This window comes from Bradyrhizobium sp. BRP23 (assembly GCF_020194135.1).
GTDB lineage: Bacteria > Pseudomonadota > Alphaproteobacteria > Rhizobiales > Xanthobacteraceae > Bradyrhizobium > Bradyrhizobium yuanmingense.
On the sequence record NZ_JADYVW010000019.1, the window covers coordinates 57,672 to 115,342 of the forward strand.

General features: G+C 59.9%; 39 protein-coding genes and 4 pseudogenes (2 of these 43 cut by a window edge). 23 read left to right on the plus strand and 20 right to left on the minus strand.

Annotated features, from left to right (window positions below):
* The 12 genes from I6F24_RS33255 to I6F24_RS33310 form a co-directional block, all read left to right on the plus strand.
* A protein-coding gene (locus tag I6F24_RS33255; protein ID WP_225130054.1) for a hypothetical protein crosses the window boundary here: on the plus strand, nt 1-42 show its final stretch. 156 nt of this gene lie to the left of the window's left edge; 42 of the gene's 198 nt are visible here — the last part of the coding sequence; its start codon lies beyond the left edge, outside the window; the stop codon is at nt 40-42.
* A gap of 57 nt (nt 43-99) precedes the next feature.
* A complete protein-coding gene (locus I6F24_RS33260) occupies nt 100-363 on the plus strand; it encodes a hypothetical protein (protein WP_225130056.1) in 264 nt (87 codons plus the stop codon).
* Nucleotides 364-608: 245 nt separating this feature from the next.
* Nucleotides 609-1,103 carry a hypothetical protein gene (locus I6F24_RS33265; protein WP_225130057.1) on the plus strand — a complete coding sequence of 165 codons (495 nt, stop codon included), beginning with the start codon at nt 609-611 and terminating at the stop codon, nt 1,101-1,103.
* Between the two features lie 88 nt (nt 1,104-1,191).
* On the plus strand, nt 1,192-3,324 hold the full coding sequence (locus tag I6F24_RS33270) for a hypothetical protein (RefSeq protein ID WP_225148621.1): 2,133 nt from the start codon (nt 1,192-1,194) through the stop codon (nt 3,322-3,324).
* Nucleotides 3,325-4,180: 856 nt separating this feature from the next.
* Nucleotides 4,181-4,564: a hypothetical protein gene (locus I6F24_RS33275; RefSeq protein ID WP_225130062.1), complete on the plus strand. Its 384-nt coding sequence runs from the start codon at nt 4,181-4,183 to the stop codon at nt 4,562-4,564.
* A 598-nt stretch (nt 4,565-5,162) separates the two neighbouring features.
* Nucleotides 5,163-7,025 carry a P-loop NTPase fold protein gene (locus I6F24_RS33280; protein WP_225130064.1) on the plus strand — a complete coding sequence of 621 codons (1,863 nt, stop codon included), beginning with the start codon at nt 5,163-5,165 and terminating at the stop codon, nt 7,023-7,025.
* Between the two features lie 208 nt (nt 7,026-7,233).
* Nucleotides 7,234-7,872, plus strand: a complete 639-nt coding sequence (gene qatB / locus I6F24_RS33285) for a Qat anti-phage system associated protein QatB (RefSeq protein WP_225130066.1) — start codon at nt 7,234-7,236, stop codon at nt 7,870-7,872.
* Nucleotides 7,869-9,143 (plus strand): Qat anti-phage system QueC-like protein QatC, encoded by a 1,275-nt coding sequence (gene qatC, locus I6F24_RS33290; protein WP_225130068.1) that lies wholly within the window; start codon nt 7,869-7,871, stop codon nt 9,141-9,143. Before qatB ends, qatC begins: the two co-directional genes overlap by 4 nt.
* Complete coding sequence (qatD, locus tag I6F24_RS33295; RefSeq protein ID WP_225130070.1) at nt 9,140-9,928, plus strand: Qat anti-phage system TatD family nuclease QatD; 789 nt, start codon at nt 9,140-9,142, stop codon at nt 9,926-9,928. The genes qatC and qatD overlap by 4 nt, the downstream gene beginning before the upstream one ends.
* Nucleotides 9,928-11,484, plus strand: coding sequence for a DUF2235 domain-containing protein (locus I6F24_RS33300; protein WP_225152494.1), 1,557 nt, complete (start codon nt 9,928-9,930; stop codon nt 11,482-11,484). The genes qatD and I6F24_RS33300 overlap by 1 nt, the downstream gene beginning before the upstream one ends.
* A 59-nt stretch (nt 11,485-11,543) precedes the next feature.
* Nucleotides 11,544-11,717 (plus strand): hypothetical protein, encoded by a 174-nt coding sequence (locus I6F24_RS33305; RefSeq protein ID WP_225130074.1) that lies wholly within the window; start codon nt 11,544-11,546, stop codon nt 11,715-11,717.
* 29 nt (nt 11,718-11,746) lie between these two features.
* The gene (locus I6F24_RS33310) at nt 11,747-12,016 is read left to right on the plus strand and encodes a DUF2235 domain-containing protein (RefSeq protein WP_225130076.1); all 270 of its coding nucleotides are present in this window, start codon (nt 11,747-11,749) and stop codon (nt 12,014-12,016) included.
* 453 nt (nt 12,017-12,469) lie between these two features.
* Here the strand turns inward: I6F24_RS33310 and I6F24_RS33315 are convergent, their stop codons facing one another.
* Entirely contained in the window at nt 12,470-14,275 is a 1,806-nt protein-coding gene (locus tag I6F24_RS33315) for a S8 family serine peptidase (protein WP_225130077.1), read from the minus strand.
* A 156-nt stretch (nt 14,276-14,431) separates the two neighbouring features.
* Here I6F24_RS33315 and I6F24_RS33320 point away from each other — a divergent pair, with 156 nt between their 5' ends.
* The 5 genes from I6F24_RS33320 to I6F24_RS33340 all read left to right on the plus strand — a co-directional run bounded on the left by I6F24_RS33320 (nt 14,432) and on the right by I6F24_RS33340 (nt 31,209).
* Nucleotides 14,432-21,544 (plus strand): methyl-accepting chemotaxis protein, encoded by a 7,113-nt coding sequence (locus I6F24_RS33320; RefSeq protein ID WP_225130080.1) that lies wholly within the window; start codon nt 14,432-14,434, stop codon nt 21,542-21,544.
* A 27-nt stretch (nt 21,545-21,571) separates the two neighbouring features.
* Entirely contained in the window at nt 21,572-28,234 is a 6,663-nt protein-coding gene (locus I6F24_RS33325; RefSeq protein ID WP_225130081.1) for a hypothetical protein, read from the plus strand.
* Between the two features lie 83 nt (nt 28,235-28,317).
* Nucleotides 28,318-30,153, plus strand: coding sequence for a hypothetical protein (locus tag I6F24_RS33330; RefSeq protein ID WP_225130083.1), 1,836 nt, complete (start codon nt 28,318-28,320; stop codon nt 30,151-30,153).
* 23 nt (nt 30,154-30,176) lie between these two features.
* Entirely contained in the window at nt 30,177-30,824 is a 648-nt protein-coding gene (locus I6F24_RS33335; RefSeq protein WP_225130085.1) for a hypothetical protein, read from the plus strand.
* Between the two features lie 73 nt (nt 30,825-30,897).
* Nucleotides 30,898-31,209 carry a hypothetical protein gene (locus I6F24_RS33340; protein ID WP_225130087.1) on the plus strand — a complete coding sequence of 104 codons (312 nt, stop codon included), beginning with the start codon at nt 30,898-30,900 and terminating at the stop codon, nt 31,207-31,209.
* A 79-nt stretch (nt 31,210-31,288) separates the two neighbouring features.
* On the opposite strand, the pseudogene I6F24_RS33345 reads toward I6F24_RS33340, so the two are convergent.
* The 9 genes and pseudogenes from I6F24_RS33345 to I6F24_RS33385 form a co-directional block, all read right to left on the minus strand.
* Nucleotides 31,289-31,504: pseudogene (locus tag I6F24_RS33345) on the minus strand (nucleotidyl transferase AbiEii/AbiGii toxin family protein); the annotation flags it as partial.
* Nucleotides 31,494-32,085 (minus strand): annotated as a pseudogene (locus tag I6F24_RS33350) (DUF6088 family protein). The pseudogenes I6F24_RS33350 and I6F24_RS33345, both read right to left, overlap by 11 nt.
* Before the next feature lie 472 nt (nt 32,086-32,557).
* Nucleotides 32,558-33,193: a DUF6036 family nucleotidyltransferase gene (locus tag I6F24_RS33355; protein WP_225130089.1), complete on the minus strand. Its 636-nt coding sequence runs from the start codon at nt 33,191-33,193 to the stop codon at nt 32,558-32,560.
* On the minus strand, nt 33,190-33,576 hold the full coding sequence (locus I6F24_RS33360) for a hypothetical protein (protein WP_225130090.1): 387 nt from the start codon (nt 33,574-33,576) through the stop codon (nt 33,190-33,192). The genes I6F24_RS33355 and I6F24_RS33360 overlap by 4 nt, the downstream gene beginning before the upstream one ends.
* Before the next feature lie 1,389 nt (nt 33,577-34,965).
* The gene (locus I6F24_RS33365; RefSeq protein ID WP_225130092.1) at nt 34,966-35,292 is read right to left on the minus strand and encodes a hypothetical protein; all 327 of its coding nucleotides are present in this window, start codon (nt 35,290-35,292) and stop codon (nt 34,966-34,968) included.
* A gap of 41 nt (nt 35,293-35,333) precedes the next feature.
* Entirely contained in the window at nt 35,334-35,807 is a 474-nt protein-coding gene (locus I6F24_RS33370) for a hypothetical protein (protein ID WP_225130094.1), read from the minus strand.
* Nucleotides 35,808-35,831: 24 nt separating this feature from the next.
* Nucleotides 35,832-37,208, minus strand: a complete 1,377-nt coding sequence (locus I6F24_RS33375; protein ID WP_225130096.1) for a hypothetical protein — start codon at nt 37,206-37,208, stop codon at nt 35,832-35,834.
* A 621-nt stretch (nt 37,209-37,829) separates the two neighbouring features.
* The gene (locus I6F24_RS33380) at nt 37,830-38,492 is read right to left on the minus strand and encodes a hypothetical protein (RefSeq protein ID WP_225130098.1); all 663 of its coding nucleotides are present in this window, start codon (nt 38,490-38,492) and stop codon (nt 37,830-37,832) included.
* A gap of 97 nt (nt 38,493-38,589) precedes the next feature.
* Nucleotides 38,590-39,888, minus strand: coding sequence for an AAA family ATPase (locus tag I6F24_RS33385; protein WP_225130099.1), 1,299 nt, complete (start codon nt 39,886-39,888; stop codon nt 38,590-38,592).
* A gap of 324 nt (nt 39,889-40,212) precedes the next feature.
* On the opposite strand from I6F24_RS33385, the gene I6F24_RS33390 reads away from it, so the two are divergent.
* Nucleotides 40,213-41,571: a hypothetical protein gene (locus tag I6F24_RS33390; RefSeq protein WP_225130101.1), complete on the plus strand. Its 1,359-nt coding sequence runs from the start codon at nt 40,213-40,215 to the stop codon at nt 41,569-41,571.
* Nucleotides 41,572-41,931: 360 nt separating this feature from the next.
* On the opposite strand, the pseudogene I6F24_RS33395 reads toward I6F24_RS33390, so the two are convergent.
* Nucleotides 41,932-42,549: pseudogene (locus I6F24_RS33395) on the minus strand (transposase); the annotation flags it as partial.
* A gap of 529 nt (nt 42,550-43,078) precedes the next feature.
* On the opposite strand from I6F24_RS33395, the gene I6F24_RS33400 reads away from it, so the two are divergent.
* A complete protein-coding gene (locus tag I6F24_RS33400) occupies nt 43,079-43,273 on the plus strand; it encodes a hypothetical protein (protein ID WP_225130102.1) in 195 nt (64 codons plus the stop codon).
* Between the two features lie 570 nt (nt 43,274-43,843).
* On the opposite strand, the pseudogene I6F24_RS33405 reads toward I6F24_RS33400, so the two are convergent.
* A pseudogene (locus I6F24_RS33405) lies at nt 43,844-44,168 on the minus strand (integrase core domain-containing protein); the annotation flags it as partial.
* Nucleotides 44,169-44,359: 191 nt separating this feature from the next.
* Between I6F24_RS33405 and I6F24_RS33410 the strand changes: the two are divergent.
* Nucleotides 44,360-44,785 carry an SET domain-containing protein gene (locus I6F24_RS33410; RefSeq protein ID WP_225130104.1) on the plus strand — a complete coding sequence of 142 codons (426 nt, stop codon included), beginning with the start codon at nt 44,360-44,362 and terminating at the stop codon, nt 44,783-44,785.
* A gap of 667 nt (nt 44,786-45,452) precedes the next feature.
* Here I6F24_RS33410 and I6F24_RS33415 read toward each other — a convergent pair.
* Nucleotides 45,453-45,713, minus strand: a complete 261-nt coding sequence (locus I6F24_RS33415) for a hypothetical protein (RefSeq protein ID WP_225130135.1) — start codon at nt 45,711-45,713, stop codon at nt 45,453-45,455.
* A gap of 926 nt (nt 45,714-46,639) precedes the next feature.
* Here I6F24_RS33415 and I6F24_RS33420 point away from each other — a divergent pair.
* Nucleotides 46,640-46,867 (plus strand): hypothetical protein, encoded by a 228-nt coding sequence (locus I6F24_RS33420; RefSeq protein WP_225130106.1) that lies wholly within the window; start codon nt 46,640-46,642, stop codon nt 46,865-46,867.
* Between the two features lie 238 nt (nt 46,868-47,105).
* Here the strand turns inward: I6F24_RS33420 and I6F24_RS33425 are convergent, their stop codons facing one another.
* The 4 genes from I6F24_RS33425 to I6F24_RS33440 form a co-directional block, all read right to left on the minus strand.
* Nucleotides 47,106-47,492, minus strand: coding sequence for a tetraacyldisaccharide 4'-kinase (locus tag I6F24_RS33425; RefSeq protein ID WP_225130129.1), 387 nt, complete (start codon nt 47,490-47,492; stop codon nt 47,106-47,108).
* A 456-nt stretch (nt 47,493-47,948) separates the two neighbouring features.
* Nucleotides 47,949-49,121: a peptidogalycan biosysnthesis protein gene (locus I6F24_RS33430; protein ID WP_225130107.1), complete on the minus strand. Its 1,173-nt coding sequence runs from the start codon at nt 49,119-49,121 to the stop codon at nt 47,949-47,951.
* The gene (locus tag I6F24_RS33435) at nt 49,118-49,891 is read right to left on the minus strand and encodes a class I SAM-dependent methyltransferase (protein ID WP_225130109.1); all 774 of its coding nucleotides are present in this window, start codon (nt 49,889-49,891) and stop codon (nt 49,118-49,120) included. The genes I6F24_RS33430 and I6F24_RS33435 overlap by 4 nt, the downstream gene beginning before the upstream one ends.
* A gap of 119 nt (nt 49,892-50,010) precedes the next feature.
* On the minus strand, nt 50,011-50,334 hold the full coding sequence (locus tag I6F24_RS33440) for a hypothetical protein (RefSeq protein WP_225130111.1): 324 nt from the start codon (nt 50,332-50,334) through the stop codon (nt 50,011-50,013).
* 1,078 nt (nt 50,335-51,412) lie between these two features.
* Here I6F24_RS33440 and glmS point away from each other — a divergent pair.
* Together glmS and I6F24_RS33450 are read left to right on the plus strand one after the other, a co-directional pair.
* On the plus strand, nt 51,413-53,245 hold the full coding sequence (gene glmS, locus I6F24_RS33445) for a glutamine--fructose-6-phosphate transaminase (isomerizing) (RefSeq protein WP_225130113.1): 1,833 nt from the start codon (nt 51,413-51,415) through the stop codon (nt 53,243-53,245).
* A gap of 6 nt (nt 53,246-53,251) precedes the next feature.
* The gene (locus I6F24_RS33450) at nt 53,252-53,680 is read left to right on the plus strand and encodes a hypothetical protein (protein ID WP_225130115.1); all 429 of its coding nucleotides are present in this window, start codon (nt 53,252-53,254) and stop codon (nt 53,678-53,680) included.
* Between the two features lie 150 nt (nt 53,681-53,830).
* Here the strand turns inward: I6F24_RS33450 and I6F24_RS33455 are convergent, their stop codons facing one another.
* From I6F24_RS33455 to I6F24_RS33465, 3 genes are all read right to left on the minus strand, one after another.
* The gene (locus I6F24_RS33455) at nt 53,831-54,493 is read right to left on the minus strand and encodes an MIP/aquaporin family protein (RefSeq protein ID WP_225130131.1); all 663 of its coding nucleotides are present in this window, start codon (nt 54,491-54,493) and stop codon (nt 53,831-53,833) included.
* A 140-nt stretch (nt 54,494-54,633) separates the two neighbouring features.
* Nucleotides 54,634-56,667: a HAMP domain-containing methyl-accepting chemotaxis protein gene (locus I6F24_RS33460; RefSeq protein ID WP_225152496.1), complete on the minus strand. Its 2,034-nt coding sequence runs from the start codon at nt 56,665-56,667 to the stop codon at nt 54,634-54,636.
* Between the two features lie 297 nt (nt 56,668-56,964).
* Nucleotides 56,965-57,671, minus strand: the 3' portion of a protein-coding gene (locus tag I6F24_RS33465; RefSeq protein WP_225130118.1) for a Glu/Leu/Phe/Val dehydrogenase. It continues 553 nt past the right edge of the window; only the last 707 of its 1,260 coding nucleotides appear in the window; its start codon lies beyond the right edge, outside the window — the gene reads right to left on this strand; its stop codon occupies nt 56,965-56,967.

Consider the following 57,671-nt stretch of genomic DNA (forward strand, 5'->3'; position numbering starts at 1 on the left):
GGCTGGAAAGCCCGGCCGCTGGTTCAGGAGGTGCGCCAGTGAGCACCGCCGGCAAGCTCCCTTCGCAACCGCGTTATCTAGGGCCACTGCATCCAGGTCATGCGGCAGATGGCAACCGGGTCGGTGGACTTCATCCTGACCGACCCCGTATGTCTGCCGATACAATCGAGTAGCGGGCAGACCATCCGCAATGACGACAACACGTCGTGGATCCGACCGGCATTTCGCGAGATGCAGCGCGTCGTGAAGAACCCCGGCCTGTGCCTGACCTTCTACGGCTGGGGCCGAGCCGATGTCTTCCTTGACTGCTGGCAGCTGCAGGATTCCTGGCCTGTCGGCCATCTCATCTTTCCGAAGCGGTAGGCCTCGTCCTCCGGGTTCGTGAAATAGCATCACGAACAGGCCTTTCCTTGCCAAGGGTGACGTGCCCCTGCCGGAAAATCCGCCGGCCGATGTCATCGACTAGGTCTGCACCGGCAATCGTCTGCATCCGACGCAGAAATCCGCGAAGATGCTGCAACCGCTCATCGACAGATTCTGCAAACCAATATCCTCGCGTCTCTTGCGGGCCGAAACGGTACGAGCTGCAGGAGCCAGAGCACTGCCAGTTGCGGTTCACGGTGGACGCCGGCAAGCGCGATGCCCAGACCACCACCGCCGACCTCAGCAAGCTCAACCGGCTGGAGGTGGCACCGACGATGTCGGGCAACTTCGGCATCGTCTACCTGGCCCGCAGCGGGGCCAATACTGTCTCCGTACACACTCGATACGGCGACCAGAGCAGCAACAAGGTGCGACTCAACAACCTGGCACCGGGACAGATAGACGCCTTCCTCTCGAAGGTGGCGGAGTTTCAGGAGAAGTTCTGCAGCGTCAAGGTCAGCGTGCCGGCAAGACCAGCCGCTCAGAGCGTACGCGGCCGATCGGGCCGCTCGTTGAGCGATGCCAAGGGCGGACCGCCGCGAGACCACCGTGGCCCGGCGGCGCGCGGGAGAGCCGCGGCAGATCAACCCAAGGAGCTACATCGACAGCCCATCGACCATTTCACGATCGGTCGCCGGCCGCCCGCAGCTAGACCAAAAGTTCCCCATCTTGGGCATTGACGTTAGCATCGATACGACCCTAGGTTTTCCCAATTCATTTTACTGCTCGATCCGGTGGGTGCCTTCGAGGCCCATTAAGGAGACAAGCATGATTACTTATTTGATAGCCGCAGGCGGCGTGTTCGGGTTTCTCCTGACAAGGTACGTTGCCGCGAAGACCAGGGAAGGCTCACTCTGGCGCGCAGTATTGCGCAACCTCAATCGTTTCTTCCTGCCGTTCGCTATCGCCGGCATTATCTTTTCCGGCCTTCAGATATGGCTCTCCCTCACCGACGACCTCGAAGGAGCCAGCCGGACCATCCGGGAATTGGAGACGGAACTGGCCCGTTTGCGGACTGTGGCCACCTTTCTGAAACCCTCTCCGGCGCTGGAATTCTCTATTTATCTGGCCTTGATTTTTCTGTTTGTGGCACCCTTCTGGGCCAGCCATCGGACCGTAATTAGCGTCTTCAGCGGCTATCTTCGATCGGTAAGCTTCGCCTACGTCTGGCTGACGCTGCTGACCTCTCTTACCTTCTTCGGCGGCATCGTTGCAGGTCCTGATGGCTTGCTCGCCGAACGAATAGCGACGATCGAGCACCACATCGAACGGATTGATGAACGATATGCAAAGGCCCTTCTGGAAACGAAAGCCGTCCTTCTCGCGGAGCTGATGCCTCGTCTCGTGAAGACCTACGAGACGAAAAAGAGGGATGATGATGACCAGCAATGGCCACACATCGTTCTCCTGGCCGACAAGCTCCGAAAGGCGCTTGGCGATCTGCCAGGACAATATCCCTCTCTGCTGGACGGGCCCCACGGCGCCCCGAACGGACCAACACCATCACCCGTGCTTCCGCCAGGACCTCCGCCGGCGAGCGCTTCGGTCGCTTTGTCCCCGTTGAATGTCGACGAACCGCCGATCGTCAGGCCTCTTCCGCCTCTGGAGAAGCTGCAAGAGAAACCGGCATCCCAGCCGCTGAGCGAGCGCCGTGTTGCGCCCGCGAAACTGGATGCTCCCACCGCTACACCGCTCGCTCTCCAGTCGGTCGCGTACGCGTATCGTGGGCGGATCCAGCCATTTGACCAGGCTCTTCCCCTCAAACCGACTTCGGTCGCCGTAACATTCCCGGATGTGCAGGCAACGCGTCCGCAATGGTCGCTCGAAACGGCCGAAGCGATTGAAAAGGAGCTGAAGGCGTCCTCGGCAGAAAAGCGAACTGTTCCGGAAGAACTTCTCGCCTCCACGGGATCACGCGCAATTGGCGCCGCCTACGAGGGAAGCGTCGACGCCGTGATGGATGTTCTGAAGAACAACGAGGACCTCGGCCTGCCGCTAGGTTTCCTGGCCGGCTTTGTGGAAGCCTTCCTCAATGAATCAGTAAAGACCGCTATCGAACGAGGCATCGAGAAGCAGAGCGCACGGCTTGCGACCGGCGCGAGCAAGCTCGCAGCAGCGGTATCAGGATTCACGGACTACGTGGCCGCCGCTGTAGCCAAGGGGTTTGGGAGCAAGCTCCGCGCGCGCACTGAAGCGGTCGTCGCCAAGATCGATGCCATGGAGAAAAGCATAGCTGACGCTCAATCCAAGATTCCGAACGACATGCAGGCGTTATCGATCCAGCAGTTCGAGCCTCGGTGGGCCGGTCTCGCAGCCGTCTGGGGGCAGGCGACCGGTCGTCTTCCCGACGAGTTGCGCAAGCCAGCCGCAGAGGTGCTTGGCGAAATTCGTGAAGCAATCGAGAAGCTCGGACCTGTCGATCGAATGACCCTGCTTTACAATTGCGAGCAGGTCTGGCTCGACTCGGCGGAGAGAACCCGCCTCAGCTACATCTCAGCGATGCTCCGGTGCGAGGAGCTCGCCGGGCGCACCACCGCTTCCTTTCAGCAGTCTCTCCGCAAGGCGCTTCCCGGACTACTCGCTGGCGAGATTGCTGATAAAGGTCTTCGTGACATGGTTCCGTCAATGGTCGGCGATACCAAGATCAAGGGCAAAGATCTGAATGAGCTAGTGGCAGCCTTGCAAAACGCCCGGTCCGACGCGCTCGGCACTCCCGGTGCAGCCGCTCGCTTCATTGCTGAAAGTCGCAAGGCTTCTCCAGCGCGGGCTCGAAGCGGATTCATGGCGGCGATGGGAGCGACTTCTTGCAGCATTCGCGCAGAGCTTGTGACAGAGCATTACGTGAACAATGTGCTCGTCTCGGTCACGCGAACTCCGATAACGCTGCCCTGTTTCCGGTAGCTGTTTCAGCGTTCTTTTCACCTCAAGAGCGGCCTGCGATCGGGCTCGCGAGTATTGAGGATAGACCGCGATCGCATTCGTCGAGTGGCGGCGCCCTGACAAGAATGTACGGCTCCCGGCGTATACTGAAGCACTTGCGCGCAACACTCCTGCCACTTTGTTGAACAGACGAGGGACGAAGCGCCCGCCCCTTCCGTAAGCTGCAGGCATGCGCGTTGTCGTGTCCGCCTCGCTGCTCCGGGTGCCAACGCCGTGGCCCGGGACTGGGGCAACATGGCCGTGACCTCATCGACGCTGGGCAACAACACCAATCGGCTTTGCATCGGCGACCACGCGCGGAGCTCGTTATCGATGAGTGCCGTAACGGTTGCCAGTTCTCGAATTGAGATAAGTCCCGCCACGGTGTGATGAGCCGGATCCGCCCAAATAGCTGCCGCCATGACTGGTCGTGTGATGTCCGCCGCCGTAGCTGACGCGCCCTCCATGTCCTCCGCGTGCGTTTGCTTGTCCGATCACGCCGAGCAGCAACAGACCGGCAACTATTGCAATCAACTTCATATTTCGCCCGCCCCTTTCGAATGTGGAAGCGTATCCAAGCGCAGCCGATGCGTGCTAACAACCTTTGATACGCGCAAATATGCAGCTTTACGCCGGGAACAACTGGAGCCGAGCCGTTTTCCGGCGCGAGTAAGGCGCGCGCCTGTCCCCGAAACGTCTCGATCTCCAATGGAGCCGGTGACCTCGTCTGAATGCCCAATCCGATCGCGCAGAAATACCGCAGATGAACGACCCTCTACGCTGATTATCATCATGGCCGCCATGCTAACGCAGGCCTGCTACTTGCTCGGGGCCAACATTGTCGTCACAGGAAATTTCCACCCAGTCGACTGCTGCAGCCGATCGGGATCTAACCTTCGTAGTGATTGAGCGTCATCGCGAGCTGTCGGCGCATTACGATGCGGCCTTGTCCGTATCGGCGAAGCTCGATGGGCCCGAGTTTGATGCCGCCGACGAAATCAGCAGTCAAAGGACCCATGCTCTCGCGGAGCATGCGAATGTGCTCATCCGTTCAACGCCAACCTCGATCGCGGGCGTTATTGCTCTGACCCGTTACGTCGGCAGCCTACGAGAGTGGGAACTTCCCGATGATGATGCATGGTATCGGGTTTTCTTAGGAGGACTGGCAGACGCGATCGATGGAATTGCGATGGCGCAGCGGCTTGGGCGAGACGGCGATTAACATGGCGCTCGCTTTCATCTTCCGCGGCATACTTTTCTGGGGGGCCATTGCTGCGCTTCTCTATTTCGTGTGGAATTTGCCCTTCTGAAGCCCGACGACTAGGGGCTCGCCAGAACCAGTGTCGAGGCAATGAGGAGCGGCGGCTTTTCAACCACGGTAATCGCCCACTACAATATCAGTTTCGGTCGCCCTGCCGAAGCTGATCCGTCTTGAAAAGCTCTCAGGACGTAGTCGCGGGGGCATACTCGGCCTTTGTGCTGGGGAGAACGCTCATCAGCCGCCCCTTCACTGAGCTCGACAAGCTTGCCCTGGCAGCCAAAGGCGGCCTCAGCTGGGAGCATTGGAGCTGGAGTCAATGGATTGGCTACCACTTGGACATCCGTCTTACTTTGGGATATGTGACGATTTTCTTGTCTGCACGATATGATTCCCTCAACCTTGACGCGTAAGAAGAAGGGTCGTGGTCGCGTTTTTCGGCAACCCTGCGGTACGATGTGCTGCATTTGGCGGCTCCGCCAGGCTCTCCCTGAGGCACGTCCGCTTTTTGTGAGGCCGGATCGCAAGGTGAGAGCTGCCATGACAACGCGCGAGATTGCTGATGTGGCCCGATAACGAAACCGAACGCGACTTCCTGAACTTCTCCGGCGTGGCTGACACGGTCGCCGAGATCATCGTCCAGGCCAAGAGCAGACCAATTTCCATCGGTGTCTCGGGGGCTTGGGGTATCGGCAAGTCGTCGATGATCAAGCTCACCCGCTCCGCGGTCACGGCCCGCGAAAAGAAGAGTGGCGCGAGCAAATACGTGTTCGTCGAGTTCAACGCATGGCTATACCAAGGCTACGATGATGCACGTGCGGCTCTTATGGACGTCATCGCCGATAGGCTTGAGGAAGAGGCCAAGACCCGTGCAACCGCGCTCGACAAGGTGAAGTCGCTCGCCAAGCGGATCAAGTGGTTGCGGGCTGCCAAGCTCCTCGCCACCTCGCTTTACTTCGGAGTACCTCCTGTCGGAGCCGCCGGCGAGATTTTCGAGCTCGGCAAGAAGGTTTTGGCCGAGGGCCTTGGGAAGGACACCGCCGCCGACGCCAAAAAAGCTGCAGCGGATGTGGCAAAAGAGGGTAGCGAGCTCCTGAAGCCGCAGGACGAAACGTCTCCACCGAAGGAAATTCAGGCGCTACGCGATGCCTTCGAACAAACGCTGGAGGAGCTCGGGATCACGCTAGTTGTGTTGATCGACGATCTTGATCGCTGTCTGCCCGAAACGACGATTTCGACGCTGGAGGCGATCCGCCTCTTCCTGTTCCTCAAAAACACCGCCTTCGTCATCGCGGCCGACAACGACATGATCAAGCACGCGGTGAAGAAGCATTTTGTCGGCGTCAACGACGACCTCCTAATCACCAACTATTTCGACAAGCTCATCCAGGTTCCGATCAGGGTGCCGCAGCTCGGCACCCAGGAGGTCCGCGCTTACATGATGCTCCTGTTTGTCGACAACAGCGAGCTCTCTGACGACCATAAGGAGAAGGTCCGGGTTGCTGTGATTGGGCAGCTCAGGCGGACTTGGCAGGGGAAAAAGGTCGATCGAGCCTTCCTTCAGAGTCTCGGAATTGCGTTCCCGGAATCTCTCGTCGGTCAGTTCGACACGGCCGAACGACTCGCTTCGCTGATGACGACCGCCTCCGGCATTCTCGGTAATCCGCGACTGATCAAGCGGTTCCTGAACGCTCTCTCGATCCGCTTGACGATCTCGAAAGCGCAGGGCGTCGGCGTTGATGAGGCCGTGCTGGCCAAACTGCTTTTGTTCGAGCGTATCGGCGACACTGCTGCTTACGCCGAGCTGGTCAAAAACGTCAGCATCGATACCGAGGGCAAGCCCACCTTTCTCAAGGAATGGGAAGAAGGCGCGGTTGCCGGCCGCGATCTGGATTTGAAGGCGCCGTGGACGGGCGAGTTCGTGAAAGAATGGTTGGCGCTCTCGCCGCCCCTGCACGATACCGATCTTCGTGGTGCACTCTACGTCAGCCGCGAATATGCACCGTTGATTACGCCCGAGGATCGCTTGTCGTCCGACGCGGCGGAGCTGCTCGCCGCATTGCTCGAACATCCGGAAATGGCGACCACTCTCAAGGATGGGCTCGCGCGGGTCGCACGCATCGAAACCACGGTGATGATGGACCGCTTGCTTGAACGCGCTAGAAAAGAGCAGGAATGGGGAGCACCGCCGATATTGAACGCATGTATTGCCTTGGTTGAAGCGGATCCAGTCCAGGGTTCAAGGCTGGCGGCGTTCTTGGCTGATCGCCCTGCCCAGCAAATTCAGCCAAGCATCGTTCCCAAGATTGCCGATCGCGCGTGGTCAGCGACAATTCTCGATGCATGGAGTTCGTCGCCCGCGATCTCGAGGACGGTTAAGAACGCGATCAAGAAGACGAGGGACAATGGGAACGTCGCAGTCTAGCGATGGGCCCGGTCCGGGCGTACCGATGGTACCGCCCTGGACGCCCGCCGCGCCACAGGATCCGGTACCACCTCTCGCTCCACCGCCTCCTTCCGACGACCCCGACGCGCCGCCGGCGGAAGGTACTTCGTCGCCCCCGCCGTTAGCTCCGCCGGCTGTCCTCACGCCGCCGCGACTTGCGCCCGAAAAGCGCTTCGGTGGCGTCCGCATGAGCCTTGGCAATTTTGCGCGATCCGGAGACGATCGCGATCTAAGGCGGGGACTTGGGCACTACGTCCGTAGCGGCTACGGCGGCTCCAATGTTACGACCAGTCGATTCGGTGGCACGGCGCAGACGGCAGGAGCGCTCAGCCATGCGCTGTACTCAACCGCCAACGGCGCCGCGGATGCGCCGGTCGACGCGACCGCTCTGGCCGGGCGTTCCGCCGAGGACATCGCGACCGCAATCATAGAAGCGGTCAGGCCCGTCGACGGAACACAGGACGCGGAAGCCGAACGGGCGGCGATACACGACGCCATGTCCGACCTGCTTGCCCAATATCCGGACGCCGACCTGCTCAATCTGTCGAACATCGAGCGCGACTTCGTCATCGAAAGGTTCTCTGCAATAGATGTAGCGCGCCGCTTCGAACTCGATGTCGGCAAGCATTTGCTCGAGAAGGCGGCGACCGCCACAGTCGCGATGGCGCGGTTGAAGCAAATGCGTACTTATATCGTCGAGGCCGTTGCCGCATCCTTTCGCAAGCTGAAGGACCACGGACGGACGCTGACCGCCGGACGAGTCGCCCGCATTGTTCAGGACGCGCTTCGAGATACGTTCGAAGTCTTCGAAGGGTACGAAGAATGAAGCTGCTGTGCGCACCGGCCGACGTCGGCCGGCTGAACGAACAAGGAGCTCTTAGGGTCATTCTCTTCGGCCAGGCCGGCGCTGACGACCGTGGCAGCGCCGGTGCCGCTGTTCGTAACGAGATCCGGAGGGAGCGGCTTGCCCCGGCTCGGAGAGCCTGGGATCTGCTATCGATCGCCATGTCGATCATGGCGGCAGACGCCGCCGGCTTGCGGACCGAAAGTCCGGATGGGTGGACTCGCGAGTTCGAGTTGGAGATTGCAGTCGCCGAGCCCGCGTTCTGGAATGGACTGGCCGGCCTGCTTGCGGACGCGTTGGCCTTTCTAACGACGGACCGCTGGCAATTTCACTTCATCGCCGGCGGTCGCACACCGGTTCCGCCCGAACGGATCGTTAGGCCCCCGGAAAACGCCGTCGTGCTTCTTTCGGGCGGTCTCGACAGCCTGAGCGGTGCGATCGATCTTGGCGCCGATGGGGATCGGCTTGTCGCGATCAGCAAGATAGTCCGCGGAGACGCGGAAAAGCAGCTTCACTTCGCGTCCTTGATCGGTGGCGGATTGAAACATTTTCAGTTGAATGACAACGCGGTGGTGCCGGGGGTCGAGGATACGTCGCAGAGGGCCCGATCGATCATATTTCTGGCCTTCGGCGTCCTGGTCGCCACCGCCCTGAAGCCATATCGACCCGGCGGCGACCTGCCGCTCTACATTTGCGAGAATGGCTTCATCGCCGTTAACCCGCCGCTGACGGGAAGCCGCATCGGCAGCTTGAGCACGCGTACCGCCCACCCCTACTTTCTGGCGCAATTTCAAAGCATCTTGAACGCAGCAAACCTTGGTGTGAGAATCCGCACTCCCTACGCCGCCAAAACCAAGGGGGAGATGCTGAAGGAATGCGAAGATCAGCCGCTGCTGCGCAGGCTGGCGGCGAGCTCGACGAGTTGCGGACGATTTCAGCGCTACAACTACCATCATTGCGGCCGCTGCGTCCCATGCCAGGTGCGGCGAGCGGCGTTCCTGGCATGGGGGCGCGCCGATTCGACCGAATACGTGTTTGAAGAACTGGGACGAGACGACCCGGATCACGCCGGGTTCGATGACGTGCGATCGGTCGGAATGGCGCTGGCCGCCGCGAAAGATGGTGGTTTCGACGCTTGGCTGGGAAGCGCCCTTTCATGGCGCGGCCTTGACGAGCGCGAGGCGCTCAAGGATATGCTACGACGAGGACTGGCAGAGCTCGGGGCCCTGCATGCGAAACACGGTGTCAAGTGATCGATTTCCACGCTCATCTCGATCTCTATCCGGATGCGGTCGCAACTACAAAGGAATGCATCGATCGCAGACTTTTTGTCCTGTCCGTGACGACGACCCCATCGGCCTGGTCGGGCACGGCTGCCCTCGCGAAAGACGCAGCGCGCATCCGCACCGCACTCGGCTTGCATCCGCAGCTCGCAAACGACCGTCAGGGAGAATTGGCACTATTCGAGGACCTTCTTCCTAGGTCGAGGTACGTCGGCGAGATCGGCTTGGATGGAGGTCCTGAACTCAAAAGCACCTGGACGGTCCAGCATCGCGTGTTCACGCAGATCCTGCGCATGTGCGATGCCGCTGGCGGGCGCATTCTGACAATCCACAGCCGACGTGCGGCCACACCCGTGTTGGAGGCGCTCGCCTCCAACGCCAATGCCGGCGTGGCCGTGCTGCACTGGTTCTCGGGGTCCAAGAACGAGCTTGCGCGCGCCATCGACCAGGGATGCTGGTTCAGCGTGGGACCGGCGATGCTGGCGAGCGAGAAAGGTCGCGCGATAACGGCGGCGATGCCACCGAGCCAGGTGCTCACGGAAACGGATGGACCCTTCGCACAAGTCGACGGTCGTCCACTGTCGCCCTGGGATGCGGCAATGGCGGAGGGAACGCTCGCCGCTATCTGGGGCGTCAGCGAGGACGACGTTCGGGATCGATTGATGGAGAACCTAAGACGCCTGACCAGCGCGGCCCCACCGGTTGAGCCGGATGCCACCCGCGCGGCACCAGGGAGTAGAGTGGGGAGGATATAGTGGGCAAGAACGTCGTCGTATTTTCGGATGGTACCGGTCAGGACGGGGGTGCTCGTCCAGAGCAGCGCATCAGCAACATCTACAAGATGTACCGGATCTCGCGCGACCACGCCGACACAGCCATCGATCCGTCGAAACAAGTGGTGTTCTACGATGCTGGGCTGGGCACCGATATCGGCGCCACCGCCCTCACTGCTCCTGTCCGCTTCGTCCAGAAACTGCTCGGCTCTGTGACGGGCGCTGGCATCAAGCGCAACATCGCCGACTGCTACGAATTCATCATCAATCACTACGAAGAGGGCGACCGGATCTTTCTATTCGGCTTCAGCCGTGGCGCCTACACGGTACGTAGTTTGGCAAACTTGCTGATGCTGTGCGGAGTGCCCACCGAGACCCCTGGTGGTCCGCTCATGCGGCACCGCAAGGCCGCCAAGGACATCGCCTGGGAGGCCGTCGATACCGTGCTGGAGCACGGCGCGGGCCATCCAAGAGCTGAATTTGAGTACGAGCGGCTCGAACTGGCGCGACGGGTTCAGCTCAAGTACCGGTCCGGCGATGGCACTGATTCCAACGTGGCTCCATACTTCATCGGTGTGTTCGACACCGTCGCCGCCTTGGGGGCCAGTGGCATGCGCTACCTGGTTATTCAGGCCGGCCTCGCGGCCGGCGTCTCCGCCGTCGCCTTCGCTGCCGGCTTCCTTCCGTCCATGCTGTTCGCTGTGCTGTACAGCGCCTTGTTCGGCACGAACTTCATGCTGGTCGGCTTTGTTGCGCAAGTCGCCATTGTTGGCGCAGCCCTTGGCGCGTTCTGGTACTGGCAAACCAAGGCCGATACCAAGACGATCAGCGATTATCCAAAGCCTGGGGAGTTCCGATCCCACAAGGCCGTATGGAAGGGAGAAAACTTCGATCGTCTGCTGAGCAAACACGTCGCTTTCGCTCGCTCGGCGAACGCGATCGACGAAACCCGGAAGGACTTCGACCGCGTCGCATGGGGCGGAGGCGATGAAGGCTCTCCCCACTTTCCGGGGCATGAGCGGCTCCGCCAATGGTGGTTCGCCGGTAACCATTCGGACGTCGGGGGCTCCTATCCGGAGCCGGAATCTCGGCTATCTGACGTCGCGCTCGAATGGATGTGCCACGAGGCCGTTTCGGTTCCGAACGGACTCCTGACCGGGCCCATTTTCGTGGGTGGCGTCAAGATGCCGAACACCGGCGACTTTGGCCCCGCATTGAACGTCTACCCTGCGGCCGACGGCGTGCAGCATTGCGAGGTCGCCGGCATGCGCGACACGATTGACGGCTACGCCGCCAAACTTCCGAAATGGTCGTGGCTGCAGAAGTACGTCGCACGCCAAAACTGGGAGACCAAGATCCGCAATATCGACCCGGCGGCCAAGGTCCATCCCACCGTCGGGGCGCGCTTCGACCTGCCCAGCGTCCTTCAATGCACGCGGGTCGGCGCCTATCGTCCCGATGCACTCGCAAACCACAACGCCTTCAAGCAGTACTATCACCAGGTCGGAACTGCGGCGAACTCAACGCCACCCAGCTGAAATCCCGCGCGAACCCCTTGAACCAATCGCTGGTGGGCCTATCGGATAAGGACCGCACAATGCCGATCGAGGGCGGTCTGAGCATTCTCGACGACAACCACCGGGTCTATTCCCTCACCTTCATGCAAAGCGTTCCGGAGGCGGAGTTGAACAAGCACGGGATCGAACGCCCCAAAGTGATTCAGGACGTCTGGGTTGCGACGCATCGGGACGGCGAGACATTAGATAGCTAGCCGGAGCGGCGAGTTGCACCCGGCGTTTGATGGCCAGGACTTTGGCGAGAGGACCACATCGTAATCCGGCTCGCCAACATCACCAAACTGAACTCGCGATCTACGCCAAGCATGCGATTTCGATCGACGAGAACCGTGCGGATTTCAGAAGTTTCCCGTGGTCCCCGACGGCGGAAAAAGCGGGCGAACGCGACGTCCACGGCAACCTGTATTTCGAGCAGGTATGTTTCCCGGGCGTGCACGCCGATATCGGCGGCGGCTATTTGGAAAACGAAGCCGCGTGTCGGATGTGGCCCTGAACTGGATGGTTGCCGGCGCATCGCTTATCCCGGACGGGCTCAAGCATGACAAAAGCGTCCTGCAGCTTTCGCCGGACCCGGCCGGCCCCCAGCCCAACAACCAGGCCGGTGGATTGCTCAAGGCCGGCATGCGTCGCCTCCCCGTGGATCCGAACACGGGCGAGTCCACCGCCAATGCACACCCGTCAATGCACGCTTGGCGGCAGGGTCGGTCCTGCTGTACGACTGGACGGGAAACTATCGCCCGACAACATGAGCGTACACGTCGACTTCAAGCATTACTTCGATCAGATCAGGCCGCACCGCCGAGACTTGGTCGCTGACGATATCGAGCTCAAATGGGAGAAGGCCAACTATGGCGGTCGTCTATAGCTTTTTGGCTGTGTTCGGCGCCGCACGCTCGAGCGTGCCGCAAGGTCGAATTCGCTCCGTCGCGCCAAATTCGTGTTGCGATCAACTTCCTACCGGTGCTTTCGCTGCGGTCACGGAATTCAGCGCATTGACGCGTCCGCGCCCCCAAATGTTCGGCAATGGCGCAGGCGGGGCGTCGGCGTGGTCACCGAGCAGCTTGGCGACCTGATCTTGCTTGAGCGTGGGCTTCACCTGCAGCATCGCCGCAACCACGCCGGCAACATGCGGAGCCGCCATACTGGTACCCTGCTTGGCCGTAAATGGCTTGCCAGCAACATCGAACTCCGGGTGCGGCTCGGCGTTGATGGCCTTCGCCGAAATGATCAACTGACCGGGCGCGCACAGGGTGGGAAATTGACGGTCGTCCAACGTCGGTCCCTGGCTCGAGAACGCCGCGGGCTTGTGCAGATCTGCGGACGGTCTCGTAACGTATGCTCCAACCGAGATGGCCTTGAGCGCGGTCGCCGGAATCGTACCGGTACTCGCGGCGCTCGTTTGCGACGAGGTGAACGCGGTTGCCGGAGTCCCCTTGCGTCCTTTCGGGGCACGCAGATAACCATGATAAACGCCAGCGTCGGCACCGGTCCCCACGGTGACACCCGACAAGGTAATCGACCATGTCCCAGGAGCAATCCGCAGACCGTCCCGACGAATGGCGATGCTGATCCGGTTCTTGTTGTGGGCAGGAACGGCAATGGCGGATGCGAGACTAACGGTCGAGCGGCCGAGCGTGCGCCGCACCGAGCCCCCGCCGGCCGCGAGCGACATTGAAACGCCCGAAGGATCGGTGAGAACGACATCGAACCTTTCCGCAGTCGACTTCAGACCGTACCAGATTTCGATGTCCAGCTCCTTGGCCATCTGCCTGTCATAGATGCGGAAAGTGATCCGATCCGTGGCGCCGCGCGCGATCCTGCCCCGAACGTGCTTGTTCTTGTTTCCATCGTTGCCGGCCGAGATGACGATGGCGCGCCCCTCGGCCCCGAGCGCAGCATCAATCGCCCTTTCATCCAGGCTACGACCGTCGCGCGCGCCCAGCGGTTGGCCCAAACTGAGATTGATAACGGAGGGACAATTGCGCGCTCTCGCTCGTTCCTGGATGTATTCGATCCCCTGCCGTATCAGCGCAAAGTTGAACTTGGTGGCGACAACGATCAGATCCGCGGCCGGAGCCATTCCGACGAAAGCTGCCGCCGGGCTGCCGGGCGAAACGGCGCCGTTGCCAGCGGCAATTCCCATGACATGGCTTCCGTGTGGATCGTCGGGCACGTCCTTGGTGCGCAGCCGCCGTCCACCCGTTCTCAACGCGTCATTTATGGCGGTTTCGGTGAATTCCACGCCACTGCGAGCCGTACCGTCAACGTTGTTTCCGGGGGAACCTTCCGAGGGAAAGCGGGGCGGACGACCCGGTCGTGCCGGCACGGGTTCGAGGCGCTGGTCCCAGATCGAAAGGATTCGGGTCTTGCCATCGGGTTTGCGAAAGCTCGCATGCGTGTAATCGATGCCAGTGTCGACGATGCCGATGATCACCCCCTTCCCCACTTCGCTTCCGATCACGGGCTGCAGCACGTCGGCCTTGATGTCGGATCGGCTAACGTCGAATGGCGAGTATAGCGTGCGCGCGAGCTCTATGTATTCGATGCCCAGGCGGTGGACCTCGGGCAGGCTCGACAGGGGCATCTCGGCAGAGATGATGCCGCCGGCCGTCGCGTGCAGCCGCATTCCCAAGGCCACAAGTTCATCAAGATCGCCATGCCATTCGAACGTGACCGGCACCCGTGTCGTCGCCCGCTCGTGTGCGGGCGTGTCGTCGTACATCCATTGCAGATGCGGATCGATGATCGTCATGTCGCTTCTCGCAATCGGTGGAGGGTAAGACACGTTCGATATTGACCGATCAAGCGTTCTACGGCAAGTTGCAAGAGGGTCACGGACCATTTCGTCCGACCGCATTTCTAGACTTCCTATTTTCGGGCACGACGTTTTTGCTTAGGGGATTGGACCATGGCGGGCGTCGCTGGGCCGGCTAGAATTTCCTTTATCGCCATTCGCGCGATGGAAGACAGGTCGGATGGCCCGCTTGAGGCCGTCGTCATCGGCACCAACGATCTGGACGGAACCGACTGGCGCTACGTTTGCTACGATCTTGCGGTCTTCAAAAACCTTCTCAGGGATCGTGACAACCCGTTCGCCCCGAAGAACCCGCTCTACGCGGCGAATGCCCGTTATCACGACGGCAGCGACGCGAACGACGCGCATCTAGGTCACGTCGCCGTCGATGACGATCAAGACCCAACCCCGCCAACATCTGCGATCGAACTTCGCGGCATCGCTCTGTTCACGGCATATCGCGCGCCGACCAACTATGCGGCGGAGAAGGATCCGGTCAAGCGGCAGCAGAAAGCCTGGGACGTCTTCGACGAAGGTCCGCTCGCCCGCTTCGATACGATCGCCCTGGCCCGCACGCTGGCCGACAATCCGGCGCCGCGATGGCAGGTTTCGAAGCTCGTCATTACGCCGGCGACCGGAAAACCCGGCAGCTTCAAAGCGCTCGCGATCAGGCTTCAAGTTCGCCTCGCGTTGAACGGCCACTGGATCAGGCCGAAAGTCGCCACCTCAGGCGACCGCTATGACAGCCGCTTTCACGTGGGCCTCGATTTGGTCCAGGCGACAACGACACAATCCTTGTGGAAAATCGCCGCCGCGCCGAGAGGCGCGCTTTGCCGGCTTATCCAGATCGCGCTCACGATCGGGCCATGGGATCGTGGAGAACCCGCGCTCAGCATCATTCCACTACGCTATGCAAATAGCGATTTCATCGACGCGATCGTCAAACCCGATGACGGCAATCTCTCCACCGATCAGGTCGACGTAATACCCCTGTTCGTCGATCAGGGCATTCCCAGTCAACCGCCCAACCGTCCGCGCCGCGAATTCGGGCTTCGTGCGGTCGAGCACCAATTCAACAAGGACACGGGCTCCCATGACATCATCCGTGTCGCTTTGCGCTTCGAGCTAACCCTTTGGAACTATAGCGGCAAGATCGGCAGTATCCTCAAGCGGTTCTTTTCCAAACCCGAGCTCCTGCCGGTCAAAGGCCGGGTCCGCTTCTCCCAAGAGCAACGCGTCGGTGACATCGGCGCCCGCGGCCTCAAGCCGTTCTTACCGGTGCAATGGATCGTCGCCGCCCGCCTCGATCCGCTCAACGTCGACCCTAAAGCGGACCCAAAGCTTCAGCGACCCGATCAGATAACCGATTTCGTCATCGACGCGTTCGATGTCGTCATCGACGATGAGCATGACAGTCTGCGTAAGGTCCGTGACGGGACGCCACTAAGCGTCATGCCCGCGCTGGCCAAACGCAAGTCGGAACGCGGAATGCCGTGGCACGCAGTCGGGTTGCTGCGCGAGAATTCCGCCTGGCGCCGTGTCATCGTGCCGACCACCGGCACCGTCAAGGATGCGGCCGATAAGCGGCGTCAAACGGCTTTCCTGTCCTTCGAGCCGCGGTTCATCCCCGATATGTGGCAGGGGGTCACCGCATTCGAGCTCGTCGAGAAAGGCAAGTCGGACGAGGATCCGCGCTTCGCCTCGCCCTGTACGGCGACGTTCGCTCGTATGATCGCAACGGAGGGCACGGCGCCGGTCTGCAAGGCGCGCATCTCCGCGCCGTTCGTCGCCGCGAGCACCGATGTCCAACCCGGCGCGTGCACGGACGGACCGGCATGGCAGCCCGCTATCACGCAGACCGACGATCTCGGCACGGTGCCGACGATCAAGTTTGGCTTCTCGCTCGAAAGCACCGATGGCTCCGAGATAGCGCTCGGCGCGCTGGGCTTCTCGCTTCTGAAAGCCCCGGACCTCACGATGGTCACCAAGGCCGATCTGACCGGGCTTCTTGCCCGATCCGGTGGTGACGAGCTGCCAGATGCGCAATTGCAGGCGGTCGTTAAATTCCCGATCGAGTGCGTTAAGCCAATCGGCCAGGACGACCTGCCTCCTCAGATCCGCAGGCAGTTGCTCGGTCGCCCGACGCCCATTTCGGATGACCCTGACGAGCCGCTCCTGCTCGAACTGGACTACCGCAGCGGCTCCGAGCAACCCGATGACGAAAAGCTCATTCAGGCCTTGGTCGCCACGGAATCACTCGCGCCCGGTGAAAATCAGTCGGTCTCCCTTTCGCTGCGCGCGATCAGATCGACGACGACGACCAGCGCAGCTCCAAAGCGGCTCGCCTTGGTGATCGACCCGACCCCGTTCCGGGTCGCCGCCGTGGAGTATGTCGAGCCTGCTCGGGCCGCCACCGATCAGAGCAACGAAGTCGCGATATGGAGCGACGAAGGTGACGTGTCCTGGCGCGTGCTTGATCCTTCCGAGGCGGTACGGATGGTACTGCCGCCTCAGGTCATCGGCGAGGCGATGGAGAAGAACGCAACCGCAATCGCCGGCGCACCGAAAGATGTCGAACCAGGCCGCCCGGCGGCCGCGCGGTTTGGTGCGCACGGACGCCTCGAGGTCGACCCCACCTTTGCGGACACCAACTTCCGCGAGCCAGGCTGGAACCTCCGTCGTAACATGGGCTATCCGACCATGCGGACGCCGGGCTCCCGCTTGAAGGAGCTTCGGCTCGAGCTGCTCTACGGTTTGACGACCCGGATCAGCACCACCGACAAGAGCACCGACGCCTTCGTCACCGAGATCGGCGCAACGATCGGAGCGCCTGTATCTCCCGTGTCCGATACGGCGAGCGCGTCTCGCGCGACACTGAAGAGCCATCTTCAACTCGCGAGCCTCGTGTTGCGGGCCCAGCGCAGGCGACTTGCCGTCGACAAGCTCTGGAGCGGTCGCCCCGATGCCGAGCTGAAGATCGAGGACGGCGTAAGTTTCAGGCTACGCACCGGAGGATCGGACCCGGCACATGGACCCGCGACCCCTCTTCGCTGGCCTGTACAAGGCGAAATCCCGGCAGATACCGGTGGTCTGATCGAATCCAAGAAGCTCGCGCAGACGTTTTCGACCAGCCAGGACGACCGGGAGAGTTTTCCCGGCGGGGTCGCCTGGGCTTTCGAGAGCGCCAATATCCTGATGAAGGTCTACAGCCGACCGGACGCGGACGGGGGTTCGACGAAAGGCGTCCACCTCTCCGCGCACGGCGGCTATGGCGGCCAGCGGGCGCTGTTCGACGAGAAGAAGACCGTTGTCGAGACCGAGACCGGCCAGGGCCGCGTCCACCGTTACAAGCTCGAGCGCATCGGACGCATCGGCGGCCTCTGGAATCGAGCCAAACACGTCATCATCTATGAGCGGTCCGTCGTACCTTCCGCGCAATTCTTCAATTTCGACCCGATCGGCCTGTTGCAGGACGAACACGCCGGACGCCCGATCCTTCGCAAGGTCGAGGAGTACGTCGAGCTGCTGCAGCCGGTGCGCCGCTATCCCGAGGACGGCAAATCGATCGCGGCCGCCGGATTTCTCGTGGGCGTGGAGTTCAAGTCGGGCAAAATCCGTGTCGATAGCCGCTGGGGCGGCGATGTGCGCCGCGAAGGCTGGCAAGTGCCTCTGTGGAACAAGGCCTTCGCGAGCCTCCCGCCGGTGTTGGCCCCCACCAGGCTAGGCGATCGCCCGATCAATCCGGACGATCCCTCGCTGATCTATCCAAAGCCGCAGATTCGTTTCCTGCTGGCGGGAGAAGGCGGCGGCGAAATTTCCGTCGAGGTCGACGAGCCGGAAAAGCTCGTCTTCTACACTTCCGTGGTCGACGGCGAAAGCGGCGACGACACCGATGCATGGCGATCGGTGCGCGATATCGATTTCATCGATCTACCGCCGCCGGCCGCGGGCCGCATGAAGCCCAACAGCGCCAATCTCACCGACGCCATGATGCCGTCAGAGCCGGCGCACGCACCTGGTTTCGAGCGGATGACCATCGGCCTGGTCCGTGCGAAGGAGCCGGCTGTCCTCACCCACGGCCGGGCTCCGAGCGGCCCCGGCACGATACTCAAGAACATAACAATCGCCCGCGCCGCACCACGGGCCGCCGTCGGCGCCCCAAGCCCACTGACGACTTTCGGGCAGTCACTGACGCAACACAGTTCCGACCTGCGGGCGGCCATCGATGCCAAAGTCGGCCAAGCGCTCGGCGTCCTCGAGAAACTGGACCCCGAGAAGCCTCTCACCGCTGTCAAAAACGACGCCGTCGCAGCCATCGGCGCCGCACTCAGCCATCCGAGTTTCGTCGGCGATCTCAGGGCCGCGACTTCCGATGTCAAGAACTCGCTCAAGTCAATCGATCTGAGCAAGATCGACCCAAAATCGCCCTGCGCCTCGCTCGCAGACCGCCTGAACGATGCTGCCCAAGGACAGGTCGAACGTCTGCGTAAGATCGCCGGCGAGGCGATCGATTCCACACTTGATGGGGGCCTGAGGCCGATCCGCAACATCGCTGGCATCGTTCGCGACGTGAGCGTGTTCCTCGACAGCGAGGATGCATGGCTATCGCCGGATGAACGCGCCGACCTGATCGACAAGCTGTCAGGACTGCAGAACCGGATCGCCACCATCGCGGACGAAAGGAGAGCGGACATCGAGCTGCTGTCAAAGCGGGTGACGGCGGATCTCGAGGCCATTAAGGCAGTAGCCGGCGCCTCACTCGGTGAAGCGCAAGACGTGGCAATTCCGGCCGCACTCGGCAAGATCCACGATACGTTCAAGACGCTGAAGGACGACGTCGGCGCGGCAACGGTGGTCAACGATTTGATCGCGGCGTCCGCACGCGCGACGCTTGACGAGCTTCGCAAGCAAGCGCAGCAAATCGACACTGAACTTTCGCATATCGACGATACGGCAGCGCTCATGGCAGCGCGCCGCATCCTGCCGGCCATCCACGACACGTTGGGGCAGGCAATCACGCTCGCCGACGGTCTTACTCACGTCGGTGCTGCGATCAGTGACGACGTGAGGACGGCTCTCGCCTCCTACGAGGCGTCGCTCAAGCAGTTTGAGGACGCATTGAAAGCCCGTCTCGGCACCGCCGGCGGATCACTCCAAGCGCTCGCCACCAAACTCGATCAAATCATCGCCGAGGCGCAGAATGCCGCGCGCGGCCTCGTCGTGTTTCTCGAAGACACGATCGACGCGGGCCTTGCCGAGGCAACCAGCATCTTCGATCGGATAGCCGATGCGATCATTGCCCTCTCGGCTCCCGAAGATCCCGACGACGATGCCGATTCCACCGGCGCTATCCATCGGGCGCTGACGGCGATAGCTGACACCAGCGGGTTGATCGAGAAGGCCGTGGTTGCGCAGGGCGAAATTGTCGCAACCGTTCTACGGAAGACACTCGACGCGCTCGCTGCCGGCATCACCGCCGCGATCGTCGACGTGGGGAAGGAACTCAAGGATGCCTGCGCGGTATTCGACAATTTTATAGGAGAGATACGGAAGGACGCGCAGAAGGTCGCCGATTGGCTGCAGAACGCCCTCGACGTGGACGGTTACAAGAAACGGTTGGACGATGCGGTAAAGCAAGCCATCAACGATGCCCAGGGGTCCATCGAAGACCTGAAGCGGCGTGCCGCGGAAGAAGCCGAACGCGTCACGCGCGAGGTCGAAAATCGTGCACGACAGATTTCCGGCGCGGTCCAGGAGACTTTGCGCGATGCGCTGGGAACAGATCCAGTAAAATTAGCCGATCAGGCCAATCGGCTCTATCAGGAAGGCAGCGATACCTTACGGCTCCTTCGTGCCGTCGGCGACCCTCCACAAACGGATCGGCTCGGCTTCAATCGACCAGAAGTCGCCTACGTGCTCGCCGAGGCCAACAAGGTCGTCGACATGACCCCGGCGATTGCGCTGGTCAACCGGGTTTCGGATACGCTTGCGGCGGCCGATAAGGCCGGCAAGGCGGTCGGTGACATGCTTCAGTCGTTCGGCGTGCGGCTGCCCTCGAGCGGCGTTGCCGAGCAGTTCATTCCCGACAAACTGAAGCAATTGTCCGTCGCGGATCTCATACCGAATATGGGCGGTATCGATTTCCGCGGCCTGCTTCAAAGATTTGCCTTCCCGGATCTTGACGACTCCAAGGCCATCAAGGTTCAGCACGGTTTCGACAACGTCCAGATGCGCGCCTGGCTTCAGACCGACATCGACGTCCCCTTCACCGAGCCCGCGCCCCTCCTGTCGTTCGGCCCCGTTGAGATCGTCGTCGACGAAGCCAAGTTCAATGCCAAGGCGCGGATGTCAGTGGGCCGCGACGGGACCCAAAAGACATTCAATGGCCGCATCTTCGGCGACTGGAGAGTCGTGACCGGCGGACAGGACATCCTCACCTTCCGTCAGACTGGCTTGTATTTCGACGACTCCGGCAAGATCGATTTCAAGATCGACCCGGAACGGGTAGAACTCGCCGACGCGCTCGCGTTCCTGACTGATTTTCTCGCCGCTTCCGGCGAGGGGGACGGGCTGGTCATTGAACCGCTGATGCGCGGCGGAGTGCCCGCCGGCATCGCCGCCACGCTCGACATCGACCTGCCGGACCTGCAGCTCGGCGTGTTCGGAATCTCGAACCTTTCGTTGCACATTCTGTTCGGCATCGCCGCGGTTCCTCAGTTCGAGTTGATGTGCGAACTGTCGGTCGCCACCAAGACAATGCCATTCACGCTGAGCGTCTGGATCCTGAACGGCGGCGGATTCCTGACGCAGCGGCTATCGTTCCTCCCGGTCGCCAAACCTCACCCGATCCTGACCTATTCGCTCGAGGTAGGTATCGTCGCCGGCGTTGGACTAGGCTTCAACTTTGGCGTCGTCTCGGGTGGCGTCTGGCTTCAGGTCGGCTGCTCAATAACGATGACGTGGTCGACCGGCGCCGGTGGCAACACCACTGCAATTTCAGTCTTCATACTCGCGCGCGGCAACGTCGACGTCGCAGGCCTGATCACGGCGGCCATTTCGTTGTTGCTGGAGGTCACCTACGACGGCGCGCTGATGATCGGGTCCGGAACGCTCCGGCTCAGTTTCAAGATCAGCGTCTTCTACACGCTGCGTGTCTCCCAGCACGTCGAATATCAATTCGCCGGCGAGAAGAAGCAGTCTGAAGGCTATTCCGATTCTTACGCTTGATTTTGTCGTACCAAGGACCGTTCGTCGATGGCTTCCGATCCGCGCAATCTCAGAATAAAGGTCCAGGCGGATCGTCTGCCAGACGTGAGCAACAAGGCTCAGATCTCGCTACGGGTAAGCGCCGTCATCGATGGATCCGACGGAGCGCTTCTGACGGACGCGATCGGTGAGATCCTGCCCTGGAAGTGGCGCCTGGCGGATGGCAGCGGGACCTGGAATCCGCACGACGTCACCGCCTGGCGATTCTGGCGCATCGTCGACGTGACCGGAGTTCCTACCATCCAGGATCTGGATGCCGGAACCATCGTCACGGCGGCCGCCAACGCGCCGGCGGATTTCGATCTTCCCGGCGCCGACGGAAGCAGGCGCTTTCACCGCCGGCTCGAGGAGGAAATCACCTCGATCGTCAACACGAGTGGCCTCGAAGCTGCCCTGTGCATGCCGGCGGGTACGGCAGAGGTGACTGGGCGCACGGTGTTTGGGCTTGTCGAAAGCTTGACGGGATTGCCGAACCCGGTTCCGGTTGCCAACAAGGTGTTCACCGTATTCACGATCGACCCCGCGCCTGACAAGAGCACCACTTTCATCGCGGCACCGTTGTTCGGTCCGACCGGCGGCGGTACCTACACGCTCGATCCGGCCGGTCCCACCGTGATGTCGGATCAAAACGGCGACTTCTGTCGCGTCGACCTTGTACCTACGCCTGGTCCTGGTTCCGCGCCCATGTTCGCGGACGGGTCCGTCGACATGCGACCGAGCTTGTCATGGGATGATCTCAGTCCGTCCGGCGATCCCCAGCGGCTCATCGACATGGAGACCATGCTGATCAAGAGGCCAGCCGTCGGGCACGGCTTGACCGATGAGGACTGGGCCGCCTCCCTCTCACGACGGATCGCCGAAGTCGTTGATCCGTGGGCCCGTGTGTTCGGCGTGCTGGATGCCACCGTGACGAGCGAAATCACGAAGGTGGCGGGCGGCGACGAGCTGCGACGCGCGCTTGCCCGGGATCTCGCCTCACAACCGACGCCAAAGTTTCTCGTGGCGCTTGATTCGATTTCATGGTGGGTCGTGGGCAGGCGCAGCGCCGCTTCCGCGATTGCGCTGCCACCCGGCTTCTCGATACTGGAAGGCCTCTCCCTCCGCCAAGCCGACTTCTGGAATCTCACAGCGGCCCTGATCCTGGGCGCCGCCGAACGTGACCCCGGAAGCGTCAGCAACAATCCGCGCCGCGCCCGCTTTGCTTCCATCAATTCACGCAGGTTGAAGGGGCTGCTCGGCTTGCCGCTCGATCCGCCCGGCTCGGCCATCGCCCCCGAAATCGAGAGCATCGAGTCAGACGATGGCCTGCGGAAGTTCGTGGCACGCAATTGGCTCGGCGGACCGGATCTTTCGTCCGACGGTCCTCATCCGCTGCTGATCGCTGCGCCTCGCGTGATCGGCGCACGGACATTGACTTTTCCCCCCGACGCTCAAGCGTTCGGCCCTGGAGCCACCCAACCAGTTTCGGGCGCCGTGCTGGATCTCGGGCCAGCCGCTTCCGCGGCCCCCATCGCGCCGGCGGCACCGACGAAAGTGGCGTTCGATCTCGCTCTCACGCCACCTGCAGGCGATTTCAAGCTAGTCGTCGCGTTCCTGACGGCACCAGGTCGCCCGATCCCACCCGAAATTCGTATCGCCGGGACGGCGGCGTCTGCCACGTTGGACGTTGCCATTTTTCAGGATGGCGCCTCCGTCATCGCAACGACGCTCGCGCGTGGAGCGACGATCCGCGTCGAGATCGCGATCATCCGACCTGACGCAAATGCGGCGGTCACCGTCACGCTATCGGCCGGCGGTTCCACGCCTGTGCCGGCCGACCGTCTGCTCGGGGCAGCCTTCTATCTGTCGATGAAGGCAGAGGTTTCAGACATTCCGGACGTTGCCATCGTCATGCCCGACGCGACTGCAACGCCGCTACGTACCGCGTTGGACCGCATCACGACCGGACCCGGCCTTCGCGCCGATCTCGCATTGGCCGTGATCGGGCCGTACATTCCTGGACTGACGGCCGGACGATTGACATGGGACGCGCCCCAGCCCCAGAACGAGCAAGATGCGGCTGCGGAGCTTCCACTCGACGAGCGGCTGATAGCCAGCGTTGCCGCCCTCGTCGGCGCCGAGCGTGCCGACGGCAGCCGTCCCGCCGCGTCATTGTATGATCTGATCATCGGTGCAGCACTCACCGACGCGGGACTCGCGGCTGCCAATCCCGGGAGTGATGAGGAGAAACTTGCCAATTTGCTGAAAGCCGTCGTCGAGGCCGCTCGCCGCGATGCCGTTCGTCTCGCCGGCCGCCTCGTGCCATCAGCCACAGACGAGTCAGGAGGCGGCGATGATTCCAGCCGCCGCCTCACCGTCGATTCGCCTCCACTGGTTTTCCGCTTCGACCAGCTCCAGAGCATTGCCGGTGCCGCCGACCTTTGGACCCGGCTGTCTGGTGTGGGAGCCCTGATGGCCCGTACCGACACCTTGAGCGATCCGATCCAAGCGTGGCGTAGCCTCAACGTTGCCACGCTGCATGCCCCCGACACTTCGTCGCAAGGTTCGGCGCGAGCTGCGCTCAGTGAAGCCAATGCGGTGATGGTCCGTAATCTTGCCTGGGCCGGCGGAGCTATCGTCGATCCGGTCCCGCTGCAGGTCGGAGAGATCGGCGGCATACGCGCTGCCTTGCTTTCATACGACAATCGCTCGCCGGTGGCCGAGATGGCCACCGATGCCGCGCTAGACAACGTTCCATCCTCGTACGCGCGCCGCATCGAAGCCTATCGCTTTCCGCCGACCACGGGCGATGGCGCCACCGACTATCGCCTGTTCGCGCTATCATTCGGCTATGCCTTCCACGTCGTCCCATACGTCATCGGTCACGGCGGGACCCTACCTCCGATCTTGCGGAATGATCCCAATGATCCATTGACGATCCGGCCGATTGAAACGATCGTGCCGCTCAAGGGACAGGTCAAGATCGCAACAAACACGGATGCGGTGCGTCGGTCAGCGCTCTACCGACGAACACGTCCAATCGGCGCGCCAAGGCTTGCGGGCGACCGATCCAAAGCGATTCCCGACGGCGTCGTGCCGCTCGCCGGTGAACTACCGATACGGCCAGCCCCCGTGACCATCGGAGGCGATGTGCAAGGACGTTTCTTCCTCGATCGGCAAGGACGTGCCGGCGTCCTCGAAGTCCGCGCCGGTCCCGACCCGGGTTTGCGGATCGACATCGGCCGCATGGAGTGGCCTGAAACAAACGAAGCGCGTAAGCTGTCCATCACGTTCCGGGGCCGCTCGGGGCCGAGCGAAGCCATCACCGACCTGCTGACATTGACGCACGACGTTGGCAGAAGCGGAGCGATCCGGGTCGAAGCGTTCACGACCGTAACGACGATCGCCGCGGGAGTTGACGAGCCCGAATGGGCCGAGGATGAGTTTGATTTTGCGGCGGCAACGCAAGACTTGCAGCTGCCCGCCAGCGACATCGCGCAATGGCGAGACGTCCTGATCATTATCGCGACGGACAAGGACGTCGACATCGAACCCCCGATCGTCACACCGATCGTCAGTCAGCTCGACAGTACGGGAAACTTCGCAAGCGTCGCTGTCGGTAAGCCGCGAATTGCGCCGGAATCGGGCCATCAGATGCGCGCGACCTACGTGCTCGACGGCATCCAGGTCGGCGCCGCGACGGGCGCTCGCCAGATGACGATCCGATTGCAACGACCGACGGTGGAATTTGGTACTTACGGGCGATGGGTCAACCCTCCCCTGTTCGACGATCGAGTTGTGGCCAACCGACCGGTCGTTGCCAAGGCGCTCGACGCCGCGCTCGGCGTAGCAACGAGCCCAAACAAGACCAAGGACGATCGGTCCCTCGATGATCCGGCCGTGACACAGTTGTACGGTGAACTGGTATGCATCTTTCCAACTTTTCGGAAGTTCAAGATGGCAGCAGTCGGAGCTGCCTGGACCTCCCTCGAGGACGTGCTCGGCTTCGATGGCTCTGGCCGTCGCCATGTCGCGCCGATGCCGTCCATGACCATCAAGGTCGATCCAAACGGGCGGGAAGGTCTGACCGGCGATACTGCCACACTCTTGCCGGGTCGTATCTACGAGTTGCGCGTCTATGCAGGATTGCCGGACAAGCAAGACAAGCTTTGCCCTTTCACGCGCGACCAGCGGCTTTCGGCCGCCGTTAAGGCCACGCTCAGACACTGTCCGATCGACGCGAAGATGCGGCTGGCGGGCCCCCTGGTGCTGACGCTCGAAGTTGCGACCGAAGCCGTGCCCGAGATCTTGGGAACACAGCCGCTGAACATCGACCTGCGCCGCGCCCCCGAATATGCCGAGCAGGCATGGATTTCATTGACGGCGGCGTTCACAGGAAGAACGTCGACGTATCCGGCTTTGCGCTATTGCCATCTCGCTGCGCTCGAATCGCAACGCTGGAGCTGGCGCGGCAGGCCGCAGGACGACCAATGGTACCGGTTGGCCACGACCGGAGCTGAGGCAATCGACCAACCCCGGTATCGGGAGCTGTTCGACACATCGTTCTCGGACCGTCGCAACGATGACGTTGGCGAAATCTTCGAACGTCGCATCGAGCGTGCCCATGTCTATGGCGGATTGAGGCGGCGCAGCGATCCTGCCCCAAGCAACCCCATTCCGCGCCTGTTCGACAAGAGCCTCGACTGGCGTGGCGGCATGAATTTGTGGCGCTTCGGTCTTCGCATCGTAAGCCGCTACAAGGCTATGCGGCCTGGACGGCCGGAATTCATGCGCTCCAGTCATCGGGGGCCCAACGGCAGCGCGATCTGGCAGAACAAGGTGCTGGCCGATCGTTCCAACGACCGTCGTCCCAAACGTCCGGGTCTGGCGATCGTTCTGCCACTGACCGAACGCGCCATGGCGTGGGGAACCGTTCCTCCGCTCCTGGCCTTGTTTAACGAACCGCTCTATCCGAATTTCCATGTCGGAGATGGCATCGACGCCATGGTCGAAATGGCCCGGCATCCGATGACACGAGCCGAACGAAAAACGCGTGTCGCGACGATCGATAAGCTTTTGAATCCATCGGACGGCACCCCTCCGCCGACCGGAGAAGCGCTCGACAGATTGGTTGCGGAACGAGCCGCCCTCCAACGCAATATCGACGCCGGCACCGACGGGCCGACAGATGCCCTCAAATACTGGCAGGAGCACGGCCCGGACTCGATCCGGAGCGCAACCGGCTCCGGCGGCGCGATCATACCGCTGCGTATCGACGGCCCCATCGGCTACACTTTCGACCTCGCAACAGAGGCCGGGCGTTTCGATCACGCCGGTTTAATGATTACACCCGTCAAACCCGACATTGTTCCCTGGTCGTTCGTGAAACTGAAGTTTCGTCGTTTCGAGGCTCCGGAGAGCATCGACCCTGCGACCGCCCTCACCGGCCAGGGCCTGGCTCCAGCATCGTACAATAAATTCTATTGCGAACCGCGCCTTCTGGCGATGAACGATGGGTCCAACCGCTTCCGGCTGTCCAACAGCCGCAAGATTATGCGGGACTTTGCGCCGGAAGACTTCAAAGACCTCAAGGACGTCGTCGGCAAGGGCATCTTCCCCGCCGAGCACGAAGGGCTCGCGATCGACATTGCCAGCACGGAAGACCTGGACGGCTCGGCGATCCGGTTTCAATTCACTGACGACAGCGACAGCGAGTTCGTTCGTATCACATTCAGCGTGAAGGACGACGGCGCAAAACGGAGCATTGCTTTCCAATTCTTCACGCAGTTAGGCGATGCCGGCACCTGGACGCTGGACGTCCCGGCCGGCGGCGACGTGCGGTTACGTCTGATCGTGTCGGCCCGGGACAAACCGGAGAAAGGCGAAACGTACAAGCCGGCCGGTGACATCGCGGTGCGCGCCCGAATCGCACGCGATACGACGGATGAGATTCTGTCACCGAGCGAAAATCGCTGGCTATCGGTGGCGTGCCTGCCGCTGACCAGTGCAATCGAGGTTCCCATCAATCAGCCCCTCACGATGGTCATGAAGGCGACGGGAGCTCAGGCGGCCGTTTCGCCGGCAAGGCTTTCTACGTTTACACCATCGCTGTGGTGGCAGTTTGCCGAGCCCATGTCTCTGTTCGACGCCGTCATCGACGGAGTTGCGTCGACGGTGTCGACGGATGATCTCATCGCCTCGGTGACGGGGACCATAGTCTCAATCGAGCGCAAGCCCACGGCGCAAGGACCGTTGCAGAAACTGCAATCGCTCGCGCCAGCGGCGGATCAGCAGGCGGGAGAGCTCGAGGAAGTCCTCGTGCTGGTGCTGACACGCAACATCCACGATGCGCTCGATCGCGTTCGGGAGCGCCCGGTCGCGGTCAAGCTCTGGGACGGGACGTCCACATCGCTGAACCTCGTCAAACCAGACTGGCCAACATTCGAGGATCCGAACGAGGGGCCAAAGCTCGGCGATGGCGGGCAGATCCGCTTCCTGCGCATTCTGCGTCCAAAGACGCGCGCGATGGGCGGCTATCTCGAGACCGCGCCGTCGTTTCCGTTGGATTTCTTTCAGTACGAAACGATCGAAGGAGACCTCGACATGAATCCTCCGGACGCCAAAGGAATGGTGCTCGGAATGTCGATGCCGATTCCGTGGAAGCACGTGTGACGCGTCCAGGCATTCGTCAATCGTGACTTACGAGACTAGTGGCAGAATGCTCATCATCGGGGGACCAAATGGTTGAGGGGGACGTGGAAAGGCTCGCCAAAATTATTTTGGGAGAAACGAGCGGATTGACCGCAAAGGGAACGGACTCAGCAAAATCGTTGGAACGCCTCTGGTCGGTCGTCGCCGGCATTGCAGTAACTGCGCGCTGGAACGGGCTTCAGGATCAAATGAAAATCGCCGGCAACATGCTGTCTGCCGACGAAGCGGCGAACTACACGATCATGAAGGCCGTTGCCGAAAAGATCTCGCAGAACCGCTACGACGGTGCCGTCGCATTGCCCAAGCAAGCAACGCTCTGGCAGATCGACCGAAATGGCGCGCCATCGAAGGACGTCGGCACGCCGCCCGACTGGATCTACAAGACCGGCACAACCGAGGGCCTCGAATTCGAGGACAAATCAGGCCTGACGTACCGCCTCTATGGAACGAGCGAAGAGGCTCCCGGCAAACTTGGCCTCACCTCGTCGTATAGCCTAACTGGCCTGGCGCCGCGATCATGGAGCGTTCCCAAGCCGGTGAGGATAGCCGCATGGTGGCTCGGTTCGATCGCGGCCTTGATCTTCGTTTTCGGTGGCATCTCGGCCATATGGTCGGGACAGAGCGACGGCAATGCAGGGAGCCAACTCCGAAATCTCGACATCCAGTACCGTGTGCTCGACAAGCTGGCCGACAATTGCATCTCGGATGCAGCTCTGCTTCCCAACTGGAAGCGGAGCGTTTGCAGCTTCCTTGATGCCGGCGGCAAGTACGTGAAGCCAGCCGCAGTTGCCCCTGCCGCGCCTCCGCCGGCCGCCCCACCGGCCGCTCAAGTGCCGCCGGCCGCCCCATCGCCTGCGCCGGCCGCTCCCGCCCAGCCGATCGTTCCGTACGGACCGAAGGTCGGAATGGCTCTCGCTACGATCCGGAGCTGCCTCGACCATGGGCCTTCCGCGCCGGACACAAATGCTGCTTCACCGTCGAAGAAGCCGCCAGAAACAGATGGCGCGGCCGCAACGGACGCGACGTTGTCGTGCGAACTTGTGGTGCGTAGCGCAGTCGATGCCGGCATTATCGCGGTCACGCCGAATACGTCCATTTGGTCCGGCATCGCGAATGCGCTTCTCGGACTGCGAGACACTCCCGGCACGCGGTCGATCATCGTGCAATTTCTGGCGATGACCCTCGGTATTGCCGGACTCGCCATCGCGCTCGGCCTGGGGACCAAGGGGCGCATGGTCGGCATCTGGGTCGACGAGCGTAACCGCGTATCCCTGGCGCGGGCGCAGGTGACGCTCTGGACCATCGTTGCACTTGGCGGCTTCGCCACCGCGGCGCTTTTCAATGTTGGCCTTGGCGGACCAGGTACGTTCCCACAGGTCCCGGCATCCATCGCCGCCGCACTCGGGATCGCCTTTGCCTCACCGATGATCTCCGCGTTAATCCTGAATACGAAGGCATTCGGAATGGCCGGCTCGCCGTCGGATCAGATCACGACGATCGGTGGGAGGCCAAAGAACAGTAACGACCAGTCCGATCGTGGCCTGCTGACGGGGTCGAGTGACTCTTCGGCCGTCGAAGTCCGTTCGGACCCGACGATGGCGTCTCTTGCCGACGTCTTCGTGGGTGAACACGTGGCCGACTCGGGCGACGTCGATATTTCCCGGCTGCAGAATGTCGTGCTCACCGTCACCCTGGTCCTGGGCTATTTCGCGATGCTCGTCGAGCAACTCCGCGGAATCGCACCAGACGTGCTGCTGACTGGAATCCAGAGCCTGCCCGACCCCGGAGGTGCCTTCACGTCGGTGCTGCTGATCAGTCACGCGACTTACCTAGGGACGAAAGCCTACAAGGGGAGCGGGAAAGGCGACACAGCTCACTAGCGTTCACCATTGAGGACCCTGCTATGCCCGACTCGAATGCAGCAGCACTGATAGGTCTGGCTTTGACCGCGGCCGGTTTTGCCTTCGGCCTCTATCAGTATCGGATGAATAGTGAGCAGGCGAACTTGACCCGGCAGCGCGATCGCGCGCTGGCGGCATCCGACCAAACAAAGGAATTCTTCGAAGATGGGGACGTGCGTTTCGTCATGCGCCTTTTGGACTACGGCAACGCCCAGTTTTGGAAGGAAGACACGCTGAAGGGCCAGACCTTCGACGTCCGTGACCTGCCCACCGCGCTCGCCGTCCACTGGAAGCCAACTGAAGAAATCGAAAAGAAAACATTCACGGACCAAAATCTGGCCGTCCGCTCCGCTTTCGATAACTTTTTACTCTGGCTGGAGCGGATCGAACATCTCATTCGCTACGACGTTATCGGGACCATCGGCTTCGGCGAGCTCTTCTCGTATTGGCTGGTCCTGCTCGGCGAAATCCCGCAACCCGGTGACAGGATCAATCATCTCTCCAATGAGGGGCGTGCCGCGCTTTGGGAGTACATTCGAGCCTATGAGTTCAATTCTGTCGTTCGCCTTTTCGCGCGCTACGGTCGCGCCGGCCCCGTCGGAAGAGATGGATTCCTTCCCCGCAAAACGACCTCGAAAGAGAACGTCTGAACACGGCACGCCGTACACGCCCTCCACTCCCGTCATTGCCTAGAACGATTTACCTAGAGGAGAAGCAGCAACAATGCCAAACATAAGCCTGAGCGGGAAAGCCATTGATGGCGATCCAGATAGGTACTGGATTAATTTATTCGCCGCAGATAGCACCTGGCAGTCCGGCGAACCTGGGAATGCGACCAACGTATCGACGACGAAACAGGGCAAGTGGCTATCCAAGCCAATCCCCGACAAGGGCGTGTATGCAAACGACACAGCCGGCAAGGTCGTGTTCTTCTTTCGCAACCTCGACCCGTCGACGGTGAAGATGGGAGATCGGGGTCAGGGGCACGCCTATGAAACAGCCCGTGCGATCGATTGGCACGTGGATAGCCTGTAGCTCCGGCGCGCCGGCGTCTCGACGGCCTAGGCTGACCTCCCGCTCAGGCGCTTGCCTCGAAAGGTTATCGTCCGAATGTCGAAAAACGGCGGATCGCACCGTAAGCCTTTGATAGCGAAGTTTCGCCTTTGAAGACAAGATGTTCGCCCAAAGGCGAGAAAAGAGTGCGTTCAGGCACCAGACAACCCAGACATCCTTTTCGAGTAAGATGTGCCGGACGACCTGAGTTGGACGCGGCAACGCCGAGCGCCTCTTGGCGCTCGGCGCCAGCCAGGTTTAGAACTCTATCCGACACGGAGTTCGCTTACCGGCTTGGCAAGCCAAGTCGGAAAGGAAGAAGCAGCGGACTTCAGCTCCTTCAGTTCGGTCAGGGTCAATTTCTGACTGACGGATCTCAACGCTCGTTCTGCCGTCTGTGGTCCCACCCAGGCAAGCGCACGCACTACATCACCTGCACGTCGGTTCGCCAGGGCAAGCTGCCAACGCGGTGCATGCCTGAGCTCCACGACTTGCTTACCAAGGCGGAGCCTGCGGGAAGGACCAGAGGTCAGATAAACCTGACGGACAGGTACTTGCGTCGTCAAACCAAGATGATTGGCCGCCACCGCGCCGCTGGAAACGATGATTTCGCCGCTGCGAACCTTGATTTCCTCGACGACTTTCTCGACTGACGGGGCTCTAATTCCGAAACGGCTTTCAACTGGACGCAAATATATCCCTCGTCTCGCGCGCAGAAGTCTTCCTCGCTCGAAGACGCGACAGAGCTTGATCGACGGCGGCACGCTTTCCAAGATGCAAAAGCGCCTTGGCAGCGATCGGCGCGCCTTCGGGCAATTCTTTGGTGGCTTCCAAAATCCGGGTGCTCAGGTGGGTCATGGCTCACGCTCCGGTGTCAGAAATATAAGAGAACTTCTGACACAAATTTATTAGATCTCTCTTTTTCCAGCAGGACGATTTCCTGCCTCTTCCCTTCCGGCGCATCGAGCGCGATCGCATTTTCGCGAGAATTACCCAGAAGAAGAGCGCGCCGCAAAGATGAACCGCAAGCGGGTCAACACCTGACATCCCATAACTGGTCGTCGTGCGCGCAGCGCATCGCCGCAGCGAAATGGCACCCGGGCCGCGTGAGCATAGCGACCCTCGGCGAAAGCGGAGGGACACGCGGGCCGAGTGCAGCGACAAGACCGGACTCTTGTGGCACCCGTCTGACGCGGCAGTGATAGCGGCGGCGGCTTGCCGCCGGGCCGCTTCAGCGAGTGCCCGGCGAGGAGCTCCTCAGCCCTTGCGCGAGGATCGTTAGACGCAGCCGAGAGGTTTGCCGCAACATGTAGGATCGCAGCCACGGCCGCTAGGATCCCGGCGAATTGCTTGCTGCAGCGTCTGCTTTGGGCTCGTCCGGAAGGCCGCGTACGAAGCTTATGGCTCGTTCCTGAAGTTCGGCCTCCAGCTTTGTCGCCTTGATACGCTCAACGACGAGATCGCGATTGAATGGCCGCGCCTTATGGTAACCCTCCACGAACTCCTTGTCCTTTTCCGACAAGCGAGCGAGCTTGGATACAATAATGTCTTCAGGACATGGTGCGACGGCAAGAACCTTCCTGTCGTCAACATCGACAGTTTTGGTAATCGCGCGTTTATTCCAATCCCCAGGAAGCCGTGCGGTATTCTCGTCGACACCGTCGATATAGAAGCCGTGCTCCCGATGGAATGTAGAGCCCTCGCCGTAGAGAGCATTGATCTCTTCTGAGGCCTCGGGATCATCTTCGGGATCCAGCTCCTTCTGCTGGATTTCCCATATTTTCGCGTTTTCCGGATAGGCGTCGATCTCACCAGAAGTGCGCAGGACGACGGGCGCATCAGGCCATGAAAGCAAGATGCTCTGGCTGCCAATGATGAAGACCTTGTCGGTTTTAAACAGCCGGGCGATCACCCTGACTGTCTCGACAAGATCTTCAATAGTTCGAACAAACGAGTTTTGTGTCACGCCGCCATCCGCGGAAGTGCCGCGGTCTGATGGATCGCAGATCTCTCTGCAATCCGCTTCGCCGCCTTCCAGATACGACGGCGCAGAGTGTCGTCCTCAAAATTGATACCTTCCGCCAAAACGAAAGGTGAGGACAGACGCAAACGCGTCATCTCTTCGTCGCGGCTCGTCAGACGGCGGCGTACCGTAGATGGAGGAAAGCCGAGCATGTCCGACCACTCGCGAACGAAAGTGTAGCCTTCGAAACGTTGCGAGTTATGGGCCAAAGAATCCTTGGCCCTTTCGACCAGCGACGGGTCGCGACCGATCTGCCGCGCGATAAGCCGATGCATGATCAGCTTCGCGGTGTCGTTCACGTATTCCCGGTTGATCCGGACGCTCATGGCTCTCGACCAGTACCTACTTCTCAGGACGGAAAATAGGGCATCTACCCTTAAAAATCCAGCTACTCACCAATCCCCTTGGACGGGGTATGTTCCCTATCCGTTCAAGTTAGCAGTTCCCATAAGCCCGGGCAACGGGGCGGACAGCTCGAACGAGAGCCAAGATTAACGGACCGACCCGCAAGCACCCCTCCAAGGTTTTGTAGAAAATAGCAAGCGAAATCAATATGTTATTCATTATGCAGCCTGTTCCACAACGGCTAATGGCCGATACCTCGGCGGCGCCCCCAGCATTTCTTGGCATTCCCCATCCTGCTCATCCAGGCCTGCAACCAGCCCCGCCAAACGCCACGGCGTGGCTGTGCTGCCGCCCCTGGAACCACCCCCCGCCCCAGCCCAACACGCTGTCGTTTGAGGAGCTTTTGGAAGCCCACCGATTGTAAAGGGGTCATCGGACTTGGATTTTCCGTCCACCTCCGGAAGCAGCTTGAGCAACGGCAGAGCCCCCCAAGCCTCCCCCGACTGGAAACCAGGGCTTGCACCAACAATCGGGACGGCGAGAGTTGTGGTGGAAAAGCTCGTTACCTGCTGAGAGCCGCCTGAAACCGTTTGATGACGCGCTCGAACATGTCACGGACACTTCAAGTGTCTCCTTGGCACCCAATACGTATCCGTTTCGAACACGCTTGAAGGTCATAGTGCCTTTCGAATTCCAAAGCACGCAAGAGCCCGACAAGTTTAGTGATACTGATCTGGCAAATCTCTTTGCGCCCTTAGTTCACGGGCACAAATAGCTGTATCGCCGGAGGCCAGTTCCGTCCGTCTATCACGCATCTCCATCCAAGAGCGAATAGGTCGTGCTACGGCCGCCAGCAGGGTCTTTCACGAGTATCCCCTTGGCAACGAGGTCTTCGATGTCGCGTAGGGCAGTGTCCTATGAGGACTTGGTCAGCTTGGCCCACTTTGATGAGTTGAGCTTGCCCTCGAAGCCCTCAAACAGACGCTCGATCATGGTGCGCTGGCGGTCATTGAAGCTTTGATCGGCATGCTTCTTCCAGAAGCGGGCCTTCCTGAGAACCGATCCAAGAATGACGTCGGCGCGATCGAAGGCGCGATCAAGGCAATCGAGAAACCACTCTAGCCATTCCGTTATGTCGAGATCGCCCTTCTGCGTGGCTTCCAGGATAACGAGGCGCTGAGATATCCGTCATGGCCTCGACGACGCGCTATCGACGATTTTTGCGACGGTCCCGGTGGCCCAATTCAAGCGACGGGCCTTTAGCTTGGAAGGGTGTCGGCCGCGCAACATTACAATGGCTATTCGGACATTTGTAGCCGACCTACACCATTGGACGCATGAGGTTTTCTCTCCTCGTCCGAACACCGCCCTCACTTTCGGCGTCGAAAACCGCGAACTTGTCGCTCCACCTCGCTCTTTGAGGAACCATTATCAAACCGCGCAACGGCGCGGCCGAGGCGATTTTCCTCGCGAAACTCGATTTTCTTATTTTTGTAGCCGCCCCACACGCGACGGCCCCCAAACGCCGCCCAGCCGCTACGTCCGGCTAGCCTTCCACTCCCCGGATCAGCAAATTCGTAGACAGCCTCGATCACGATCGGCACGATCTCTTCGATTTGAGGTGCATGGTGACGAGCGCGTTTATCTGCCTTTTGCTGAAACTCGCTACGTTTCGCTTTCGTGTCCAATTGCTGCATAGGACCAACTCTCCCCTTCGATTAAATCATTTCAAAAGCGACTATTGGCGCTGTCCGCCGCTTGTCTGCTCTAGAATTTCATACAGGAATGTGATCACACGCTCGGCGACTTCCACCACGTCAACGCTCGTGCTGTCAACTTCAATGCGAGCTGCGCCCATTTCGAAAACCCCGTCCTGAAAAACGGCTTCTTCAAAAACAGCTCCGTAAATCGCCATCTGTTTGGAGTTTGTGACAATCCGCGATTTTCTGCCAGTTAACTGACCATGCTTAATTGCGAACACGGCATCGCGAACGATGCGATAATCCTCATTTTGCGCTGCAAGAACGTCCCGAAACTCATCGTCTTTATCCGGTACGGACACGCCAGCGGCCACCAAGGCTGCATGAAGAATTCCGACAAATGCATCGAGCGTAAGCAAGATGTTCACGGCCGAGGCCAGCCGACCGGGTTTCTCCCTGAGCAAATCAATATTTCGGCCGACAACCACGCTCAGGAAATATTCTGGCTTCACAATTACTCCTTGCCGTTTCGGCGCTCATGAACCCGGCGCAACGACCAACTCCGCGATGTCCCGCAGCGACCCCATATCAAGCTTGAATGCTTGCATGGGAGCGGGAGTGGACCGCGTGATGACAACTCGGAATTCCCACTGATATGCAAACCGAAAGTGCTTCGCGCACTGGATTGCTTCATCTTGAACGGCAGCGAATTCGACCGGGTCATCTGAAACTGAAAGCGGGTCGTAGTAGTACGCCGGTATGAGACGCACGCGTTCCACGCCTGACACCTGTGCCGCCACTGCTTTCGCAAATCTCTCGATGAAGCTGTCGAGGTCATTTATTGCCACACAAGCGTCGCTCTGGAAATCCATAAACAAGCGATAGTCGTAAACGGAAGCGCAGCACCAACAATAATAATCGCTAGTAGAAAACTCTAGCTTTCGCCCGTCACGATACCAACTCATCGTCAGTTCATTGTCCTGACGTGCTAAGCCCTCGGCGCCTGCGAAATATGAGGCAGGCCGGACAAGCAGTTCGCCTCTTTCATACAGGGCGCGCATGTGCTCGGCCTTTCCAAATTTGAAGAGCATCTTTGGCGCATTAAAATAGCTTTCGCGAGAATACTGGGAAGCATCCACCCAATCCGCCCTACGACACCAGCTTTCGTCGGCTAAGCGCCTGATTTTTTCCGGCGGGTTAGCTGATTTCTCACCGTCAAGTAATCCGCGAATGAGAAATTCCTCGGCCAATTCAGTATAGAGAGACAGGAAATCAATATTGCGGGTCGGCGAATGCATTCCATCCCGCCTTGGCTTTATCAAGGTGTATTTCCCGTCATCACCGAGCGTGATAACGTTTGCTATTACATCATGCAGTCGTTGCTCCAATTCCTCTCGGCTGAGAGCCTGCATGTATCGATTGGCACGATAATGAAATCTCTTAATCTCCAGAATAGCAACCAAACTGATTGGTCGAGGGAAACGTAGAACGTGCTCGTGCCGTCCGACGCTTGCCTTCTTTGGAGTTGCGAACGCATCCAGCATCGTCGCAAGTACTCCACGCAGTTTGAGCGCCTCCTCCACCGGCATCATTACATCGGCCCACCCCGCCGTCGCGGTCGCGCATTGAACTATTACCTCACTGCCGTGAAGGACCATGCCGTGGGCTTTGGTGAGTTGAGCCAATAGCGGCATGTAATCGTACGTTACGAAACATTCGTTCGGGTCCAACGTGATCGAATAAGGAAGTCGCGAAAGCCATTCAAAGAGCTTCAGCGCATCCAAGACAGGCATCTTCAGATCGGCGCGCTGTACGGCATTCGTGGCGCACTGGATCACAAGGTCTTCGGCGTCCAAAATTGCGCCGTGGACCTTCGTCAGTTGAGCCAGTCGAGGCATCAATTCAAGGGTCATGAAGTGTCCTGACAAGGCAAAGACGACCGGACGCGCAGACTACCAGTTGCCTCGCTTCTGGCGTTCAGCGAAGCTCATAGTCGCTAACTGGGGGAAACGATTATGCACAACTTTGCAAGCTACATGGCAGAGAGCCAGCTCCTGACGCTGGCAACGCTTATTCTGATGGTCGTGCCCTTTTCTACCAACCTTGGTACTTTGCCGTTGCTATCTCGATTGGAGTGCTGGTCGCATCTTGGATCGTACGTGCCGCATTCATGTCCTTCGCGGCGAGAGGGACCGATCGCGGTACGGGTCCTGCCAGCTAGGCCCCTTCGTCCAGCAGTGAGTGGATAAGCTCGAACAGCCCGCACGCCAACCACGCCAAGAGCAGCGCCAGCGAAAGACAAAACCGTCCGTTTGCGCAGATGGACGTCAGCGAGGGTGAGTGCACCACCACGGTCTTAACTGCTCGTGGCTATGAGCCTGACATGGAAAGCAATCCGATGATCTGGCTTCATGTTGAAGTTGACCCGGTGATTTTCCTGCTGCTGCTTTCGGCAGTCAGGGTTCACCTTCGATAAGGTATACGGGGCCGGGAGACCGGCCCCGTTTCTTTTGACTTGCATTCGGCGAATGTGATTACGCGACCTCTTGAGCCTTCAAGGCCTCGCGCACCGCCACTCCGAGCGGGGTCGGAATGTATCGGATGCCCTTGTAGCTTCCTTCAAAAAAGTACTCGCGCCGTCGCACAACCAGCGCGTCAATGGGCGAGGCGAGATGTGGGAAGAGGGGTTTGAGCCTGCGCGAAAGGGCGATGGTCTCTGGCCGAATGCTGTACCGCGCGTCGCCGTGAGACATGCTGCATGAGTCGTCTCCGTACAGCAGGCCAAGTCGGATGTGCTTAGGCACGGTTTGAACGATCTTTACCAGCCGCTCAATCAACTGCGGATCGAAGTCGCCTGCCGCCGCCGGGGGCGCTTCAGGCTTCAGTCCGCCGGTAAAATGATGGATCGACGCGTTTGGAGCGGCGCTCTCGACAGCAATGCAGATCGAACTCGCTAAGGCGGGATCGTCAAAATGTACCGTTACCAGTTCCATGATGGCCCTCCAGTTCTTGGTAGGCCAACTGAATATCAAACGATGAATGCCTTCAAGCGATTTTTGGATCAATTTTGGCACTTCAGGGGGCGAGAAACGGCATCCTGTCTCGGCCAGCCAAGGTGCGGCGCGCGCCCCTATATTGATTTCTCGTTCCGACGCCCAATCTGCTCCAGTCATCCAGCCCCCGATCTGTTGCTCCACTTCCAGTTAATCCCTAAAGGGATTTAACTGGAGCGGAGCAGATCAGGTGCGCCAGTCGCTCCGGTTCTGCTCCGGTCAACTGGAGCAGCCAGCGCCCCTAGTCGTCGTCGGCCACCTCAATGAACTTCTTCGGCTTGCGGCGCTCATCAGGCCGCTCGACCTCGACCAAGGCGCCCGTCTCGCGCCATGTCTTGAGCAGCGCCACGACTTTAGCCCGGTCCTGCTTGTCGGTAAGGCTGAGACCCAGCGTTTTCGCGACTGCGATGCCAACCCAGCCGTCCGCCCGTTGGTCGGCCCGCCACTGGCCCTGCTTGATCGCCAGCGCGCACCGCTCAAAATCCGACGCCGTAACCCCGGCCAGCAGGTCAGGCCGCTCCCAGCGCGTCGCAACGCCGATATCGTCGCCCTTCAGATGATCGAACGGATTGCCGCTGACCCGGCTCAACGGGTTGTTGTCGAGATCGACCGAAACCAGCTCAAACCAATCCCGCTTGTCGGCTGGCTCGGTTAGGTTGGCCTTGTCGGCATAGGCTGAGAAATACAATCCATGATGATCGACGCCTGCGTTCTTAGCTTCAGCTTCGGTCATGCTATTGAGCACGCGGGCGGAGCGGCAACCGTCCGTCAGCGCGACGCCGCCGCGCGCGCTCTGCACCGTAACCTCCTGCTCGCCCTTCCGAACGTGGTGGACCAACTCAACGGCGCAATTGCCCTTGTCGGCGACTTTGTCCCATTCCTTCACCACCATGTCGATGGCGTTATTGTCGTTCTCCGGAACCTTATGCGACGAAATGAACGGATCGACGATCACCACGTCGATGCCGCGCTCTTCGATCTCTGCAATCAGCGCGTCCACGACTGGCGTGCAGATCACGGTGTCGCGGCCTTCCGTTTTGGCGATGACGAGGGGGCGTTCGCGGCCGTGATCGACAAACAGCCGATCACCAAGATGATGTTCAGAGAGTTCAAACTGCTTAGCGGTGGTTTGTATGCGGCGCGTCGTTTCCATGGCAGGGTCTTCGAGGTTGAAGTGCCAGACGCGAAGCTGCTCTGAAGCCGTGCCGAGTAACGCCTGGCCTGAGACCATCGAGAGCATTTCGGTAATGATGAGCGACGATTTGCCGAGAGCGCCCGGCGCAACCGTGGCGCTGACATATTCACTTCGCCGCGCGACGAACCAACCATGACCGGGGTTTCGATGGATGATGCCTTGCGAGTGCATCAATTCAAGCCCCTCCTGGCGACCGCACATGTCGCACGTCGCGTCCTCCTTCAGATCGGTCGCAGCCGCAAAGGATTCCTGCACTGTCCCACCGCGACACGCGCCAAGATGGCCGGGATCCGATTCACCCTCTGCCGCCAGAATTAAGACCTTCTTGGCAAGGCATGCCTTCATCGGAGGGGTCCGCCTCGGTTCGGGCACCATCCAGACGCATCGTCCAGAACACTTCGCAGCTCAGTACACACTTTAGTAGGCCCTATGATGCTACTCCACGAAATAGAATCTGTTGGTGCCAGCTCCGACTCACCCAGCCAGTGTTTCGGAAAAATGCAATCCGGCGATCCTTGGCGCGTGCCTCGGGTGAGTGTGGCAGTCGGATTGGCCATTTTGGCTCACTCAAGTCTCCAAGCGCGTCAGCTTGTCGACAGCTGATCCTAATAGAGGGAGAACAGAGAGCGGATCTGCTCAGGATTGCGAACCGACCCAAAGGGAGGGGATATGGACCCATTTAACAGCATCAACCCATTCGACCGGGCTGCTTACAACGACGCGGTGACACAACCGCAACAGCAGCAAGCGGAGTTTGAGCCGTACTTGGATGAAGTCCCGCAGCTTGATACCACTGCCGTCGCAGGGGTTCCTGTTTCTCCAGATCGCTACTATCCTCATCTGCCTGACGAAGACCGTAGACTTACCGAGGCGTTGGAACTTGGGGCCAGCGGTCCTCATCCCGAAGACGCAGTCACCAGAGGCGTCGGGCACGTCGCTGCGCAGCACAACGCGCGGGAGGCTTCGAGTTGGCCGAGCGAGCTGACTGCGGAAGGTCACGATCAGGATTCGCTGCGAGGGATGATCGGCGAATCCGTCCTAGCATCGTCTCTCAAGCCAACCGCGCACGATCACCAAGCACCGGATCTCGGAGAAGCCGTTCGTCACTTCAACTGGAGCGACGGCTACCAGCCGGCTCCGAACGAGCTGACCGGGAGCGCCCCCCTTTCAAGTCACGCGCCCCTCATGGGTGAGGATTACAGCGGGCAGTTGAGGCCTGCGAAGAGGCAGAGGACGCTAAGCCATGCGGAACTGGATGCCATTGAGCGCCAGCTGAGCGAGCCGGGCAATTCAATGGCTCGTGTGCTGATGGAAAACGCCGGCGCACCGTCGCCTTTCGGGCCAGCGGTCGGTTCACCATTGATCCTTCCTGAGGAAGGTTACGATCAGGATCAGCTGTGGGCGATGGTGCAAGACGCCGGCCCATCATCGTCTCTCGAGCCAACCGCGCGCCATGAGCAGACCCTGAATTTAGGAGCGGTTGTCCATCCCTTCAACTTCAGGCAGGGCAACCAGCACGCGTCGGCTGCGCTTGACGGTAGCGGCATCCCGCCGAGTCAGGACAGCCGACCAAACAGCTTTATCGTTCACAATGACCGCTACACGGCGCTATTCGTGCCCGCGGCGGCGATGAGGCCAAGCACCCCACTCAATGCGCCAGGCCCTGCCATTCCTCTCGGATCTCGACAGGAATACGTTCCGCAGCCCAGCGCACAGCCAGCGAATCGAGTCTCACCAGCGCTGCTTGGACGTTCGATGCAGCAAGCCGCCCCGGCGTCCTCCAGGGCTGACAGGACATCCCCGGCGGCCCGCGAAATTTATGCTGCATCATTCGCTGTTCCCGAGAATTTTTCGCACGGCACCCAACCCGCCTCGGACACGATGCGTTCGAAGCTCGGCCGCTGGGGCCTCTTGCCGGACGCGGCGCAGCCGGAAAAGCAATACAACATTCGCGGCGAGCTCTACACCGCCCTCCTGGGGCCGGGGGGGCCCAATGACGTTCGGCTCATCCATCACCCACGAGAGTAGACGCCGCGCACACTCCCGACGCTAGCAGCCCGTCCACATAGGTCCGGTATTGGGCTTGTTAATGGGCCATAGCTTGCTCCAGCGACGATTGCGTGCTTGGCTCGGGACCGGCTGTGCGGGAGAGCGCTACTCGGCCCGATTAACTTGCGCCATCATCGCTGTGCGGCTCCTCGGCGAGCCGCATAGCCATCGCCCTTTGATCTTTGCCGAGAGCCGGGACCAAGCTGCGAAGAACACCTACGGTGTTATTGCCGTTGCGTTTTACAGCATTGCCATTAATCAGGGCCTCCTCAAGTCCCGAGACAGGGGAAATCCTCGGAGTAAAGAGGCTGCTTCCGGCGCCCTGTTGAACACGCGTGACTGCTTTTCGTCCTCGAGCCGGGCCTCGAGATGGAGGCCATCAGCGCGGATGTAGACGTAGCGTTTCGCCGACGCGCTTCTGGCACGCGGTGTGCTCGTCGAGCTAGCCATCCCTAGGCGACCGATCGCCGAGGCCGACAATCCGGCAGCATCCTTGCCGAGCAGCGCAGCCAGCGCTTCCGAGGCGTCGCCAGTCGAGATCCCCTTCAGGTAAAGGATAGGCAGCAGCGTCTCGATCAACTTCGAACGGCGTATGTAGGGTGGAAGGATCATCGACGGTGAGAACCGGATGCGGTCGGGAATCGGAGGCGACCCCCTGGCGATCGCGCACGCGCGGCTGGCGGATAGCGACCGGACCGATACTGGTCGTCACCTCCCCCTCTGGCAGGTGACCGTGCCGGGCGATGCGCTGGTGGCCGGCCGCGGTCCTTCAAATCGGGATGCTTGCCGAGATAGTCCGCGACCTCGGCTTCGATCGCCTGAGCGAGATGGACGTGCCCAGTTGCGCAAGACTTTTGTGAGTTGATCGGCGACGGTTCCTGGCGGAATCAACTTGATAATGTTGTCTTTGGATAGGGCATATCGGTCCTTCGGTGAAGAAGTGGAGGCGTCAAGCACCCACGATATGCCGCCTTTTCGATTCCCGCCGTCACCAACTTTCGGCGATCTCGACCGAAACTGCTACCTCCATCTAAGTCATATCGTTCATCATGTGTGAACGCCTTCACGTCGCACTTGATCCGAGACAAGTCGTAGACCAAAGCTCGTTTACGCAAGCCGGCGAGGCGTTTCGGACTTCCTGCCGGCCTAAATTGACGATCGCAGCACCAAATCTATGCCTTAGCTGATCCAAGCCTTCACGGCCGATCCGGCCACCCGGCCGGGGTCATAGGCCCGTCTGGCCTCGGGCGAGGGATCAATTTCACGAGGCGTTTGCTTGTCCCCGTCTGCGGCGGTGAGGATAGATGAACGCCGCATCGAAAGATGCCTCGGCCAGTGGCACAGGGCGTGCAGTGCGTTTGTTGCGTGGGAAATTTCAGTGTCCCGGCTCAGGCATAAAGGGCGCGGCGTATTTTCGTGACACGAGTGTCGTCTTTCCTTGGGACACCCGACGCGATTTCGTAACAGGTCAATGTAGGAGGAACTGTTGATCCACGAATTACCTCCGCAACAGTCCAGGTTCCTCGTTCGAAGGGGGACCACCGGCTGGATGGTTTATGATCGAGAACGCAAGGGGCCGGCGCTGTTAAAGGACCACAGCTTGGCCGAGAAGCTGTCCAAGGAACGGGCCGAACAAATAAGGCAGGCACTGGTCGATGGTTCGATTAACTGCTGGCCGTGATCCCTTGAGGTGAGCCTTATTTAGGAAAATGAAAGTCTATCCTGCGTTCAGCTCCGCTCTGGGGTCTCCACGCGGAGAACATAGCCATTCGTTCATGCCCCCCAGCCGGGCCTGGTGAGTTTGGCGATGATCTTGAGAAAATCGGCCTGCGAACAGCTGGGGCGTCGGACAAACCCACAGGCTTGTCCTTGCTTTCTGGCAGCATCAGCCGTTTTGCAAAGGCCTGTCCGTCACCCGCTAAGCACCAGACCGAGATGCTGGACCATGGAGTCCAGCCGCGCCGTGCGTCGCGCGGATGACGCCAATATCCCGTCGGCGAAACGCTCAGTGAAGATCTGGCGTCCGCACGACGGCGTCGCAGCGGAAGCGTTCGATGATCACCACGAGCTCTACGAACGCGGCGCCAGCGACAGATCGGTCACGCGTCGGCGTTTTTGGATACGCCGTGGAATCGTCCCGCACCTGCCACTCAACTTTCATCCAGCAGCGCTTACAGTCTCGGGTTGATGCAGCGAGGCCGACCTTTGGACCATCCGGGCTGGATGCGCCGACGTGGTTTTGCAGCAAAATCGGCGATCTGCTGCCGATGGCGCCATGGGGCCGTTCTTCGTTGTAGTCTCCACTTTTTCTTGGGCGTCCGCAAGGCTGAGGAACCGGTGCGTGTTGAGGCATTCGACCCGGAAGGCGCAGTCTTCGATGAACGCGTTGTCGGTTGGCTTACCGGGCTGGAGAAGTCCAGCGTGACACCGCGTTGGTAGGTCCAGAGGTCCAGATCGCGCGACACGAACTCGCTGCCTTCATCGACGCGGATCGTTGCCGGGAACCCCAATTCCTTGCAGGCGCTTTCCAGGATCGCCACGACGTCGCTGCCGCGGAAGGTGAACCGTGGCGCCAGTCCTGCAGCATCTCCTCGTGGAGCGACAGCCGAGATCCTCATCGGTAGCAGCCGCTACCGAAAGGGATGCACAGATTGAAAAAAAATCGAGGTTGTGACCGAGACGCGATTAAACGACCCCACCAATTTATGCAGGAGATTGCACGGCTCAGGTTAGTTAGCTTGCAGGGTGCTAGCGACTTTGGGGAGATATGTCAGTGTTGATCGTTGAAACTATTTTGAAGCCAGACCAGTTTGGCGGTATTGGACTTTTCTCCGCTACTCTTTTGCCTAAAGGTGCATTGATTTGGATTCATAACCCAATCGTTGACATTGCCGTGACACCTGAACAGTACGCAACTTTACCTCGAACATTTCAAGCTTTACTTGATAAGCACGCCTATCCAAGAGACCTCGACGTTGATGATGGTGTTTTAGAGTACAATGCTGACAACGCTCGTTTCATGAATCACAGCAATCAACCAAACACATACCAAGACGATCATTGCCGAATTTTCACAGCCCGAGACGTACAGCCGGGTGAAGAACTAACTTGCGATTACTTGTCTTTCGATCCAAGGTGCGACTTATCGTGGGTTAAAGTGCTATCGCCGAATGTTGGTGCCGGAGCGGGCTAGGCGACAGTGGATTGAGTCGGGTCTGCGACTTCGATTCCCGTTGGCTAATTTAACGCGGGAGAGTTGCGTCAACTGGTTGTGGCCATCGACGCGACGCAGCTTTTCTCGGCGGCCTCGGCGAGCTTGAGGATCGTAGCGAGCCTTGTTCGAAAGACATCCCTTGAACGGTGCGCCGGAACGCGCTGGCCAACGCGCTTTCAATGAGGTTGGTAGTCCCCTCATGTGGAGTCCTCTAAATGTGTAGCGCCAGTCAAAGACTTCGTTACCGGCGCGCTTTTCCGCGAATGTCGGCAACGAGTCCTGGCAGTGACAACACTGGGCTGCTGTTATGTTCTCCTGTGATTTTCCGGGGTAATTGATGAGGCGCTTCATGAAGAAGTAGATCCTGGAAAGCGAACGCTTAGCCCGAATACTTCGATGACGCCATTGACGAGAGCGGCCCTGTTCGGGTGATCGACGTATTTCTCGATTCGCTCGGTTTGGCTGAGATGCGCTTCGAGGTTGCGGAGCCAGCGGGCAGCGTCGCGCCCCCACTTTGCTCCTCGAACTCTGCCAAGAGATGGACTTATTGGCAACGACGAGGCGCCGCCACCGATGGCAGCAAGTTCAATGCCGTGAACAGCCGGGACAGGAACTTCACGTGCACGAAGATGGAGCGACGGCGTGCTCAGTTGGAGGAGAGCGTCGCGCGCTGAGTCAATTCGACGCGACCAAGCGCCAGGAGCCGGTGGAGGCGCTGGCCGCGAAGGAGACAAGGCTTGCCCAGAAGCTGACAAAGCTGACAAGCTTGTTGGCTACGAGGAAGCGCCTGCTGCTTGGTGATCTTCGCGGTCAGGGCCAGACCTAAATCGTAGGCGGCAGTTCCGCTTATGGCAACAATTCTCGTGCCATCAGCAGATCTCTCAGCAACGATCTGCTGGCCCCACACGGGAATTCCTTTGCTGCTGCTCAAGGCGGAGAGTGGCGCCGGAACGGTTAGGCAGCGCCTTAAGCGACGAAGAAGTATCGAGCTCGAGCAATCCGGCAACGGAGGCCTCAGGTGATCTTCCTTGAGCTATTTCAGCTAGGGGACTGGTTTGAGGTACAACCTTGTTCACCTCACGGATCTCGGCGGCGGTAGCTGACCCTAAAATGCTCGATCCGCGTGGTCGGAATCATGGAATTGCTCCGGAAGCATTGCTGGAGCGGAGACACCACCGGGTGATGCAGCGGGAGAGGAAGTCACGGCCCTTATCGACGTGATACCAAGTAAACGACCTCAATGGCGCCTAACGACAAACGCGCAGCCCCGCTGGAATTCGGAGCCGCCGGCTCGCATCCTAACCCGACATAATCCGATCATCTGAACGATGCTTGGCAGCCTTGCCGCCGTCTCACGGGAGCACCCGATCACGCCTAAGCCTGATCAACGAAAGGTGTGATCTCTCGCTTGCGCAGAGCAAGCACCGCCCCCCGACCGGCCTTTCGAACCGGTTCACTGCTCCGTGGTATCTCCGCCTACGCACCTCTTGATGAAACTCCTCCTGGACTCCCCAACGACCTTCTGATCGATCGCCTGCTTCAGGCAGTCGCGTCGATCCGCGTTGCATCGAATCGTGCTTGCACTCCGAGGTAAGTCATTTCGCTTTGTGGTTGGAATTTTCGTCGCGGTCCGGCGCCCTTAAGTTGTTTGACGAAGTCTTGCTGAAACACAGTGCCGCTAAACTTCCTGTTAGGTAATTAGCCCTGTTCTTTTTTATCGCACAGACAATCAAGTCAACCAAACGGCCATTGAGCTTTGGAATTGGCGCAGTCTGTGAACGGGCTCATATCGAAGAGCCATCTGACGGGCGACGATCACCTCGAAAATCCGCGGTGGAATATCTGTCAATTCAAAGTCAATCGATGGGGGTGATCATGCCCATCATACTGGACTTGCTCTATCGCGAATATTGCCGCGCCCGTCTCGCTGAAATGCGCAAGCAGCTTCTGATCGCAGCTGAACGCTTTGAAGCACTCGAAGCGGACTACCTTATTTCGGATCAGAGTGACGACGAGAGGGCGGCGGCATACCGCAAGACCGATCGCGGCGCGCCGCATTGAAGCAGCCAAGACCGGCAATCTCTCCCGCGTGGTAGTGGCCAAGCAATTCAACAGTCTGGGAGACAGCGATGAACACACCCGAATGCTATACCTTCACGGTGACCTGCGTCTCGTGCCTGACCATCATAGGAATGATGGTCGTTGGGGTGTGGTGAGCATGACTGTCTGCTGAAGCGGTAGCTTTAGCGAGTGCGAAACGAAGTTGGTCGGCACGCCTCGCTTTGCCCACCGGACGAGATCAGCGTCTGGAAAAACGCCGCTCGCGGGCCTTGTAGAGATGGTCGCTGATCAGTTGCCGCAGCTTGGCCCGGTCGTCGAATTCGAGCTGGACAGCGAATGGGACGATGCCGGTAGGGCACGCCATCGCTGCGATGCAGGCGCGCAAGATCATTTTCGTCGTCACCAGCGTGAGCTGCTCGCGCTGTGCCTCCGCTGCAAGCGCGGCGAGTTCCTCGCGCGAGAACATGTGATGATTGTCGAAGCGGCGCGTGCGCGCGACTTCGATGCCGCTGGCCTCCAATGTGCGGAGGAAGTGCTGGGGATCGCCGATTCCGGCGAAGGCGAAGACCCGCTCGCCGAGCAGCTGCGCGAGCGAGGCCGCATCCGGCTTCAGGCGCGCGCGCAGCTTGGGCTCGTTGCGTTTGGCGACCTCGGCGGCGACATCGTTGGCGGCGAGTCTGGCTCTCGTCTTGCCAAATTCATAAAAAGGTCCGGCCGCGCCGACGTCCTCTCGAGAGGAAGCACTGCTTGAAGCCGGAAAACTCGCTTAGGCTGGATTCCATCAACTCGCCACGCGGGAGTGTCGTCGGGACTGCCGTGCTCTACCCAGTTTCGTTCGGAAATCTCGCGAATTTTCGTGCCACAAAAGCGCTCGCTGCCGACCCTCGAGACCCGGAGTCAGCCGTCATGACGTCATCGGGCACCGTATCCCAGAATGTGCGCAGCAGTTTTTGCTTGAGTGTGCCTTCGTCGTGCTCCGGCTTGAAGAACCAGCGCGGCATCTTCAGTCGAAGTCCTGGCGTTAGGCCGAGGGGCACCGTACCCGACCAAAGACCTCGGCGAATCTTGCTCAATCTCGCAGTTACTCACCCAGCAAACGCTCGACCAACTCCCAATCCCTGCAAAGATGGCCTGCGAACTGATTCTGATATTGTCTGATCATACGCAGATTGTGCCGCTTGACGTCGGAGCCGCAGATGTGCTGTTCACCAACGCACTTGATGACGATCGCCTGCGGCTCGATCTTTGCCCCTCGGTTCACTTTCGCACGTAACGAGGAGGTAGAAAGCCGCAATGTTGTGAGACCGCGCGCCGCAGCGTAATCGAGGGGCTCGTAATAGCATAAGACGAAATATCTGTAATCCTTGAGATCGCGACTGTAGTCTGCCCCGAAGTAGCGCAAGTGAAGTGCCGTTCCAAAGCGATAGAAAACAGCAAGCCCGGTTATCTCGTTGTTGCACTCGGAAATTGCTGCGGCACCGAACTGCGACACACCCGCCTTTCTCTGCCCGGCGAGTATCCTTTCCATCCAGTCGCGACCCTGGGTGCTTCCGTGTCGAGACCTGTTTTGGGTTATGAGATCAGCGACTATGGAGTCATCGAGTTCTTCGGCTGAGGCCCATCCGATCTTCCCCCCGGCTCGCCGGAACGCCGCGACTTCAGACTTGCTTTGATTACGATCATGCGCGCACGAGGCCGCCATCATCCCGGCTACCCCTGTATCCGGCACTTCTAGATACGCTTCGGCAGAATGCAAAACGACCGTACCCCCAATGTGCTCCGCGAATTCCACCGCCGCCGGGTAGGGCATGTACGGCACTACAACGCCGGCATATCCCCGCTCCTGAGCATAGTTTAGAGCGCTGCGTCCCAACTCGCCTAAAGCCTCATACCTTCGCCTGCCCTGAATGCAGGGTATCTCGTTGTGGGTGTTGCGCCGACCACCCAGCCAGAGAAAACTTTGTTGCCAAGGGCCGGGAATTCCAGCCATGCAATCTGGCAGGAAGAACAAACCAGGTGATTGGTCTCCCTCCCAAAGCGTGCACGCAGCCACGACTCCGGCCGCCCCGCGGACCGCAAGCACGTCCGTTGCGCCGAGCGAATGTTCGAGCGCTCGCAGCCACCGGTAGCTGTTATAAAAATTGTTATCACCGACGAGGGCATCCCATTCATGCTCGTCAAAGCCGCATAGACCTTCCGCGACCGCTGAGGAGAACGGGACTAACAACTTGCTCCTGAATGGTACAAACGTCATGGGTGTCGCCCCGCATGGCGTGGGACACGGACGCCTTCAATGATGATCGCGTGCGGGCTTTGGAGATATGCATGTAGCTCCGTGGGAAGCTGATCTATACGGGCGCATGTGGGCACAAACAGTTCTCTCCATTTCAATGATCGGAACCCGGCTTGTGCTAATGAACTCTCCAAAGAGGGAGCGGGCCAATGCCATGCAAATACGCCGCCTTGTTCTCCATTTTTGCAGAACTCGACCTTAATACGCCCACCTTCTAAATATGGGTTCTCAGGATCGTCTACGACGAGCCTGAAGCCACAGGGTTCGTACCAGTTTGGATGTGGATTGTAAGCTGGATGAGTGGACAACGATATCAAGCGCCCGCCAGGACGCAACAGTTCGGCCATTTCGGCGCACATGCTGTCCAGCTCACTTTTGGTGGCGGCATAGGGCAGCACATAGGATGCAAGTACCAAGTCGAATTGGGCTGCCATGTTGGCATGGAGATGAGTGACGAAGGAGAGATTGATCCCCTCTTTTTCTGCGCGACGCCGCGCGTAGTTTAGCATGCCTGGCGCCGGATCATATCCTACAACAGAGGCTGCTCCGCGTTGCTTAAGTATTCGCGAATATGCCCCCGCGCCGCACCCAAAATCGAGGATGGAGAAGCCATCAACGTCACCCATCACCTCTAGTACGCTCGGCACTTCGATGTATTTTTGAAGGGGCCATTCAGTCATATTCTCGTGCAGACTTGCAAATTCATCGAATTGGGCCGCGCTGTCGGACACGGACGCGCCTCTCGAGGCGCCGTCCCCGTGTTGGCACGAACCCAGTGTTTTTTCTTCGGGTGACGGGCAAGAACCGCCGGACAACGCAACTTTGGCTGGGAACGGTGAGGATGCGAGACTCATGCTTCGATCCGTTCTGACCAGACCGAAACTGTCTTAGATCTGTCGAGATATTTTTCGTAGAGTTCTTCGAGCATTTTCTTGCCGACGACGGCGAGCTCAGCTTGATAGGCTTTGCGATCGGTCACCTCAATGCGCTCGATATAGTCCCACGGCCCGCCTGATATGCCGACGCCGGTTTCCGTGATGCGGTGCGTCGAATAGCTGACGATAGTCTTCAATTTACTGGCGACGACATAGTCGACCTCGCGTTCGAAGCGTTCATACTCCGCTGCGCTGACACCCGGCTTCAGTGCGGCAAATACAAATCGGACAACAGCCATTTTCGATCCTTCTCGTGTCGCGGCATATCAAAATCCAAGTGGCCAGCTCTGAGCCAAGAGAGTCGGCAACGATCGCCTCAGTGCATTCCAGGGCGCACTTGCGCTGGCCCCTTAGCTGATGGACATCGCTCGGCGAAAATGCTCACACCAAACGCGCAGAGCGCCTCGTGCCCTAAGGGAACACATCGGTGAGGGTGCTCCGAGAACATGAGCGATGGTGGGCACGCGTTCGATGATTGCCGATTGCCGTCCGTGATGCTCGGCGCACTCCTAAGCATCGCTACCACTCTCAGGGCGTGAATAAGGGCCAAGTGCTGTACAGCACGAACGACAAAGGCAATCGCGCCGCACCCGGCGGGCTTTCAATTCACGGCCTGTCGATGGCCTTGATGTGATTAGCCGAGCAAGGGCCATATGAACTCCGGGCTGCGCTATCTGCCAGACGGCCACATTGAAACGAGTTTGCGCAGGACCTCAGCAAAGTGCGTGCCACAAACGGCTTATGCCACTTGCGTAGCAGGCGGACAAAACAACCACTTCACGCCGTACGGCGGAATACTTGCGGTCTTGTCGAATTTCGCACATGCACGTCTTGATCCACACACGGCTGAATATGATCAGCCGGCGACTGCGCGGCAGCGCCCTCTTCGCGGGCTTCCACCACGCCGATAAAATAACAAGGCGAAATGGGTGGACCGAATGTATCACACGATGAATGTGAATTCCTCTCGGCTACTCACCACACCGGAGCGATGTTAGATCGGGCAACGAGGTCGATGGGGAATGTCAGTATCTGGCCGAGTGAGCGAACATTCTGGGCCCCGCGGCTCCATTTAGGCGCCGAGCCATCGTCAGCAGAAGTCCCCCGGAATGCTTGATCAGCGTGATGATATACGTCTAGCAGCGTGTCCGGGAACCGGCCCAAATAGCTTGTAAAGTCGTTCGGTACTGGCATGCAAATTGCCAGCTCCGTGGCTAGCCAAATGGGGGGATTCATTGACCTGCCAACCCCTCTAGCTTGCCGCCTGACTCGAAAGACGATGTGGTTCAACGCTAGTTGCGGAGCATATTGACCTGCATGTGCGGAATTGTCGGCATTGTGGGACGCCGTCCGGTCTCCGAGCAATTAATCGTTTCCCTGAAGCAGCTAGAATATTGTGGCTATGACTCTGCAGGCGTGGCAACGCTGGAAGGCGGTCATTTCTACCGACAGCGTGCCGAGGGCAAGCTCAAGGCGTTAGAGAACCGCCTGCGCGCCGCGCCGGTGTGGGGGCATACCGGCATCGGGCATACCCGCTGGACCAGCCACAGAAAGGCGAGCGCGAAGAACGCCCATCTGCATGCGACTGACAATGTGTCGGTCGTTCATAACGGCGTAATCGAAAATTATCCTGAGCTGCGCGCCGAGTTGGAACGAAAGGGTGCACAATTCGCCTCCGAGACGGATACAGAGGTAGTCGCTCACATAGTCGAATCCCATTTGATCAAGGGCTATTCGCCTCAGGACGCGGTGAAGGCTTCGCTGCCCAAACTGGGTGGTCCGTTCGCGCTGGTTTTTCTGTTCAAGGGCTACGACGATTTATTGATCGGGGCCTGCAATGGGTCGCCGCTTGCTATCGGCCATGGCGACGGAGAAATGTATCTGGCGTCGGATGAGATTGCACTTGCGCCTTTCACGGAGCGCATTACCCATTTGGAAGACGGCGACTGGGCCGTTCTGACCCGCAACTCCTTCACGATCTACGACATGCAAGGCGTCATTGCCCATCGCGAGGTACTGAAATGCAGAGCCTCGCCGGCTCTCATCCGAAAGGCAAATTATCGTCCTTTCATGCTCAAGGAGATCCACAGGCAACCGAAAGTCGCCGGCCATACGCTGGCGCGCTATGTCGACGCGTCGGCCGATCGCGTCGCATTCCCTCAGACGCTGCCATTCGACTTCAATGACATTGGCCGAATATTGATCACCGGCTGCGGCACCGCACGCCATGCCGGCCACATCGGCAAATACTGGTTCGAGCGGCTGGCCCGCATCCCCGTCGAGGTCGATGTCGCTTCCGAATTACGCTACCGGGAACCGCCCTTGCGCGAGCGCGATCTCGCCATCCTCATTTCGCAATCCGGCGAGACGGCTGATACGCTGGCTGCGCTGCGTTTTGCCAAATCTCAGGGACTGCGCACGCTCTCCGTAGTCAACGTGCCGAGCTCGACAATTGCGCGAGAGAGCGAGACCGTGCTGCAGACGCTGGCCGGCCCCGAAATGGGCGTCCCCTCGACCAAAGCCTTCTCGTGCCAGTTGATCGTGCTCGCGGCTCTTGCGATCGCCAACGGGAGAGCGCGTGGTGAATTATCCCGGGCCACCGAGGCCACGCTCGTACAGGAGTTGCTCGAAGTTCCTCGCCTGATGACAGCTGCACTTGCAACCGAACCGCAAATCGAGAAGCTCGCGCGGGAGGTCGCCAAGTCGCGTGGCGTGCTATGTCTCGGTCGCGGCAGCTCCTTTCCGCTGGCGCTGGAAGGAGCGCTGAAGCTGAAAGAAATCGCCTATATCCACGCCGACGGCTATGCTGCGGGCGAGCTTAAACACGGTCCGCTTGCGTTGATAAGCGATGGTGTGCCTGTCGTGGTGATCGCCCCTTCCGACTCGCTGTTCCAAAAGACGGTCTCAAACATGCAGGAAGTTGCAGCAAGAGGTGGCAACATCATCCTAATAACCGATCCAAAGGGAGCCGAGGCGGCCTCTGTGAACTCGCTCGCGACCATCGTATTGCCTGACATGGGGGCAAGCTTTACTCCGATAGTTTATGACATTCCGATGCAGCTCTTGGCGTATCATACTGGGTTGCTGATGGGCACAGATGTTGACCAGCCACGCAATCTCGCTAGGTCTAAGTCGGTCATTGTCGAATAGGTTGCCTTGATTATCGCCGACCCGACGCTCACCACCAGAATATCGGCGTACTTCGAGCGGGTTGGTGACATCGGTCAAGTTGCGTCGAGCGCGCCGCAGCTTGACTCTCCCTTTGAACCTAAGCTGAACTGCAAGACGCCGGCCTTGGGCGATACCCCGCTCAGCACTTTACGTGACGCAATCAGCATCGCGCCAACCCTTCTTGGCGTGACCATCCCGCATAACGACCAACGCTTCATGGCATCGGGGCGCCGTCTTTCAAACGGCGCTCAAGATCTTCCGGTTTTCTTCCCAAATGCAGGAACTTGCCGGCGCCGCGGCTGTGGCGTGCTCATCTGGGCGGCGACGACCTCCCCGTCATTCATTGGCTGCACGATCGACCTGTTGGTAAGTGTGAGGAGCAGCCAGAGCGCAAGTTCAAGAAGACAGAATTGACGTGCCGACTGACGTCAATGAGATTGTCGATCACGTCAGCTGCGCCGGACCCTTTCGCTTCATTCTGCGTGTGCAGTGTTTTGCGAAAAGATCATGCTCAAACAATTACCTAAAGCGCAATGACGATTTCTTCCTAATCTCATCGCCCTTTCAGGCGGTGTTCCTAAATAACCATGCAGCGAGCGTTGTGGCCGCAAGGGCCCCAATCAGTTGCGCGATGATGAAGGGAACAACGCTACTCGGAGCGATACCGGCAAAGGTGTCGGACAGCGATCGTGCGATCGTCACCGCGGGATTGGCGAACGAAGTGGATGCGGTGAACCAGTAGGCGGACGTTACGTACAAGCCAACGGCGTAAGGAACCACAGCGGGAGTTCGGCTCGCGCAGCCGAAGATCGTGACGAGCAAACCGAACGTTGCGGCGGCTTCTGCGATCCACTGTCCTGCTCCGGTTCGTTGTGTGAGCGAGACTTGCCAGAGCGGAATATCGAACATCAAATGTGCCGCAAAGACCCCCGTGAGCGAACCGGCAATCTGCGCGAGAATATAGGCCCACAGGGCTCGCCACGTCAGTTCGCCTCGCAAGGTCAAGGCCAGACTCAGCGCGGGATTGAAGTGCGCTCCCGACAGCGGCCCGAAGACCAGGATCAGGACGACCAGGATCGCACCAGTGGAGATGGTGTTGCAGAGAAGCGCGAGCGCGACGTTGCCGCCGGCGAGCCGCTGCGCCATGATACCGGACCCGACCACGGCAGCGAGAAGGAACGCCGTGCCGAGCCCCTCCGACACAATGCGTCGTCCCATGGACGGCATCAGAATTGTCCGAGCGGCGCATTTCGTAGGACCGATCTCCTCAAGTCCGCTCTTTCGCGCCATTTCATCTCGCCGGTCATCGGGTTGCATTGAGTGTTCCTGCACAAGGGACATTTTGGCTGCTCGACCGCTTGGGCCGCTCACGCTCGTCGCAAGGATGCAATGAAGCGGCTCAATTCAGCGGTCAACTCAGAACTGCTCTTGGACAGCGCCTGCGCCGACTGCAGGACGCCGCCTGCCGCTGTATCCGTGGTTGCGGCGCCATGGGCGACCTGGCTCATTCCGCTCGCAACCTCCGAGGTTCGCGCGGCGGTCTGCTGGATGTTGTGCGCAATCTCGCGCTTTGCCAACAGCTGCTGTTCAACAGACTCCGACACAGCACCCGAAATCTGCGAGATGCGGTCGATCGTTGCGCTAATGGAAACGATTTCAATCACCGATTTGCGGGCGACCGACTGCATCGCGCCGATTTGCGCAGCAATCTGCGAGGTGGCATCAGAAGTCTGATCCGCCAAAGCCTTGACTTCCTGCGCGACCACCGCAAAGCCGGTGCCGTATTCGCCCGCACGTGCGGCTTCAATCGTGGCGTTGAGCGCAAGCAAGTTGGTCTGGCGTGCCACTTGCGCAATGAGCCGAACGACGTCGCCGATCCGTTCGGCCGCATCAGTGAGCTCGGAGATCTGCCTGTCAGTCTGCGCCGCCTGGCGGACCGCCTCCAGCGCAATCTTCGAGGATTCCTGCACCTGCCGCCCAATTTCGGAGGCAGAGGTCATCATCTGTTCCGTCGCGGCAGCAATGAGCTGGATATTGGAAGAGGCGCTGTCGGATGCTGCCGAGACGTGGCTCGAAACGCCGGTCGTGTGCTTGGCCGACTGAGTGAGGCCAAGAGCCGCACTTTCAAGCTGGCGGGAGGCGTTAGCCACCGTCTGAATGACGTTACCGACGGCCGCCTCGAACGCATCAGCAAGCCGCTCTAGCTCCGCGCGGCTTCGCTCGCCCTGCAGGCGGTCGCGTTCCAACTGTTCGGCAAGGTCGCGCTCAGCCTTCAGGCGCATGCCCTGCTTGAAGTCCTCGACCGCCCGTCCCATGTCCCCGATCTCATCTTTACGATCAAGACCCGGCAGAACAATCTCGAACTGACCGGCACCAAGCTGACGCATCGCCACCGTCATACGTGAAATGGCACCGCCAATGCGACGGCCGAACAGCAGCGCAAACGTCGCGACCAGGCCCATCGCCCCAACCACCAGCCAAAACAGGAGATCGCGGGCATTTGCCGCGCGCAAGCCAGCCGCGGCGCTTCGGCGATCGGCTTCTGCAATTGCCTGTGCCAATGCCGGTCGATGGCTGCCATAAACCTTGGCAATATCCTCCATCTCCTCGTTCAGCGACTGCTGGACCAACATGAAGGCAGAAAATGCGGCTTGATAGGACTTGAGAAGCCTCTCAAGTTCGGGGCGAATACCCGGTGAGAGATCTGAGGTGGCCAGCAGCCCGGCGAATTCGGCGCCAGACTTGTCAAAATCCTGGCCGTATTTTTCTTCGCCGTGCAGCATGAAATCCTTTTCATACCCGCGCATCCTCTCCATGAGAACGGTCAACCTTGGCTGGTCGAGCTCGGCAAGCCGCCCTTCCAGCTGAAGCTCGGCCGTGCGCAGCCCGCCCTGGAGCCCCTCCTCGGCGTTAAAACCAAGCGCGCGCTCGGCCGAGACGATGTTCTGAAAGCGAGCGGCGTAGAGGTCGATCCCGCTCCGCAGTCCGGAAGAGCTCTTGAGAGGATCGCCCTCAGGCAATCGCGCCGCAATGCCTTCGATGTCGCCGAGCATCGCCATTTCGTGCTTGAGCAGCTCGGCATGGCGCTCAATCATTGCCTCGTCGCGCCGACGCAGGAATTCGGTCGTCACATGTTGCGATTCCAGAAAGCTCTGGGAGAGCGCCGCAAACCGGTCACGAACGCGAGCGGCCTCGTCCGCATCACCCTGGACCTGCGCCGCGTGGTTCAACCCGACCAGGCAGATCGCGCCGGTCGCAATGACCGCGATGATGCCAAGCAGGCCGATCTTTAATCGCAAGGAGGCACTGAATGTTCGGCTGGCCGGAATCTGCAGCTTGAGCAAGCGCCACAATGGGGTGCGTTTGAACGAGAGCGCGCGAAGTGTGAGAGCTGAGAACAATGCTTTCTTTCCTTAAATGGCGCATGGCTTGCCAATCCTGCGGCCGATGAAAAACTGTAAGACGTGAGACTATCACTCAACGCTAAACATGCCGCTGCCGTTTGTCGGCGACGGCCCAGCTAAGTCTAGGGCGAACTGGCAGACAGACCGATCTGCCAGTGGATTGGGTGCATTTGTGCTCGCCAAGGAGACCATCAGGACGAGCGCACAGGTCAGTTGGGGCTCATCATTCAAGTGGCTCGTTAGCGGCAGCATAGGGGGCCTACGGCGGCTCCACGCGAGGGAAGAACTAGGTTTTTACGGGAACAGGCCGCGTGTTTCCTTGGCACCGCGAACACGCTCGACGCCTATTGCCATGGCCGCGGTGCGATTGAACAGATTTTCGCCTTTGCTTCGCGCCAGGACACGCTCGAAAGCACGATCCAGGAGTTGATACTCCCGGCGCATGACTTCCTCCTCCTCCCAGAACAATCGCTGAAGGTCCTGCACCCATTCAAAGTAACTGACGACAACACCTCCCGAATTGCAGAGAATATCGGGAATGACGAACACCTCGTCCTGGCGTCCTTCCAGAATTCGGTCAGCTTCCGGCGTGGTCGGTCCGTTGGCGCCTTCGGCAAGGATCCGGCAGCGCAGTTTAGCGGCCATTCCAGCGTCGATGACCCGTTCGACGGCAGCCGGAACAAGCACGTCGCACGGCACGGTCAGGATCTCTGCAGGATCCAGAGCGAGCTCATTGGAGTAGCCATCAAGGCTTCCTTGCGAGGCTGCGTGCCGGACCAGTTGTGGTATGTCGAGCCCACGAGGGCGGTAGAGCGCGCCGGTGTGATCGCTGACCGCGATCACTTTCACTCCCATGTTATGCAGCTCAAGCGCGGCGATCGAACCGACGTTTCCAAATCCTTGAACAACCGCCGTTGAGCCATTGAGACGGATTTTGAGCTCGTCTGCAGCGCGCCTGACCAGATGAGCCACACCCCGGCCTGTCGCTTCACGACGGCCGA

What these genes read in the sequence shown, in the direction of transcription:
- I6F24_RS33260 (WP_225130056.1), top strand. Translation starts at nt 100, where the DNA reads ATGCGGCAGATGGCAACCGGGTCGGTGGACTTCATCCTGACCGACCCC.
- I6F24_RS33270 (WP_225148621.1), top strand. Translation starts at nt 1,192, where the DNA reads ATGATTACTTATTTGATAGCCGCAGGCGGCGTGTTCGGGTTTCTCCTG.
- I6F24_RS33280 (WP_225130064.1), top strand. Translation starts at nt 5,163, where the DNA reads ATGTGGCCCGATAACGAAACCGAACGCGACTTCCTGAACTTCTCCGGC.
- qatB (WP_225130066.1), top strand. Translation starts at nt 7,234, where the DNA reads ATGAGCCTTGGCAATTTTGCGCGATCCGGAGACGATCGCGATCTAAGG.
- qatC (WP_225130068.1), top strand. Translation starts at nt 7,869, where the DNA reads ATGAAGCTGCTGTGCGCACCGGCCGACGTCGGCCGGCTGAACGAACAA.
- I6F24_RS33305 (WP_225130074.1), top strand. Translation starts at nt 11,544, where the DNA reads ATGCCGATCGAGGGCGGTCTGAGCATTCTCGACGACAACCACCGGGTC.
- I6F24_RS33310 (WP_225130076.1), top strand. Translation starts at nt 11,747, where the DNA reads ATGGCCAGGACTTTGGCGAGAGGACCACATCGTAATCCGGCTCGCCAA.
- I6F24_RS33315 (WP_225130077.1), bottom strand. Translation starts at nt 14,275, where the DNA reads ATGACGATCATCGATCCGCATCTGCAATGGATGTACGACGACACGCCC.
- I6F24_RS33320 (WP_225130080.1), top strand. Translation starts at nt 14,432, where the DNA reads ATGGCGGGCGTCGCTGGGCCGGCTAGAATTTCCTTTATCGCCATTCGC.
- I6F24_RS33325 (WP_225130081.1), top strand. Translation starts at nt 21,572, where the DNA reads ATGGCTTCCGATCCGCGCAATCTCAGAATAAAGGTCCAGGCGGATCGT.
- I6F24_RS33335 (WP_225130085.1), top strand. Translation starts at nt 30,177, where the DNA reads ATGCCCGACTCGAATGCAGCAGCACTGATAGGTCTGGCTTTGACCGCG.
- I6F24_RS33340 (WP_225130087.1), top strand. Translation starts at nt 30,898, where the DNA reads ATGCCAAACATAAGCCTGAGCGGGAAAGCCATTGATGGCGATCCAGAT.
- I6F24_RS33360 (WP_225130090.1), bottom strand. Translation starts at nt 33,576, where the DNA reads ATGAGCGTCCGGATCAACCGGGAATACGTGAACGACACCGCGAAGCTG.
- I6F24_RS33365 (WP_225130092.1), bottom strand. Translation starts at nt 35,292, where the DNA reads ATGCAGCAATTGGACACGAAAGCGAAACGTAGCGAGTTTCAGCAAAAG.
- I6F24_RS33375 (WP_225130096.1), bottom strand. Translation starts at nt 37,208, where the DNA reads ATGACCCTTGAATTGATGCCTCGACTGGCTCAACTGACGAAGGTCCAC.
- I6F24_RS33385 (WP_225130099.1), bottom strand. Translation starts at nt 39,888, where the DNA reads ATGAAGGCATGCCTTGCCAAGAAGGTCTTAATTCTGGCGGCAGAGGGT.
- I6F24_RS33390 (WP_225130101.1), top strand. Translation starts at nt 40,213, where the DNA reads ATGGACCCATTTAACAGCATCAACCCATTCGACCGGGCTGCTTACAAC.
- I6F24_RS33410 (WP_225130104.1), top strand. Translation starts at nt 44,360, where the DNA reads ATGTCAGTGTTGATCGTTGAAACTATTTTGAAGCCAGACCAGTTTGGC.
- I6F24_RS33430 (WP_225130107.1), bottom strand. Translation starts at nt 49,121, where the DNA reads ATGACGTTTGTACCATTCAGGAGCAAGTTGTTAGTCCCGTTCTCCTCA.
- I6F24_RS33440 (WP_225130111.1), bottom strand. Translation starts at nt 50,334, where the DNA reads ATGGCTGTTGTCCGATTTGTATTTGCCGCACTGAAGCCGGGTGTCAGC.
- glmS (WP_225130113.1), top strand. Translation starts at nt 51,413, where the DNA reads ATGTGCGGAATTGTCGGCATTGTGGGACGCCGTCCGGTCTCCGAGCAA.
- I6F24_RS33455 (WP_225130131.1), bottom strand. Translation starts at nt 54,493, where the DNA reads ATGCCGTCCATGGGACGACGCATTGTGTCGGAGGGGCTCGGCACGGCG.